The following is a 56,163-nucleotide window of genomic DNA, read 5'->3' on the forward strand; positions in this document are numbered from 1 at the left end:
CTCGGCACGGCCGCGTGCCCACCGATGGGCGAAAGTCGACCCGAGAGGGCGATTCGCCCCGGCTCGCGAGGGGTGTTACCGCGAGTTACGGCCCAGTCCCTCCATCCGTGAGCCGCTGCAGGGAGTGGTCGGTCTCGGAATCGGCCGCGTGCGCGTCGATGGGCGAAAGTCGACCCGTGAGGGCGATTCGCCCCGGCTCGCGGGAGGTGTTACCGCAAGTTATGACCCAGTCCCTCCATCCGTGAGCCGCTGCAGGGAGTGGTCGGTCTCGGAATCGGCCGCGTGCGCGTCGATGGGCGAAAGTCGACCCGTGAAGGCGATTTGCCCCGGCTCGCAGGAGGTGTTACCGCGAGTTACGGCTCGATTCCTCCATTCGGGAGCCGCCGTCGGTGGTGGTGGGCTCTCAGTCGGCTGCGTGTGTGTCGATGGGCGAGAGTCGGCTTGCGAGGGTGGTTTGTCCGGGTTCGCGGCTCGGGCTGCCGGGAGTTTGGCTCGCTTGGGTTCGATCGGGGTGTTCTGGGCGGTGGTTGGCGTGGCTAGGTGGGCGAAAGTCTGGTCCGGTGGGCGGTTTGGGCTGATTTTCGGGGTGGGTTACCGCGAGTTCATCCCTGCCGCGTGCGCTCCCAGCCACCTGAAGGGCGGATGGCCCGGGGCGGTGCGGCTGGGTGGGCGAAAGTCGGCGCCTGGGCACCGATTCGGGCCGCATTCGAGGGTGTTACCGCGAGTTACGACTCAATCTCTCCGCTGCGGTAGTTCCGGCCGCGCCCCCTGCGGGCCGTCGCCGGGCGGATGCCCGTCGTGCGGCTGGGAGTTGGGCGGTGCTTCCCCGGGTGGGGCGGTGCTGGGTCCTGGCGGGCGCCGGGTGTTGCGTGTGATCGCCGCTGCGCCCGGAGCCGGGCTCTTCGGGGAGGCGGCTGCCGGGCCGGTGGGGCCCGATGCTCAAAAACCCACGTAGGGCCGTTCGTATACGAGACCGCCCACCCTGACGCCCTCCCTCCCCACGACGCCGGGCAGCCCGGCGGCGACAGCCGGCGACTACCGCGCCGCCGCCCCCGGTGCCGGGACGCCGCGCGAACGTGCGTAGCCCGCTGCCGACTCCCGCCCCCCCCGCTGCCGACTCCCGTCCCCCGGTGCCGACTTCCGTCCCCGGGCGCCGTCTCCCCCCTCCCCGGTGCCGACTTCCGCCCCCGAGTCCGTCTTCCGCGCCCCCGGTGTCGACTCCCGCCTCCCCGGCCACGGCTTCCGCCTCCCCGGCCACGGCTTCCGCCCCTCGGCGCCGGCTTCCGCCCCCCGCGCCCGGTGCTACCCGCCGGCCGGTCCGTCCGGCGGCCGGCCCTCGCCGCCCCCGTCGCTCGCCGCCCCCGGCCCTCGCCGCCCCCGTCGCTCGGCGCCCGCGTGCGCGGGGCCAGACCTGGCCACCAGCCCGCCCCGCCCCACCGCACCCCCGGCCGCCCCGTCCGCCTCAGCCGACCCAGCCGCACCAGCGGACCCAACAGCCCCAGCCCCGCCCCAACCCCGCTCCGCCCCCCCGCCCTTGGCACTCGCGAAGTCGCATGTGCCCCCGGACTACCCTCCCGCCCTCAGCGGTCCGCCGGGTTGATCCATTGCGGTTGCGACGGGTGCAAGAACCACGACGAGTGCCCCGGCTCCCGCCCGCCCCGTTCCGGCGGCGGTACGTGGTCGTGGGCGATCTGGTCCGGTGGCGTTCCGTACCCCCTCATCAACTCCCGTACGTCCGCAATGAACTGCGCGGGTCCCGACACGTACACCCGGTGCTTCTGCCAGTCCCTGTGCGCCGAGAGGGCCCTCTCCAGGTGGCGGGCCGTTGCGCCCTGGCGTTCCATGCCTTCCGGGGTGATCACCGTGATGTCCACCCACGAGTGGTGCTTCCGCAGCGCGTCCACGGCCTCCGGGTCGTAGAGGTGCGCGGGGCTGCGGGCGACCAGGAACAGCCGGGCCGTCGTCGGGGTCCAGCGGCGCACCATGTCCTCCAGCAGGGCGCGCATCGGGGCCCAGCCCGTGCCCGCCGCGATGAAGGTCACCGGCTGCCCCGCGCGCTTCGGGAGCACCGCCGTGCCCGCCGGCGCGCCCAGCCGGAGGGTGTCGCCGGGGACCGTCCGATCCACTAACACCGGGCTCAGCAGGCCGCCGTCGACCCTGCTGACGTGCAGGTCGATCGTGCGGTCGGCGCGCGGGGCGCAGCCTATGGAGTACGGGCGCCACACCCGCGGCACCTTCGGCGTGGAGACGCTGACGAACTGCCCCGCGGCGTACGGCAGCGCCTGGTCCGGGAGAAGGGTGAGCACCGTGACGCCCGGCGCGGCCTCGTGGCGGGCCACCACCCGGCAGTCCCACCAGCGCGGCGCCTGCTGCTTGTCGGCCTCCTCACTGCCGCCGATCATCGCCTCGGAGAGGATCTTGTACGCGCCGAGCCACGCCTGCTCCGTCTCCTCGTCCCAGGTGTTCGGCAGCCCGAAGCGCAGCGCCGCGATCAGGCTCTCGCCCACCGCCGCGTAGTGCTCCGGGCGGGCGTCGAACTTGCGGTGGTCGCGTCCCAGCGTCGCGAGGTAGCGGGGCAGGTCCGGGTCGTCGAGGCGCTGCACGACGTGGGTGAGGGCGGCGAAGAGGCGGTCACGCTGCTCGGACATGTCCGCGGGAAACAGCGCGCGGACCCCCGGATTGCGGGCAAACAGATGCGAATAGAAGTACTTGGCGACATGATCGGCTCTGCGCTCAACTCGGGCAAAACTCGCCCGGATTCGCTCGTTTGCATCCACGCACACGGACGGTACTGACCCATGGGTCACTTCTTCAACACGGCATCGAACAAGTTTCCCAAGTCGCCACCGAATGTCTGTTCCGCCCGGGCCGCATCAAGGGGAACGAACGCCTCAAAGGCGGATCTCCAGCAGCCGCCCCGGCCACACCGGCCGCCCCGGCCGCTCCACCGCGAACGTCCCGCTCGGCGTGAACCCCAGCCGCTCGTACTGCCGCGCCAGCGCCCCGTCACCGCCGCCGAAGCAGTCCACCCGCAGCAGCCCCACGCCCCGCCGCACCGCCTCCGCCCGCGCGTCCGCCACCAGCGCCGCGCCCACCCCGGCGCCGCGCAGCGCCCGGTCCGTCACCAGCAGCCGGACGTACAACTCCGGCTCCCCGGCCGCCGGTACGAACGACTGCGGCTCGTCCGCGAGCACGCACACCCCCGCGACCCCGCCCTCCGGCGTCTCCGCCACCCGCACGAGGAAGTCGCGCGCGTACTTCTCCATCTGCGCCACCCGCTCGGGCAGGCCGGAGAACGCCTCCGTGCCCCACTGGTCGGTCCGCCCCTGACTCGTCAGCCACGCCACCGCACCGTCGAGCAGCGCGAGCATGGCGGGGACGTCGGCGGGGCCTCCTGTACGTATCCTCATGCCCGGAATCTAACCGGGCCGTACGCCATGCGCCTACGGCGTTTCCCCCTGCAGCCCCAGCGCCGGCCGCAGCCCCGCCAGGTTCTCCCGCGTCACCTTCCACAGCACCCGCTGCCGGTCCAGCACGTCCGCCACCGCCGCGCCGTGGTCGTCGAGCACCGCCTCCGCCCGCTCCAGCAGCACCTCCGCCAGCCGCTCGTCGTCCACCCGCACGCCCCACTCCGGGCGCTCGATGTCGGCCAGGAAGTAGGCCAGCTTCGGGTGCGACACCAGGCTCAGCACCGGCGTGCCGCACCCGAACGGGATCATCCCCGCGTGCCCGCGCATCCCGATCACCAGCCGCGTCCGCCGGTACGCCGCGCGGATCTCGTCGTTCCCGAGGTCGTACAGCGCGTCCACGGGCAGCGCGATCCCGTGCTCCCGGCGCAGGTCGTGCGCGAACTGCTCGTCCGCCGTCATATGCGCCGCCACCCGCACGTCCACGCGCCCGCGCAGCGCGCGCACCGTCCGCGCCATCGCGTCCAGGAACCGCGGATAGCCGTCGCCGAAGCGCATCCCCGCCCTGTCGTACGCGCAGTTGACCAGCACCGTGTCCGCGCGCTCCACCTCGGAGCCGTCCCAGCCCGGCTGCAGCAGCCGGGTCAGGGTCGTGGGGCAGGGCTGGTACGCGACCCGGTCGCGCAGCCGCTCCGGCAGCAGCTCGCGCACCCGCTCCACCGAGCCGCGGTTGCGCAGCCCGAAGAACGCCGACCGCTCCACCAGCGCCGCCAGGCTCTCCCGGAAGCGGCTGCGGCGGTAGGACTGGCCGGGAAAGACGTTGTAGCCGACGGCGAAGACCGCCAGCGGCACGTCGATCCGGGCCAGCAGAGCGTCCGGTACGTTCCACTGCCACGCGCTGTTGCCGTTCGGCCAGGTGTCCGGCAGGAAGAGCCCGCCGCCGCCGACGACCAGCCCGCGGCGCGCGTTGACCTCCGCCAGCGCCTCCTCGTCGAACAGCCGGTGCACGGGGACCGGGTGCCACCGGCGCGCGGAGGCGTCCTGGCCGAAGCAGAGCCGGACGGCCTCGGGGAGGATCTTGTCGCCGGCGTTCTCCTGGCCGGTGGCGTACGCGGCGGCGTGCGCGAGCTGCGTGGAGACGACCGACGCCTCCCCGCGGTGCGCCGCGAACTCCGGCAGCCCGTAGCCGCCCTGGAGCAGCGCCTTGCAGGTGCGGTTGGTCGGCTCGGCGTCCAGGCCCTCGCGCGCGTACGCCCTGGACCGCTCCTCGTCGCCGCGCAGCCAGGCGAGCCGGGCGAGCTGGCTGAACGCCTTCGGCGCCAGCTCGGGGGCCGCGGCGGCGAGCAGCAGGTGGGTCTCGGCCTCGTCGTAGCGGGAGACGGCCATGAGCGCGGTGCCCATCGCGTCGTGGAAGCGCGGCTGGTTGGCCTGCGAGCGGGCGGCGGACAGGGCCTCCACGGCCTCCTCGTACGCGCCGATCGCGCGCAGCCCGAGTGCGGTGCGGCGGGCGAGGTCGGTGGTGGGGCGCAGCCGCAGCAGCGGCGGGCCGTAGTGGAGGAGCAGGTCGGGGTGCTGGCGGTGGGCGGGCAGGGTGCAGTACGCGCGCCAGAACCGCTCGTCCGTCAGCGCGTAGCGGGCGCGGGTCTCGTCGGACGGGTCGCGCAGGACGGCGAGGTCGGCGGCCACGAGCCAGCGGGGGTGCAGTTCTATGAGGTCGTCGTACGCGCCGGTGAGGTCGTCGTACGCGCCGGGGGCGGCCCCCGCCTCGCCGCCCCCGGCGGGGAGTTCGACGATCCGGGGGTGCAGCCGGCGGGCCGCGGCCAGGACGTCGTCGGGCAGGCCGTCGTGGCGGAGCAGGAAGTCCTCGCAGACGCCGGGGTTGGCGAGGGCGAGGCTGCGGAGCAGGTCGGGCAGCCCGGCGGCGTGCCCGGGGTCGGCGGCGTCGGCCCGGCAGACGAAGGCGACGCGGGGCGCGCGGCGGGCGGCCGCCGCCGCGGCCGGTGCGGGGCGGGCGGCCCCGGCCGGCAGGGGCGGGACCGGGCCGGGTATCTCGCGGGGGGCGAAGGACGCCGGGGCGGCGGCGGGGGAGCGGGGGGCGGAAGGGATCATCGCAGGGCGGTCCTCGTCTTCGTACGGTCCTTCGCCCGGGACGTGATCCAGCGGCGCTCCTCCGGCCGCAGCCGGCCGGCGCCGTGGACGTCGAGCCGCGGGCTGACGTCGAGGTGGTCCAGCAGCCGCAGCACGGTGAACGCGGCGCTGGTCTCCGGCCCCCAGCCGCCGTCGCCGAGCAGCGCCGGGTCCTGCAGCGGGCGGCGCAGCGACGCGTCGCCGAGCCCGTCCTGCGCGCCGGGCACCGCGCGCCTGACCGTCTCCCGCCAGGTCTCGCCGGGGTCGGCGAAGAGCAGCCGGACGCCGGCGGGCCGGTGCCACGACTCGCAGGCCGGATCGGCGACGGCGTGCACGTCGGCGCGTTCGCCGCCGCGGAAGTCGTCGCAGCGGACGACGAGTTCGTAGTCGCCGGCCTCCTCGAACCGGCCGGGCCCGACGACGACGCAGGCGGTCTTCCCGGCGACGAGGCCGCGGAAGTCGGCGACGCCGACGGGGCGGGCGCCCGCGAGCAGCGGATCGGCCATGCGGCCCTGGTCGAGGATCCGGCAGTACGTCCCGTACGCCCCGGCCAGTTCGCGCACCCGCGCGTCCCCGGCCCCGTACCGGCCCATCTGCTCGGTGACGTACGCGGTGAACGCCTCCCGCACCACCCCGGGCATCGCCTCGGCCCCGACGGCCGCGGCGAACGCCGGCCCGGCGACGGGGACGGCGGCCGTGGCCCCGGCTTCCGGCCCGCCGCCGGTCTCCGGGCCCCCGCCGGTCTCCCGGCCCCCGGCCGTGTCCGCAGGGAAGAGCCCCACCGCCGTCACCAGGCACGCGCGCTTCTCGCGGGCCATCGACAGCAGCACCGGCGTCTCCGGGTGCGTGCTGCCCAGCGCCAGCGTCCGGTCGTACGCCTCCGTCGCCGCCGCCGCGTGGCCCAGCGCGTCCAGGGCCTGCGCCCGCAGCCGCCACGCGGCGCGGGACTTCGCGCGCAGCGAGACACCGGTGGCCGCCAGCTCCACCGCCAGCAGCAACTCCCGCTCGCCGCCCGTCTCGACCGCCCGGTCACCGGCCCGCAGCAGGGTGTCGAACAGCTCCGCGCCGACCGGCTCGCGGCGCGGCGGCGGTGCGGTGCCGAGCAGCTCGCCGAGCGCCGCCACCAGTGCCGTACGGGCGGGCCCCGGGCCCACGCTGGGCGGCGGCGGATCCGCGGCGTCCTCCTCGGCCGTCAGCCCGGCCAGGTATCCGGTGCACACGCGGGCGCACTCCGCGAGCGCGAGCGCCTGTTCTGCCCGCGCCCGGCGGGACGGTCTGGATCGCGGACTCTTCATCGTGCTCCCGGTTCGTGCGAACAGGGTGCGACTGTTCCGCAGCCGCCGACGCCCGGTTTGGCCACGTGGCAGACGTGAGATGAACACTGCGCGAAGCTCAGGTCGCGGGCGCAGAATGCGGTCCCCGCCTGCTCCCGCGGGGGTACGGGTAGGGTCGGACGGTGCCTGAGCGGGACGCGCCAGGCCGCGGACGCGGCCGTCGCGGGCGGCCGGGCCCGAACGGCCGGACGGATCGAAGAGTCGACGAAGGGAACCGCCGTGGAGCACCTGCCGCCCGAATTCCTCACCCCCGGCTCGTCGTCGTTCGTGGACTTCCTCGCCGCCCACGCCCCGGAGCAGCTCCCCGCCAACCGCCGGCTCCCCGGCACCGCCGCCGGCACCGAGGGGGCCGCGGTCGACATCCCCCACGGCACCACCATCGTCGCCGCCTCCTACGCCGACGGCGTCCTCCTCGCCGCCGACCGCCGTGTCACGCTGGGCAACGGCATGATCGCGCACCGGGACTTCGAGAAGGTCTTCCCGGCCGACGAGTTCTCCGCGGTCGGCATCGCGGGTTCCACCGGCATGGCCGAGGAGATGGTCCGGCTGCTGCGCCTGGAGCTGGAGCACTACGAGAAGATCGAGACCGTGCCCCTCTCCCTGGAGGGCAAGGCCAACCGCCTCGGCACCCTCATCCGCGACAACCTCGGCCCCGCCATGCAGGGCCTCGCCGTCGTGCCGCTCTTCGCCGGGTACGACCCGCGCAGCGGGACCGCGCGGATCTACTCGTACGACATCACCGGCGGGCGCGCGGAGGAGAAGGGCTTCGGGGGGACGGGCTCGGGCTCCGTGTACGCGCGCGGGGCGCTGAAGAAGCTGTACCGCGAGGGCATGAGCCGGGACGACGCCGTGACGATGGCCGTGCAGGCGCTCTACGACGCGGCCGAGGACGACAGCGCCACCGGCGGCCCCGACGCCACCCGCCGGATCTACCCGCTCGTCTACACCGTCACCGCGGAGGGCTGCCGGCGGCTGGACGACGACCGGGCCGCCGAGCTGTCGCTTGCCGTGCTGGAGGGCCGCCGCGGCCGCCCGGACGGACCGAACGCACCGCTGGCGTAGGGCGGTTCGGGCCCGGCGGGCCTGCCGGGCCTGCCGGGCCTGCTGGGCCTGCTGGGCCGAAGCGTGCCGCCGACGGGGTGCGCCGCTACGGGCCCGCCGTACGCGGCGATGCACCCCCGGGCCCGTACCGACTACACCCCCGCGATCTCCGCCAGCAGCCGCGCCTCGCCCAGCACCCCGGCCCCGCCCGCCACGTCCCCGTGCTCCGCGCTCCACAGCGCCGCCTCCACCCGCCGGGCAACCGCCCACGCCGCGAGCCGCCCGCCGTCCTCGCCCAACTCGCCGGCGAGCAGCGCCAGCCGGGCGGCGACCGTGCGCGCCGGGTCGGCCGTGGCGAAGGGGTGGTCGATCTGCTCCAGCAGGGGGAAGGGGTCGTAGCCCGGGTCGCCGGTCATCGGCTTGGCGTCGATGGCCAGCCAGGGGCGGCGGCCCGCGGCGAGGATGTTGCCGGGGTTGAAGTCGCCGTGGACGACCACCTCGCGCCGGGCGCCGCCCGGCAGTTCGCGCAGCAGCCGCGCGCCGTGCGCGACGAGTCCCGCGTCGTAGCCGGGGCGCAGCCGCTCCATCCGCTCCTCCAGGAGGTCGGCCCACTCGGCGCAGACGTCCGCGACCCGCTCCAGTCCGCAGTCCCGCGGCACCGGGGCGCTCCACAGCTCGCGCAGCACCTCCGCGCCGAGCCGCAGCCGGTGTTCGGCGCCCAGCTCGCCGGCCGTGCCGAGTTCGGTGCCCGGCTTGCAGCGCTCCAGGAGCAGGGCGTAGTGACCGGGGTCGTGGGCCAGGAGACGCACGGCGCCGCGGCCGTCCCAGATCCGCAGTCCCTCGGCCTCGCCGGCGGCCTCGCGGTGCGGCCACGTCACCTTGAACACCGCGTCCCTGCCGTCCGGCAGCCGTGCGGGGGCCACCCAGGAGCAGCTTCCGCCCCTGAACGGGGCGCCGAGCCGCAGCGACCAGCGCGCACGCAACTTCTCCACCAGGTCCGGCAGTTCCGCCAGCCAGGCGCGTCCCGAGGCGTGCACGCGCATCTCGCCGAGGACCGGCAGGTCGGGCGGGAAGAGGGCCGGGGGGAGATCGGGGGGGTGCGCGCGGTCGTTCATCCCACGCACGCTACCCGCCGCGCGCCGGCTGCCGGGTGTCCTGCCCTGCGCTCCCGCCGGGCGTCCGCCCGTGCGCTCCCCGCCGGCGGCCGTCCGCGTGCCTCCCGCCGCGCTACGCCTCGAAGTCCCCCGACTTCACGCCGGCCACGAACGCCTCCCAGGCGGTCGCGGTGAAGACCAGCGCCGGGCCGTGCGGGTCCTTGCTGTCGCGCACCGGGACCAGGGCGGGGTGGAAGCCGTCCGCGACCTCCAGGCAGGCGGTCCCCGTACGGTCGCTGTAACTCGTCTTGCGCCACCTGGCGTCACTCAGGTCGAACCGGTCGTTCCATGCGGTCATGCCGCTCAGTCTTCCGTCCGGGACCGGAACGCGGCAAGAGATCGGCAGTTGGACAAAGCGGCACCCCGCCGCGGCCGGGATGTCCGCGGCGGAGCACCGCACGGTGGGGGGCCGGGGAGGAGGTGGCCGTCCCCACGAAGGGGTCCGCCCACCCGCCCCGCGCGCAGTCAGGCGGGACAGGCGGGGCAGGTGGGCGGGGAGTGGACGGATGCGCCCGGTCCGGGCGTGCCGGCGTACGGACCGGGTGCATCCGCCCGGCTTCAGGTGCCGTGCGGCGGGTGGGCCTCAGACACCGGCGATGGACTGGATCCAGGAGCGGTACCGCGTGACGTTCGTGTACGCGGTGGTGGTCTGCCGGTCGCTGGTGGACGCGACGCCGACCTGGGCGCCGTTCGCCATCATCGGACCGCCGGAGTCGCCGCCGGCCGTGATGCCGTCGCCGCGCCGGGCGCAGATGGCGTTGCCGCCGTAGGCGTCGCTGCAGCCGCCGGTGACGGTGACGTTGGCGACCTTCAGGTACTGGGACTGGCAGTTGATCTCGGAGCCGCACTGCGAGGTGGCGCCCCAGCCGTAGACCTGGACGTTCTGGCCGACCGTCACGGACCCGGGCTGGCCGAGCGTGGCGTACGTGGTGGAGACGGACCGGTCGATCCGGACCAGCGCCAGGTCGGAGGAGTGGGTGTAGGTCTGCACGCCGTTGGCGAGGGTGCCGCCGCTGGTCTGGTCGAGGCTGCCGATACGGAAGGAGAGCCCGCCGCCGCTGACGCAGTGCTTGGCGGTGAGGATCCAGGTGGGCGCGATGATCGACGCGCTGCACGTCTGGCGGCCGTTGGAGAACAGCCGCGCGGCCCAGGGGCCGCTCTGGGCGTAGCCGCCGCCGATGATCTTCGTGGACGGCGGCCCTTCGGGCGTACGGGCCTGGGCGGCCGCGGGGGCGTCGGCGCCGCGGGCGGACATGTGGTCCGCGGCGACTGCGGTGGTGCCGAAGGTGAGGGCGGCCAGCAGCGCGGCGACGAGTGTGGGGAGTGTCCTGGTTATTCGCAAGGTTCCTCGTTTCCTTCAGGCACGCGGGCTGGGTGGGCCCGCGCGTGGAGGGGCCAGGGAAGTACCAGCCGTCAGGATTCCGGAAACCGGGAGTTCGCGGTAATCACAACTTCCCATAACACGCCGCGATGGAAGCGGCGGCGGCGCTCTCCGGCGCCGCCCCCCGCCGCCCGAAAAGGCCGCGCGGCGCACGGTCGGCGCGTGCTTGGCTGGTCCGCATGACCACGCAACTCCTCGACCGCGTCCTCGTCGTCGACGTCGAAGCCACCTGCTGGGAGGGCCCGCCCCCGGCCGGGATGAGCCCGGAGATCATCGAGATCGGGCTCTGCGAGCTGGACGTGCAGACCGGGCAGCGGCTCTCGCGGCGTTCGGTGCTGGTCCGCCCCGAGCGCTCCGAGGTGAGCGACTTCTGCACTCGGCTGACCACGCTCACCCCCGAACAGGTCGCGGCCGGCGTCCCGTTCGCCGAGGCGTGCGCGCTGCTGCGGCACGAGCACGGCGCGCGGCAGCGGGTGTGGGCGAGCTGGGGGGACTACGACCGGCGGCAGTTCGAGCGGCAGTGCGCGGCCGGGGAGGTCGCGTACCCCTTCGGCAGGCGGCACGTGAACGCCAAGACGCTCTACGCGCTCGCCCACGGCCTCGGCCGCGAGCTGGGGATGGCCGAGGCCCTGGCGCACGCGGGCCGGGAGCTGGAGGGCACCCACCACCGCGGCGCGGACGACGCCTGGAACATCGCCGGGCTGCTCGCGGGCGTGCTGTGGGGCGGGCGGCCGGCGACCGCCCAAGTACCGCCCGGCGGCGGGGCGTAAGCGGCGCGGCAGACCGCCGGAGGGTCGTCCGCGGGCCCTCCGGGGGGCACTTGGCGGTCGTCCGCGGACCGTTCGCGGGTCGTTCGCCGCCCACCCGGGTGACAACCGCGGAACAGGGCACGGCAGTTGGGTTACCCCTGGCTCGATCAGGATGCGCCCCGGGGATCGTGGCAGTACGCTGCCGTGATCGTGGAGCTGGGCGCGGAAGGCGGTACGGGCGTGGGTGCGGGCGGTCTTGAGCTGCCCCCGGCAGGCGGTCCCGAGGATGAGGGCCGCGGGGGTGGCGGCTCGACCGAGCCGCCGCCGGGCGCGCCACCGCCGCCCGGGACGGTGTCGCTGGCCCGGCCGATGGAGATCGGCGCGGAGATCGGCTGGGGCCAGGACGACTGGGACGAGGTACGCACCCGCGCGGCGCGCGCGGGCCGGGCGTACATCTGGCTGAACGTGGTCGAGCAGCGGCTGCGCTCCGTCGTCGCCTCGGTGCTGCGCCCCGTCTACGAGCCGGTGCACGGCGAGGAGTGGGTCGTCGCCGCGGCGGGGCCCGCGGGCCAGGAGTGGGTGCAGCGGGCCGTCGCGGTGCGGGAGGTCAGCCGGCGCAAGGGCTACCTGCTGGACCCCGCCGACGACAACGTCATCAGCTTCCTGACGCTGCCGCAGTTGCGCGAGCTGATGGTGCAGCACTGGCCGTGCTTCGAGCCGTACCTCGACGACCGCCGCGACCTGGAACTGGCGCTCGACGAGCTGGAGGTCGCCCGCAACGTCGTCTCCCGCAACCGCGCGCTCTCCGGCACCGTGCTGGCCCAGGCCGAGCGCGCGGCGAGCCGGCTGCTGCGCCTCCTCGGCGCCGACGACCAGCCGCCGTCCGCGGACCGGCTGCCGGTCGACGCGGTGGAGGACCTGGTCGGCGACCGGTACGCGGACGTGGTCGGCGTCCACCCCGACCGGGTCGGGCTGCAGCGCGCGCTGCCGGCGGAGGACCTCTTCGGCGGCGCCCGGCGGCTGGACGCGATCGGCATCGGGCTCAACCTGCTGGTGCAGAACTACTCCGGCCGCCGGCTGGGCCGGCTCGCGGAGGGCGGCTGCCGGATCCGGCTGCTCTTCCTCAACCCGGCGAGCAGCACGGTGCGCCGCCGGGAGCGCGAACTGGGCATGAAACGGGGCGAGCTGGCGCGGGCGGTGGAGACGAACATCATCCACATGCGCCGCGTGCGGTCCCGGCTGCGCCCGCAGAGCGGCGGGGACGTCGCGGGGTCGTTCGACATCCGGGTCTTCGACGAGACGCCGCGGTTCACGGCGTACCTGATCAACGGCGACCGACCGGACGGGCTCGGCGTGGTGCAGACGTACCTGCGGCGGGCGCGCGGCGCGGAGGCGCCCGCGCTGGTGCTGCGGGCGGCGCGGCGTGAGCTGGTGCACGGGGAGGGCGGCGGCGAGCCGGGGCTCTTCGAGGTGTACCGGGAGGAGTTCGAGAGCTTCTGGACGGACGCGCGCCCGGTCTCCTGACGGCCGCCGCGCGCAACGTCCACGCCCTCCTCCGCGCCCTCACACCCCCTCCGCGCCACTTGTACACGTCTCTTGTCTACGCGCCTTGAGTGCTCCCCGATATCCGGAATCTGCAGGTCCGGTATGTCAGTGGCGGGTGAGAGTGTGGAGTCACTGGCCACGGAGCAGGGAGGGCGCCCATGGGGTGGTACGGGGAGCTGCTGGTCGGCTTCGACCTGGAAACGACCGGGACGGACCCGGGGGAGGCGCGGATCGTCTCCGCCGCCGTCGTGGAGGCCGTTCACGGCGTCCCGGCGCGCCGGCGGGAGTGGCTGGCCGACCCGGGTGTCCCGGTGCCGCCGGAGACGACCGCGATCCACGGGATCACCGACGAGCGGGCGACGGCCCACGGCCGTCCTGCGGCGGCGGTCGCGGACGAGGTGGCGGACGTGCTGGCGGCGCACTGGAAGCGCGGCGTGCCGGTCGTCGCGTACAACGCGACGTTCGATCTGACGCTGCTGGCGGCGGAGTTGCGCCGCCACGGGCTCGCGTCGATGCGCGAGCGGCTGGGCGGCGGGGAGGAGGGCCCGGTGATCGATCCGTATGCGATGGACCGGACGGTGGACCCGTTCCGGGAGGGCAAGAGGACGCTGGAGGCGGTCTGTGTGGAGTACGGGGTGGTGCTCGGCCGCGCGCACGACGCCGCGGAGGACGCGCTGGCGGCGGTCCGGCTGGCGGTGGCGATAGCCGAGCGGTACGGGGACGTGGCGTCGGCCGGCGCGTGGGACCTGCACCGCGGCCAGGCGGGCTGGCACGCGGAGCGGGCGGAGGGCTACCGCCAGTGGCTCGCTCGCCAGACCCGCGACGCGGGCTCGGCCCCGCTGCCGGACACGGCGACGGCGGAGCCGGTGCCGAAGAGGGGCTACGGGCCGGACGGGGCGGTGGCGTAGCCGGGGAAGGGAGAGGGTGCCGGTGGGGTGACGGGGGGCTTCACCGATTGCCCGGCGCGGCACCGGAGTCGGCGCGAGGCGTCCCGTGGGGAGGGGCTTGACCGCCGGTGCGCGTCGCCCGGCCCGAGGGCGCCGGGCAGGCGGCCCCCGCCCGCTTCGCGGGCGGCGGGCCGCTGCCGCGTCGGGCGCCCGGCTGCCGGCGCCGCAAGCCGGGCTTGCGACGCCGCCGGGCACCTGGGCGCACCGAGTTCGGGGGGCCAGACGGCGTACGTGTGCCGCCTCGCGCCCCCGCGCGGGGCCCCCGATCCGCCCGCTTGCCGGCTCAGCGCAGCGTTCTGTACAAGGCCAGCCACTGGGGCGGGGTGGCGTAGGCCACCACCGTGGTCTTCGGCAGGCCCGCCGTGCGGAACGCCGTCGTCAGACGGGACGCCGGATGGCCCGCGCGGCGCAGGGACGCGTACAGACTCCCGCCCGCGCCGCCGAAGCCCGTCTCGACCATGCGGCGGTACGCCGCCTCCTCGCCCCGCGGCAGCAGCGGCTCCGCGCGGCGGTCGATCCGCAGCACCGCCGAGTCCACCCGCGGCACCGGCCGGAACGACTCCCGCGGCACCCGCCCGCGCAGCCGCCACTCGTGCCACGGCCAGGTGCGCACGGTCAGCAGGCTCCAGCGCCCGTAGTCCCCGGTCCGCTTGCGGGCGTACTCGAGCTGGGTGACGAACGTCGCCGACTCCAGCCGCGGCGCGCGCAGGCACCAGTCGACGATCTCGGAGGTCCGCGCGTACGGGACGTTGCCCACCACCGCGAACGGCTCCCCCGGCGGCCGGGCGGTGAGGAAGTCCTGCCCCACGACGCGGACATGGGGGTGGGCGGCCATCCGGGTGCGCAGGCCGGCCAGCAGCCGGCGGTCGATCTCGTAGGCGATCAGCTCCCGGCAGTGCGGCGCCAGTGCCTCGGTCAGCGTCCCGGTGCCGGCGCCGACCTCGACGACGAGCCCGCCGCCGGCCTCCGGCGCCGCGAGCCGCACCACGCGCCGCGCGACGGCGGGTCCTGCCAGGAAGTTCTGCGAGAGGGAGAGGGAGACGGACCGGGATCCGGTGCCCCGGGCCCCCGCGGGGGAGCCGCGGCGGCGGTTCGTACGGGCGTTGCCGCCGGTGGTCGCGCGGGCGTCGGCGCGACGGTTCGTATCGGAGTCCGCGCGTGCGGACATGCGTCGGTGAGAGCGGGCCACAGCCTGCCGTCCTTCCGGAAAGAAGTGCGTTCCTGGACTGGCGGATGGCCCTGGCCGGGCAGCGCGACGTCGGCCCTCGGCGGGGCACGTGAACGTGAAGGGAAAAGCCCGGCGGGCGCGCTCAGCGCGCGGTGATCGCGGGGCCTGCGACGGGGTCGCTCAGCGGGAAAGCCGTCCCGGGCTGCCGGTCAGGGCGCCGGAACCACGCGGTGGCGATACGGCACGAGGGAGAAGAACGCGCGCCGCGCACCTGCGTGGCCACCGGTGCACAGACGGGTCATCCCGCCGGTGCCCGCGCAGCAGCAGCCCGCCACACCGTCTCCTTGCCTCGGATGCACTTCCGCCCCCACCCTAACCGCCCGCCCGCCGCCCGCGCACATCCCTTTCCCGCCCCGGCCCCGCACGCTCGGTGCAGGGGCTGCTACGCTCCCGCCTGGGCCGGACCCGGGAGCGAGATGACCACCGCTGCCTTTCCCACCTCCCTGCACCGCACGGTGCTGGAGGTGGTGCTGACGGAACTGCGCGCGGACCCAGACGTCCGCGGTGTCCTGCTGTCCGGATCACTCGCCCGCGGCACCGGACGTCCCGACTCCGATCTCGACGTCCTCGTGGTCACCGCCCTCGACCCGGTACGCCGCGCCCCCTGGCGGTCCCGCCGCCGCCCGCTGCCCGTCGACCTCGTGCCCCGTACCGCCGAGCAGTGGCGCTCCTGCTTCGCCCCGCACCGCGTCGGCGACGAGTCCTGGGGCTACGCCTTCCTCGACGGCGTCCCGCTGCACGACCCCGACGGCGCCGTCGCCGCGCTCACGGCCGACGCCGCGGCCATCCACGCCGGCTACCGCACCCCCGCACCCGTCAAGGCGCACTACGCCGAGTTCTGGGCCCACGTCGTACCCAAGATGCAGGCCGTCCGCCAGCGCGGCGACCCCGTGGAGACCGGCTGGGCGGCGGCCGTGATGACCAACGAGCTGATGCGCACCCTCTGGGCGGCCAACGACCTGCCCAACCCCTCGCTCGACCTCGGCACCTGCCAGCGCCACCTGGACGACCTCAGGGCCCCCGCCGGCGCCACCGACCTGATGCGCGCCGTGCTGCGCGCCGCCCCGCGGGACGCGCTGCGGCTGCAGTTGGAGCTGGTCGCGGACGTCCTGCCGCTGCTGGCCGCGCGCGAGGCCGCACCCCCGCCGCCGGGCGCGAAGGGCGGAGCATACCGCTAGCGGGGCCCCCGGGACGGGACGAACGCGCTCCGTTTTCCCCGTGCCCCGGCGGCACGGCAAGCTCCCTCCATGGCATCCGCATCCCCCTGGCGCGTGCCCGCCTTCCGACGGCTGTACGCCGCCACCGCCGCCGATCAGATCGGCATCCAGGTCGGCCATCTGGCCCTTCCGCTGGTGGCGCTCGGCCTCGGTGCGAGCCCCGGTCAGATCGGCCTGCTGGCCGCGCTCGGCACCTCCGCGTACCTGCTGATCGGCCTGCCCTCAGGAGTGTGGGTCGACCGGCTCGGCTGCGTGCCGGTGCTGGTGACCGCAGCCCTGGCGCGGGTCGTGCTGCTCACCGCCGTTCCGCTGGCCTGGTGGTTCGGCACGCTCACGCTGCCGCACCTGTACGCGGCCGTGCTGCTGGCGGGCTGCGCCACGGTCTTCTTCGACGTCGCCTCGCACAGTTGCCTGCCCGCGGTGGTCGGGCGGGAGGCCCTGGTGCGGGCGAACGCGGGCGTCGTCAGCCTGTACGCGGTCGGCAGCGTCGCCGGGCGCGGGGTCGGCGGGCTGCTGGTGGAGGTGCTGACGGCGCCGGTCGCGGTCGCGGCACAGGCCGTCAGCCACCTCGCCGCGGCCATATCGCTCACCGGCATCCGCGGCGGCAGTTCGCACCGCGATAGGCCGGCGCCGGCCGCCTCGCGCCGGCTGGCCGCCGAGATGCGCGCCGGGCTGCGGCACGTGCTCGGCAGCCGCGAACTGCGCCCGCTCGCGCTCGGCGCGGCGCTCGCCAACCTCGGGGCGCAGACCGTCAACACGATGGTCCCGGTGCTCTTCGTCGGCCAACTCGGGCTGCCCGCCTGGATCCTGGGCGGCTACTGGGTGCTCTGCGGCGCCGCCATTTTCGTCGGCGCCCGGCTCGCCCGGCCGCTCGCCGCCCGGCGGGGGTGCGGGTGGACCCTGGCCACCGCGGGGCTGTGCGTGGCACCGGCGGCGCTGCTCGTACCGCTGCTGAGCCGGCCGCCGTGGCTGTGCGTGGCGGGGGCCGCGGGAATGGCGCTGGTGTCGGTGAAGATCGGCATCGACAACGTGCTGGGGCTGAGCCTGCGGCAGGGGCTGACGCCCGACGCGCTGCTCGGCCGGATGAACGCGACCTTCCGGTTCCTGCTGATGGGTTCGGTCGCGCTGGGCTCGGCGCTGTCCGGGGTGATCGGGGAGTTCGCGGGGGTACAGGCGGCGCTGTGGACGGGGGCGGTGATCCTGGTGGTGGCGGCGCTGCCGCTGTACTTCTCGCCGGTACGCGCCCGCCGCCACCTGCCGGGCACGCCGGTCCCGGAGCCGGACCCGGTCGCCTGACGCGGACCCCGCCGGCACCCTGCCGGCGGAGCCCCTGCGCCGCGCCCCCGCCCCGTACGCCTCCGGCCCTACGCCTCCTGGACCACCAGCTCCCCGGCCCCGCCGTCCTCCGCGAACTGCGTCCGGTACAGCTCCTCGTACCGGCCGCCGGCCGCCAGCAGTTCCGCGTGCGTGCCCCGCTCCACGATCCGGCCCTCCTCCACCACCAGGATCTGGTCAGCGGCCCGCACCGTGGACAGCCGGTGGGCGATCACCACCGCGGTGCGCCCGGCCAGCGCCTCCGCCAGGGCCTCCTGCACCGCCGCCTCCGAGGTGGAGTCCAGGTGCGCCGTGGCCTCGTCCAGCACCACCACGCGCGGCTCCGCGAGCAGCAGCCGGGCGATCGTCAGCCGCTGCCGCTCGCCGCCCGACAGCCGGTAGCCCCGCTCGCCGACGACGGTGTCCAGGCCCTCCGGCAGCCCCGCCATCAGCGCGTCCAGCCGCGCCTTGCGCAGGGCGTCCCACAGGTCCGCGTCGGTGGCGTCCGGCCGCGCCAGCAGCAGATTCTCGCGGACCGACTCGTGGAAGAGGTGCCCGTCCTGGGTGACCATGCCCAGCGTCGCGCGCACCGAGGCGGCGGACAGCTCGCGGACGTCCACGCCGCCGAGCCGCACCGCGCCGCCGTCCGTGTCGTACAGCCGCGGGATGAGCTGCGCGATCGTCGACTTGCCCGCGCCCGAGGAGCCGACGAGGGCGACCATCCGGCCGGGCTCCGCGCGGAACGAGACCCCGTGCAGCACCTGTGCGCCGGCCTTGGTGTCGAGCACGGCGACCTCCTCCAGCGACGCGAGCGACACCTTGTCGGCGGCCGGGTAGCCGAAGTCCACGGCGTCGAACTCCACCGCCACCGGGCCCTCCGGCACCTCCCGGGCGTCCGGCTTCTCGGCGACCAGGGGCTTGAGGTCCAGCACCTCGAAGACCCGCTCGAAGCTGACGAGCGCGCTCATCACCTCCACCCGCGCCCCGGCCAGCGAGGTCAGCGGCGCGTACAGGCGGGTGATGAGCAGGGCGAGGGCCACGACGGAGCCCGCGTCCAGGGTGCCGCGCAGCGCGAACCAGCCGCCGAGGCCGTAGACGAGCGCGAGGGCGAGGGCGGAGACGAGGGTGAGGGCGGTGATGAAGAGGGTCTGCACCATCGCCGTGCGGATCCCGATGTCCCGTACGCGCGCCGCCCGGTCGCGGAACTCCGCCGACTCCCGCTCCGGCCGCCCGTACAGCTTGACGAGCGTGGCGCCGGCGGCCGAGAAGCGCTCGGTCATCTGGGTGCTCATGGCGGCGTTGTGGCCCGCGGCCTCGCGCTGCAGCCGGGCGAGCCGGGTGCCCATGCGGCGGGCCGGCAGCACGAAGACGGGCAGCAGCACGAGCGCGAGGAGGGTGATCTGCCAGGAGAGCCGCAGCATGACGGCGAGCGTGAGCAGCAGGGTCACCAGGTTGCCGACGACGCCGGAGAGGGTGTTGCTGAACGCGCGCTGGGCGCCGAGGACGTCGTTGTTGAGCCGGCTGACGAGGGCGCCGGTGCGGGTGCGGGTGAAGAACGCGACCGGCATACGCTGCACGTGGTCGTAGACCGCGGTGCGCAGTTGCAGGATGAGCCCTTCGCCGATACGGGCCGACAGCCACCGCGCCACCAGCCCGAAGCCCGCCTCGGCGACGGCGATGGCGGCGATCAGCAGCGCCAGGGAGACGACGCGGCCCCGGTCGGCGTCGGTGACGATGGCGTCCACGACCCGGCCGGCGAGCAGCGGCGTGGCCACGGCCAGTGCCGCGGTCACCACGCTGAGCAGCAGGAACCACTTCAGCAGGCGCCGGTGCGGCTGGGCGAACCGCCAGATCCGCCCGAGCCCGGCCCGCGACAGCGGGCGCTTGTCCCGCTGCGCGGTGACCGTGCTGTGGAGCGACTGCCAGGCGGTGGCCTGCATGTCCATCGGGTTCTCCCGTCTCGTGGTGCGCGGCCGGTGCGGCGGCCTGCCCCGTAAAGCTAGAACTTCAACCTTGGTTCAGTGCAACCGCGGGGTGTCGGAGGCCGCGGGTAGAGTCGTGGGCGGCCCGGGGGAGGGGCCTCGACGGCAGGGGGACGCGCATGCGAACCGGAGCCAAAGCAGTTTTATGCCTGGTGCTCGCCGGGATGGCCGCGCTGGCCGTGTTCGGCGTCACGAGCATCTACCAGGCCGTCGCCGGCGACGACGGCCCCGGCGTGCCGACGGGACCGCCCAGCGCGGCCGAAGTGCGCACCACCGCCCGTGACTTCCTCGCCGCCTGGGCCGGCCGGCGCCCCGGCGAGGCCGCCGGGCTGACGGACTACGCCGCCGAGGCACGGCCGGTGCTCGGGGCGTACTTCACGGACGCCCTGGTGCGGAAGGTCACCCTGGAGCCGGGCGCGGCCCGGGGCGCCACGGTGCCGTTCTCGGTGACGGCGCGGATCGTGGCCGAGGGGCACGCGAAGACGTGGACGTACGACTCGGAGCTGACGGTCGTACGCGGCCGGACGACCGGCAAGCCGCTGGTCGACTGGGACCCCTCCGTCGTGCACCCGGCGCTGGCCGGCAACCGGCGGCTGGTGACCCGGGAGGGCGAGACCCCGCAGGTGGTCGCGGTCGACGCGGACGGCAGGACGCTGAGCGAGGAGAAGTACCCGTCGCTGGGCCCGGTCCTCGCCCAACTGCGCGAGCGGTACGCCGGGAAGCTGCGCGGCGAGCCCGGCATCGAGGTGCTCGTCGAGCAGACCGACGGCGCACAGCGCGTCAGGCCGCTGCTCGGCGTCTCGGAGGGCAGGCCCGCGAAGCTGCCGACGACCCTGGACGCCGGGGTGCAGCAGGCGGCGGAGGAGGCGGTACGGGACCACCGCCGGGCCTCGGTCGTGGCCGTCCGGCCCTCCACCGGCGAGATACTCGCGATCGCCAACGCCAAGGGCGGCGGGGAGTTCAACAACGCGCTGCAGGGCGCGACGGCGCCCGGTTCCACGTTCAAGATCATTACGGCGTCGGCGCTGCTGGCCGGGGGCGTGACGCCGGAGACGCCGGTGGGCTGTCCCCGCACCTATGCGCACGACCAGGGCATGACCTTCCACAACGTGGAGGGCGGCGAGATCGGGGACGCCACCTTCGCGCAGGACTTCGCGCAGTCCTGCAACACCGCGTTCGTCTCGCTGAGCGACCAACTGGCCGACGGCGAGCTGGCCGAGACCGCCCGCCGCTGGTTCGGCCTCGGCGAGGACGACTGGCGGACGGGGGTATCGACCTTCGACGGCGCCGTGCCGGTGGCGGCGGGCGACGAGAAGTCCGCGGCGCTCATCGGCCAGGGCCAGGTGCAGATGAACCCGCTGAACATGGCGTCGGTCGCCGCCACCGTCGCCTCGGGCGGCTTCCGGCAGCCGGTGCTGCTCCCCCGCTCGTTCGACGACCGCGAGGTCGCCACGGCCGAGCCGCTGCCGCCGGCGGTGGCGGCGGACCTGCGGCGGATGATGGAGCTGACCGCGGCCGACGGCACGGCCGCGGGCCTGGGCCTGGGCGCCGGGGCGGGCGCGAAGACCGGCTCGGCGGAGGTCGACGGGCAGGAGCGGCCGGACAGTTGGTTCACGGCGTACCGCGGCGACGTGGCCGCGGCGGCGGTGGTGCCGGAGGGCGGCCACGGCAGCGAGGCGGCGGGCCCGGTGGTGAGCGCGGTGCTGGCGGCGGGGTGAGCCGCGGGGGCGCGGCCCGTACGGCGTCGGCGGCGGGGCGGGCATGCCAGGGGCGTGGCCCGTACGGCACGGACTCCGGTGCTGCGCGCCCGCGCCCCGGCCGCCCCCTCCCCGGCCGGCCCCGCGGTCAGCGGGCCGTCAGCAGGTACCGGGTGTGGCCGAAGCCCAACTGGTCGCCCGGCCGCACCGGCGCCTCGCCCGTCAGCCGGCGGCCGTTGATGAACGTCCCGTTCGTCGAACCCAGGTCCCGCAGCAGCCACACCCCGCTCGCGCACCGCAGCTCCGCGTGCATCCGCGAGACCGTCTCCTCCATCAGCCGCAGCCCGTTGCGCGGATCGCGCCCTATGCGCAGCGGGATCGTGCCCGGTGCCGGGAGCATCAGCGGCGGCAGCCGCTCCGCCTGCCACGCCTGCTTGACCCGCACCCCGAGCGACGACGCCTTGGCGACCGTGCCGAGGATCGCCCGCGTCAACCGCCCCTCGCGCGGCGGCAGATCGGCGGTCAGCGCCGCCAACTGCTCGTGGGAGTAGGCGGCGAAGGCCAGGTCCACGCGGGCCAGGAAGGTGTCCTGGGACAGCCGGCCGTCGGCCGCGCCGTCGCGCAGCAACTCGATCGCCCTGTCGCGCTCTTCGTCGGAGACGCGCGGGATCCCCGCCGGGGGCATGGGGAACGAGGAAGACGTGGGGTGGTCGGAGCCTGACACCTTGGAATTGTCGGGCTGGGCGGCGGTGGGTGTCCAGTACGCTTCCGTTCCCGTACGTACCCGTGACAAATGATCGACGCACAGGCCACAGCGGTTAGGCTCGGCCGCATGCGCACACCCCGCCGCGCCGCCCGCCTTGCGCTCCTCGACCCGGACGGCGCGATCTTCATGTTCCGCTACGACGACGTGGAGGCCGGCATCCACTGGGCCACCCCCGGCGGCGGCCTCGACCCCGGCGAGCGCCCGCGCGCGGGCGCGGTGCGCGAGCTGCACGAGGAGACGGGCTGGACGGACGTCGCGGCCGGTGAGCTGCTGTGCACCTGGGAGCACGACTTCACCCGGCAGGGCGTGCCGGTGCGCCAGCACGAGCACATCTACCTGGCCGCCGGGCCGCGCCGCAAGCCCACCGCCGAGGCGGTCGCGCGGCACCCGGAGGACCGCATCCTCGGCTGGCGCTGGTGGTCTCCCGCGGAGGTGGCGGAGCCGTACGAGCCGCTCTGGCCCCCGCCGTTGGCCCGCCTGCTCACGGAACGGCACGAAGGACCGGTGGACCTGGGCTACCTCCCGGTCGCCCCGACGCACAGGGCGTAGCTTCCGCTACGGACTATCCGGCGCCCTCGGTCGTGACGTGGCGCACGGGCTCGTCACGTTCCGGTCAGGTTCGTGTTCCGGCCCGTACGGCCCGGGCCCCGCCCCGCGCCGGGCGGCCCCGCCGGACAGGGCGCCTCCTCAGTGCTCCACGGCCAGCCGGATCCCCAGCGCCACCAGCACCGTGCCGGACACCTGCTCCAGCCGCTTGCGCACCCCCGCGCGCGACAGCAGGCCCTTCAGCCGCCCCACGAACCACACGTACACCGCGTACCAGCCGACCTCGTACACCGCCCACAGCGCCGCGAACGCGACCGTCGTCGCCAACTGCGGCGCCGACGCGGGCACGAACTGCGGCAGGAACGACATCGCGAAGATGCCCACCTTCGGATTCGCCAGGTTCAGCAGCAGCCCCGAGCGGTACGCCCGCCACGACGTGACCTCGGGCCCCGCCCGGTCCGCGAACTCCGCCACCGTCCCGCGCCGCGCCGCGCGCAGCGCCTGCACCCCGAACCAGATCAGCACCGCCGCGCCGATCCAGCGCAGCACGTCGTACGCCATCTGCGAGGCCGCCAGCAGCGCCGTGAGGCCGAACGCGGCGACCGCGCCCCACAGGAAGACCCCCGTCTCGTTGCCCAGCACGGTCATCATCCCGGCGCGGCGGCTGTGCATGGAGTTGCGGATGATCAGGACCGTGCTGGGTCCAGGCGTCGCGGCGATCAGCGAGCAGGCCCCGAGGAAGGCGAGGAGTGTCGTGAGCATCCTCCATCCTGGGCCGGGCGCAAGCGGAGGCGCCATCGAATTAACGAGACCTTTCCGGCATGGACAGCGCGCCGCGCGCCCCGGCAGGCTGGTGCGCGTGAACTCCCCGGTGGTCACCGTCATGATGCCCGTCGTCCTCGCCGTCATCATGTACGGCCTCGGGCTCGGCCTCACGCTCGCCGACTTCCGGCGGGTCAGGCACCACCCCCGGGCCGTCGCCGTCGCGCTGGTGTGCCAGGTGCTGCTGCTGCCCGCCGCCTGCTTCGGGCTGGTGCTCGCCTTCGATCTGGCGCCCGCGTACGCGGTGGGGATGATGCTGCTCGCCGCGTCGCCCGGCGGGGCCGTGGCCAACTACTACAGCCGGCTCTTCGGCGGCGACGTGGCCCTCAACATCACGCTCACCGCCGTCAATTCGGCGCTCTCGCTCTTCTCCCTGCCGCTGATCGTCAACTTCTCGCTGGAGTACTTCGACGTCGGCAGCGACTCCCTCGGGCTCAACTACGACAAGATCCTTCAGGTGTTCGCGATCGTGCTGATCCCCGTCGGGCTCGGCATGCTAACCAGGGCCCGCGCCCCGCGGGTCAGGGAGCGCATCGACCGGCCGGTGCGGGTGGCCTCCCTCTTCGGGCTCTTCCTGGTGATCGTCGGCGTGGCCTGGGCCGAACGGGACCGGATCGCCGACTCGTTCGTGGACCTCGGGCCGATCACGTTCCTGTTCACGCTCGTCTCGCTGGCCGTCGGCTACGGCGCCACCCGGCTGGTGCGCGCCGCGCACCCGCAGGCCGTGGCGTGCTGCTTCGAGATCGGCATGCACAACGTCGGCCTGGCCATGACCATCGCGGTCAGCCCCACCCTGCTGGACAGCACCGCGATGGCCATGCCGGGCGCCGTCTACGCCGTCCTCAGCTACGTCGCCGCCACCGCCGTGGGCTACGGGCTGCGGGCGATCAGCCCGGAAGCCGCCGCACGTCGCCGGGGCCGAGCTCCCGCACCGAGCGGTGACCGGACAGCCCCAGGGTGAGGTCGAGGTCGGCGAGCAGGCTGCGCAGCACGTGCGTCACGCCCGCCTCGCCGCCGTGCGCGAGGCCGTAGGCGTACGGCCTGCCGTACAGCACCGCACGCGCCCCCAGCGCCAGGGCCTTGAGCACGTCGGCCCCGGTCCTTACGCCCGAGTCGAAGAGCACCTCGACCCGGTCGCCGACCGCCTCGGCGACCTCCGGCAGCACGTCGAGCGACGCGACCGCGCCGTCGACCTGCCGGCCGCCGTGGTTGGAGACGACGACGCCGTCCATGCCCGCGTCCGCGGCCCGGCGGGCGTCGTCCGGGTGCTGGACGCCCTTCAGCAGGATCGGCCCGTCCCAGTGCTCCCGCAGGAACGGCAGCCGGTCCCAGGTCCTGTCGGTACCCGTGAACATCGGCACCCAGCGCAGCACCGCCGCGCCCAGGTCCTCCTCCGGCGGCTTCTCCAGACCCGCGCGGAACGCCGGGTCGGAGAAGGCGACGGCGGTGCCGACACCGCGGATGAACGGCAGGTAGGCGGCGTCGAGATCGCGCGGCCGCCAGGCCAGCGTCCAGGTGTCGAGGGTGACGACGAGGGCGGTGAAGCCCGCGGCGCGGGCGCGCGCCAGGATGCTCGCGCACACCTCGTCGTCGTTCGGCCAGTAGAGCTGGTACCAGCGCGGGCCCGCGCCGCTCGCCTCCGCGACCTCCTCGATGGTGTACGAGGAGGCCGTGGACATCACCATCGGGATGCCGAGGGCGGCGGCGGCGCGGGCCGTGGCCAGCTCGCCGTCGGGGTGCACGATCGACTGCACCCCGACGGGCGCCAGCAGTACGGGCGCGGGGAGTTCGGTGCCCAGCACGGTGGTGGCCGGGCTCCGCCCGGTGGCGCCGGTCAGCATGCGCGGGACGAGGCGGACCCGGTCGAACGCCGACCGGTTGGCCCGGGCGGTGGCGCCCGAGCCGGCCGCGCCCGCGACGTACCAGAACGGACCGTCCGCCAGCCGCTCGCGCGCGGACTGCTCCAGCGCGGTGAGGTCGGTGGTGAACGCCGGCAGCTCGTCCGCCAGCCCGTTCAGATAGATCTCGTTCTGGTAGTTGCCGAACGGCAGGTTCATCGGCGGCTCCCTTCGACCAACGGAGAGTCTGCGGGAACCGGCGGCGGAACGCTACCCATCGGTACCGGCTGCGGCTCGGCGTGCTCCAGGTCGGGCAGCCGGCGCAGCGCCTTGGGGAAGTACCAGTTGCGCTCGCCGAGCAGCGCCATCACCGCGGGCAGCAGCACGCCGCGGATGATCGTCGCGTCGATCAGCACGGCCGTCGCAAGACCCACGCCCATCTGCTTCATGGACTGCATCGACAGCGTGCCGAAGATCGAGAACACCGCGACCATGATGACGGCCGCGCTGGTCACCACGCCCGCGGTGGTGATCACCCCGTGCGAGATGGCGTCGGCGGTGCTCCGCCCCTGCGCCCGCGCCTCCTTGATCCGCGAGACCACGAACACGTGGTAGTCCATGCTCAGCCCGAAGAGGATGACGAAGAGGAACAGCGGCAGCCAGGCGACGATCGCCCCGACGCCCTCGGCGCCGACCAGGCCCGCGCCCCAGCCGTGCTGGAAGACCATCGTCAGCACGCCGTACGCGGCGCCCACCGACAGCAGGTTGAGCAGGATCGAGGTGATGGCGATCGTGAGCGACCTGAAGGCCATCAGCATCAGCAGGAAGGCGAAGGCCACCACGAAGAGGAAGACCGGCACCACCGCGCCGACGAGCTGGTCGTTGAAGTCCTTGCTCCCCGCGACCTGGCCGCCGACCGGCGCCTCCACGCCGTCCACCGCCTCCAGCGTCACCGGCCGGATCTCGTCGCGCAGCAGCGCGAGGCTCTTCTCCGCCTTGTCCTGGTCGGAGCCGCCGACGAGGGGGACGTCGATGATGGCGACGTTCTTCTCGGCGTAGACCTGGATGTCGATCGGGCCCTTGGACGCGCCCGTGTCCAGCGCCTGCTCCTCGAAGTCGACGATGGCCTTGCGGACCTCGGGCGCGTTGATGTCGTCGGCCTTGACGACCACCTCGGCGGGGTCGGAACCGCCGGGGAACGCCTCGTTGATCCGGTCGTAGGTCTGCACGATCGGCAGCGAGTCGCCGAACTCCTGGTCCAGCGTGAGGTTCGCGGTGTTCATGCCCACGGCGGGCAGCGCGATCGCGGCGAGCGCGCCGGTGGCCACGATCACCGCGGCCTTCGGCCGGCGCAGAACGCGCGTCAGCACGGCCCGCCACACCCGGCTCTCGCCGCCGGCGTTGGTCCTGCCCCGCTTGAGCCGCGCCAGGAACGGCACCCTGCCCTTCTCGACCCGCTCGCCGAGCAGCGACAGCATCGCCGGCAGCACGGTCACCGAGCCGACCATGGCCACCGCGACCACCATCAGCGAAGCGACGCCCATCGCCGCGAAGTCGGCGAGGCCGGTGAAGAGCATGCCGCACATCGCGACGATGACCGTGATGCCGGAGACCAGCACCGCGCGCCCGGAGGTGGCGGCGGCGATCTCCAGCGCGGTCCGCGCGTCCCGGCCCTTGGCCCGCTCCTCGCGCTCGCGGCGCAGGTAGAACAGGCAGTAGTCGACGCCGACGGCCAGCCCCACCAGCAGCATCACCGAGTCGGCGACGTCGCTCATCGGCTGTACGTGGCTGACCACGCCCATCAGGCCCATCGTCGCCACGATCGCGGTGATCGCCAGCACCATCGGCAGCAGCGCGGCGACGAACGCGCCGAAGACGATCAGCAGGATGCCGAACGCGATCGGCACCGCCGAGTACTCCGCCTTCTTGAAGTCCTCGCCGAAGGCGTCGTCGAAGGTCTTCTCCATGCTGGCGCCGCCGATCTCCTCGATCAGCAGGCCCCGCGACTCGTGCGCGTCCTGGACCTTCGCGACCGCGTCGGTCACCGGCTCCACCCGGTCCGCCGCGGTCTCCGGGTCGCCCTTCATCCGGAACTGGACCAGCGCCGAGCGCCCGTCCGCGGAGATCGTGTCGCTCTCGTACGGCGAGACGACGTCCGTCACCTCGCCGGTGCCCTCGACGGCCCGTACGACGTCCTCGACGGCCGTACGGAACTCGCTCGCCGACGCCTTCGGGCCGCCCTTCTGCGCCTGGACGAGCACGCTCTCCCCGACCGGCTCGTCCACGCCCGCGTCTTCCAGGATCTTCGCGGACCGCCCGGTCTCGCCCGGGACCTCCTCGCTGTCGCTGACCTCCGCCCGCCCCGCCGCGGAGCCGGCGACCGTCGCCAGCACCACGAACAACACCCAGATACCCACCGCGGCCCAGCGGTGGGTGACGCTCCAGCCGCCGACGGCCGCGGCGACGCCCTGACGCCGCTTCGTATGCCTCGGCGCCCTCGGTGCCCCCATCGTCCTTCTCCCTCGTGCGCGGCGGCGGCACACTGCCCCCACCTGCCGATACGACGCTAGAGAAGGCCGGGCGCGGTCCCCATCGTGCTGGCTGGTGAACCCGGTGGTGCTCAGCTCCACCGAAAGAAGGGGGGATAACCCCACCCCGGAGGAGTCGTGTCCCTTACACGCATCGCGCCGGGGACCGGTCCGGGCCTTGAGCTACGGCCCGGAGCGGTCCCCGGCGGGTTCTCGGGGGAGCGGGTGCGGTCAGCGCGTCACGAGCAGCCCCCGGTTGCGCAGCACCCGGCGCTCCAGCGGGCCGAACACCAGCAGCTCGATGGCGACGCCGACGATCAGGATCAGCAGGATCGCGTTGAGCACGATCGCCATGTCCTGGTACCCGCGGCCGGTCTCCAGCAACTGGCCCAGGCCCACCCCGAGGTCGGGGGAGGTGGCGATGATCTCGGCGGCCATCAGCGACCGCCAGGAGAACGCCCAGCCCTGCTTGAGCCCGGCCAGATAGCCGGGCAGCGCCGCCGGCAGCAGCACGTGCCGTACGCCGTGCAGGCCGGTGGCGCCGATGACCTGGCCGGCGCGCAGATACAGCGGCGGGATCTGGCCGATGCCGGAGACCAGCCCGTTGGCGATCGACGGGACGGCGCCGAGCAGCACCACCGCGTAGATCATCGACGGGGTGAGGCCGAACCAGATGATCGCGGCCGGCACCCAGGCCACCGACGGCAGCGACTGCAGCCCGGTGAGGATCGGGCCGATCGCGGCGCGCACGAACGGCACCTTGGCGACGATCAGGCCGAGCGGGGTGCCGATGGCGATGGCGATGAGGAAGCCGAGGACGCCGCGGGACAGGCTCGTCCAGATGACGTCGAAGAGCGTGCCCTCGTACCACTGGTCGGCGAGCGCGTCCCAGACCTGGCCGGGGCCCGGCAGTTGGTAGTCGGGCTTGACCTCCAGCACGTACAGCAACTGCCAGACGGCCACGACGAGGGCGACCGCGATGATCGGCGGCAGCACCTTCTGCAGCAGCACCTGGCGCAGCGGGGTACGCGCCGCGGTCCTGGTGTCGAGGGCGTCGAGGCCCGCTTCGAGCCCGGCGAGGCCGGCGGCGTCCTCACCGGACTTCGCGCCGGCCTTGCCACCGGACGCGCCGGACGCGCCGGACGTGCCGGTGCTGCCGGTGGTGTCAGTGCTTGCCATGGCGGCGGATCTCCCCTCGCAGCTCTTCGGTGATCTCCAGCGAGAGGTTGGCCACCTCGGTGTCCTCGATCCGGCGCGGCTGCGGGATGTCGATGGTCCACTCCCGGGCGATGCGCCCGGGGCGGGAGGACATGAGGATCACGCGCTCGGCGAGCTTGACCGCCTCGCGCACGTTGTGGGTGACGAAGAGCACGGAGACCTTCGTCTCCGCCCAGATGCGGGTCAGCTCGTCGTGCAGGACGTCGCGGGTGATGGCGTCGAGCGCGGCGAACGGCTCGTCCATGAGCAGCAGCCTGCTGTCCTGCGCGAGCGAGCGGGCCAGCGCGACGCGCTGGCGCATGCCGCCGGACAGCTCGTGCACCCGCTTGCCGGACGCGCCGCCGAGCCGGACGAGTTCGAGCAGGCGCTCCGCCTCGGTGCGGCGCTCGGCCTTGGCCAGGCCGCGCATCTTCAGCGCCAGCTCGACGTTCTTGCCCGCGGTCAGCCACGGGAAGAGGGCGTGCTCCTGGAACATCAGCGCGGGGCGCTGACCGCCGGGTATCTCGATGGTCCCGGCGGTCGGCGCGTCCAGTCCCGCGACCAGGTTGAGCAGGGTGGACTTGCCGCATCCTGACGCGCCGAGCAGGGTGACGAACTCGCCTGGCGCGACGTCGACGGTGACGTCGTCGAGCACCAGGAGCTGTTCCCCTGGGCGCCCGAACGTCTTGGACACGTGCGTGATGCGGGCCGCGGGCCCGTCCCCGGCCTGCGCGGAGCCGGCCGGGGCGTCGTCGGTGATGGCGGTGGACATCTCTTGCACCTCCCGGAGGTGAGGCGGGCAGAGCTACTCGACGCCGAGGCCGGCGTCGTCGACGGCGGGCCGGCCCTCGCTCTCGAGCACCTTGTTGAGGATGGACAGGTCGTAGATGCCGTCGGTCTTCGCCTCGTCGAGGAGGCCCGACTTGACGCTGTGGTCGGCCTGGTCGCCCAGGGTGGTGGCGAGCGGGTCGTCGGTGACCTCGATGTCGGCGAAGGCGCGGTCGAGCACGTCGGCGGGCAGCGGCTTGCCCGCGTACTCCTCGATCCCCTCGTTGACCAGGGTCTTCGCCTCGTCGGGGTTGTCCTTGATCCAGGCGTTGGTCTTCACCGAGCCGCGCACGACGGCCTCGACCACGTCGGGGTGGTCCTTCAGGAACGCCTGCGAGACGATCAGGTGGGTGGTGACGAACTTGCCGTCGTCCCACAGCTCCTTCTCGTTCAGCAGCACCTCGCCGCCCTTGGCGACCAGGTTGGAGGCGGTGGGCTCGGGCACCCAGGCGCCGTCGAGGCCGCCCTGCTGGAAGGTGGTCGGGATCTCCTTGTTGTCCTGGCGGATGACGAGCACGTCGCCCTTGCCGGACTGGGGGTCGACCTCCAGGCCCTCGCCCGCGAGGTAGTTGAGGAGGGCCACGTCCTGGGTGTTGCCGATCTGCGGCGTGGCGATCCGCTTGCCCTCCAGGTCGTCCAGGGACTTGACCTTGTCGGGGTTGACGACCAGCGAGGCGCCGCCGGAGGTGGCGCCCGCGACGATGCGCAGGTTGCGGCCGTCCGCCTGGGTGTAGCCGTTGATGGCGGGGGAGGGGCCGATCCAGGTCATGTCGACGGAGCCGGCGTTGAGCGCCTCGATGGCGGACGGTCCGGCGTTGAAGATCTGCGGCTTGACGGCGGTGCCGCCCAGCTCCTTGGTGATCAGGCCGTCGTCGCCGAGGCCGACCAGGGGGGTCGCGTGGGTCACGTTGCCGAAGAAGCCGATGTTGATCTCGTCGAGACCGCCGATCTTCTCGCCCTGGGCGGCGGGGGCCGCGTCGTCGCCCTTGTCGTCGCTGTCGGAGCCGTAACCGCAGGCGGTCAGGGCGAGCAGGGGAAGGGCGGCGGTGCCGGCGAGCAGGCGTATGGCCGCGCGGCGGCGGCGTGGTGCAGACACGGGAGGGTCATCCTCTCGGGGGTGTTCCGGGAATCAACATCGTCTTTCCGAGTATCCCTATTGACTTAGTAGGGATAAGCCCATCGGGGCGGCTCGGTCAAGGGGGTTCTTGAGGCGTGGACGAATCGCCCGGCATATGGGCCGGGCTTTCGCACGCCTTTGCACGCCTTTGTGCAGGTGAGGCGTTACGGGAGCGTGACCGGCAGCCCGGCCGCCCGCCACGCCTGGAAGCCGCCGGTCAGATCGGTCGCCCGGGTCAGTCCGAGGGACCTGAGGGAGGCGGCGGCCAGCGACGAGGCGTATCCCTCGTCACACATGACGATCCAGTGCACCCCCGTGCCGGTGGCCTCGGCCACCGAGGCGCCGCTGGCCGGATCGCAGCGCCACTCCAGGTGGTTGCGCTCCACCAGCAGCGCTCCCGGTACGGTGCCGGAGGCGCGCCGCTGGAACTCGGGCCGGGTGTCCACGAGGACGGCACCGTCGGCGAGCGCGGCGTACGCCTGCCGGGGGGTGAGGCGGTCCAGCGTGGCGCGTACGGCGGCGAGCGCGGCGTCGATCCCGGGGGCCTCCGCGGCGGCCATCAGCCGGTCACCGGGTCGGTACGGACCGGGCGCAGGCCGCCGCCGGGCAGCTCGGCGTAGTACGACATGGCGGACAGCGCGGGCGCGTAGGCGTGGATGCTGACGGCCGGTGCCGTCCCGGCGTTGACCACCTCGTGGACGTACCGCGGGCCGAACGAGCGCAGCCCGCCCACGGCCAGCTCCCGCGCCCGCGGCGCGGCGGGCGGGTCGGGGAAGCTGCGCTCGGTGAGCACCCCGGAGACGACCGTGAACGCCCCCGCGGCGCCGCCGTGGTCGTGGATCTCGGTGCCCTGCCCCGGCAGCCAGGTCAGCAGCCAGACCTCGTGGCCCCCGGTCACCTCCAGCCGGGTGTGAAAGCGGGCCGCGGCGTCGAAGCGGACCGCGGGCCGCCAGCGGCCGGGCCGCCCGGCGAAGGCACGGACCAGCCCCGCGAGCGCGGCGGGCGTCGGGCCGGCGGGCGCGGCCGGGGCGGCTGCGGGCGCGGCGGGGGAGAGGGTCGGCGGGGTGGACATGGAGACCTCGTTCCGGGGTGTGTACGGGGCGGGCTGAACGAGCGGGCGGAAAGGGCCCGTTCGGAATCGAGCACCCGCGGCGTAGACCCGGGTGCGGCCGTCTACGGACGGCCGCATGGACACAGCGCGCTCGCCACGCGCACCAAGTCCACGTGGTGGCGGGCGAAGAAGCGCTGGTCGGTGGGCATGCACGCACGATGGCAGAGATACGGCCGCGCACGCAATTCCCTTGCCGGGAAACGGAATTGCCGACGTAATTCCGAAACAATATGAAGCGTTTGTTAAATCTGCGGAGAGCGGGCATACGCCGCCGCCCGGGGCCCCGTGATGCGCGGGCCCCGGGCGGCGGCGTACACCGGTGGCGGGCTAGTGGGCGCCGCCCAGGAGGCCGCGGATGTGGGCCGCCAGGGTCTCGAACTCCGGCGCCGACATGACCTTCCCGTAGTCCCGGGCCGCCGGCAGGTCCACCGGCATTGTCTCGATGATCCGGCCCGGGCGGGCGCTCATCACCTCCACCCGGGTGCCGAGGTAGACGGCCTCCGAGATGGAGTGGGTGACCAGCACGATGGTCGTGCCGGTCTCCCGCCAGATACGGTTCAGCTCGACGTTGAGGTGCTCCCGCGTCAGCGCGTCCAGCGCACCGAACGGCTCGTCGAGCAGCAGTACCGGCGGCTCGTGCAGCAGCGCGCGGCACAGCGCCACCCGCTGCTGCATGCCGCCGGACAGCTCGTGCGGCAGGGCGTCCTCGAAGCCCTGCAGGCCCGTCAGCTCGATCAGCTCGTCGGCCCGGCGGGCCGCGGTCTGCTTGTCCATGCCGCGCATCTCGGCCTGGAGCAGGATGTTCTTCCGCGCCCCGCGCCACTGCAGCAGCGCGGCCCGCTGGAAGGCGAAGCCGATGTTGCGCTGCGGCTTGGTCACCTGCCGGCCGAGCAGGCTGACCTGGCCCGTCGTCGGCAGCACCAGGCCGGCGATCATCTTCAGCAGGGTCGACTTGCCGCAGCCGGAAGGGCCGAGGATGGAGACGAAGTCACCGGGCTCGATCCGCATCGAGACCCCGTCGACCGCCGTGGTGCGACTGCGCTTCGTCGTGAAGGTGCACGTCACATCGCGGATGTCGATGCTTGCGGACGCCGCCGCTTCGGTCGCGGCGGTCTTCTTCTGTTCGAGCTGCGGCACTGCTCACCCCTTAGCGGCGTACGACGCGTCCCAGTAGTCGGCGGGCTTCTTGGCCTCCTTCAGCATCCCGCCGTCCGACAGCAGGTCGATAGTCTCCTGCCACGACTCCTCGGAGTTGACGCCGATGCCGCCGCCGTCGCCCTCCAGCAGCGGCAGCGTGTCCTTGAGCTGGTTGGCGAGCACGTTGTCCGGCGGCGGCTCGGTCGCGGCCTCGGACATGATCTTGACGGCCTCTTCCTGGTTGGCCTCGACCTCCTGCCAGGACTTCGTGGTGGCCCGGACGAACGCCTTGGCCAGCTCGGGGTCGTCGGCGAGCATCTTGTCGGAGGCGACGATGCCGGTGCCGAGGACGTTCATGCCGAAGTCGGAGAAGAGGATGTAGTCGACGGTCTTGCCGGTGGTGTTCTCGATCGTCGGGCCCTGGTCGTGGAAGAAGCCCATGATGGCGTCGACCTTGCCGGCGGCGAGCTGCGAGATCTTGTCCGCGGGCTGGACGTTGACGACCTTGACCTTGGACGGGTCGACGTCGTTGGCCTCCAGCCAGCCGGGGAAGGTGGCGTACATCGCGTCGCCCGGCGTGCCCGCGACGGACTTGCCCTCCAGGTCGGCCGGCTCCTTGATGTTCTCGTCGGAGACGAACTGCACGGAGGACGGGCCCTTCTGGAGGTAGACCCCGAGGCTCTTGACCCCCATGCCCTCGCCTATGCCGGCCATCAGCGGCGGGGTGTCGGCCCAGCCGAAGTCGGTCTTGTTCTGCGCGACCTGCTGGATGGTGGCCGCGGAGCCGTTCCCGGGCTTGATCTCCAGGTCGATGCCCTCGTCGGCGTAGAAGCCCTTCTCCACGCCGTAGTAGAAGGCGGCGTGCTCCCCGTACGGCACCCAGTTGAGCGTCAGCGTGACCTTCTTGCCGTTGCCGTCGCCGCCTGAGTCGCCGCCGTCGTCGTCGTCCGACGTGTCGGGGGCGCAGCCGGCGGCGGCGGCGAGCAGCGCGCTCAGCAGGGTGAGTGTCGCCGCGGTGCGTTTCATGTCGTTGCCTTCCTGGGTGGTCCGGTACTGCGGGATACGGGCTGCGGCGCCATGGACGCGAACGGGCGGGAAGGGGCCCGCTCAGGTCGTCGCCATGGTCACGCTGGAGCCCTCGCGGCGGCTGGCGTGCCACGGGATGAGGAGGGACTCGGCGACCTCGATGACGACGAACAGCACCACGCCGATCGCCGACATGAGGATCAGGTCCGCGAAGAGCAGCGCGGAGTTCAGGTTGCCGCTGGCGAGCAGCAGGATGTAGCCGAGCCCTTCGCTGGCGCCGACGAACTCGCCGACGACCGCGCCGACCACGGCGAGGGTCACCGCGACCTTCAGCCCGGCCATGAGCTGTGGCAGCGCGCCGGGGAAGCGCACCTTGACGAAGACGCTCCACCGGCTGGCGCCCATCGTCGCGGAGAGATCCAGCAGTTCGGGGTCGGTGTCGCGCAGCCCGGCGACGCCGGAGACGACGACGGGGAAGAAGGCGATCAGCACCGCCAGGATGATCTTCGGGGAGAGCCCGGTGCCGAACCACACGATGAGGATCGGCGCGATGGCGATCTTCGGGATGACCTGGGCGAAGAGGATGATCGGGTAGAGGGAGCGCTCGGCGGTCTTGGAGTAGACGATGAGCACGGCCGAGGCGATGCCGATGAGAGCCGCCAGCAGGAAGCCGATGACCGTCTCGTACAGCGTCACGTAGGTGTGCTCCGCCAGCATCGAGCGGTCTTCCCACATGACCTCGAAGACCGAGCCGGGGGTGGGGACGAGGTAGCGCTCGACCATCTCCCGCGCGGTGACGAACCACCAGACGAGGCCGATCACGGCGAGCACGATGAGGGGCCGCCACACGGCGGAGCCGAAGGCGGCGAGCTGGTTGCCGAGGCGCGCTCCGCGCCGCCCCGTCCGCTCGGGAGCGGTCGGGACGGCGGCGGGCGCCTTGATGTCGTCCTGTGCCGTTGTCACTCGAGATGCATCCAATCGAGGTTGAACACGTGGCCGTCGCCGGTGCGGTCGTGCGGACGGTGGAACGGCTCCCGGCACCGGCCCGGGTGGCGTCCGGGCGGTGACCGTGGCGGCCTGTTCCGAGACTCGTCCTGCGGTCGTGCAGTGAGGGTGGTGCCAGGTGGTGCCGAGTGGTGCCTGGTGCGGTGCTACGACAGTGGCCAAGGCCACAGAAAGCGCTTGCCATAAGCTACGGGCGGCGCCCACCCGCGGGCAAGGGGTCGTGAGGCAGATTCCTGCACGGCACCCGGCTCCGCAAGGCACCGTGCGCCGTGGTCTGATTCCCCCATGGAGAGCACCGCCCTCACCACCTGGTCGCTGGAGCAGACCGCCGCGGACGATCTCACCCCGGCGGCCGCGCCGGCGGCCGTCGCGGCCGGCGAGCTGACCGTCGTACGCGCCGCTATCCCTTCCCCGGGTTTCAACCGTTATCTCTACGGGGCCGTCGGCGCCGACGTGTCCTGGACGGACCGGCTGGTGTGGGACGAGGAGCGCTGGCGCGCCTTCGTCGAGCAGCCGGGCACCGAGACGTGGGTGGCGTACGAGCGCGGGACGCCCGCCGGCTACCTGGAGTTGGAGGGGCAGCCGGACGGGGTGGTGGAGATCACCTACTTCGGGCTGCTGCCCGCGTTCCGCGGCCGGCGCGTCGGCGGGCACCTGCTCTCCGTCGGCACGGCGCGCGCCTGGGACCTGGCGGAGCGGTGGCCGGGGCGGCCGCCCACGCGCCGGGTGTGGGTGCACACCTGCAGCGATGACGGCCCGTACGCCCTGGACAACTACCGGCGCCGCGGCTTCCGGATCTTCGACGTCCGCACCGAGGACACCCCGGCCGGCGGACCGCGGAAATAGGGCCTTAAACCCCGGTGTCCATATAGCAAGACCGGACTGTCCGCATGGCGGATTACTGTGGACGATCCGCGGCACCCCATGCCACGCTCTCTCCATGGATCGAGCTGGAGTCGCCCTGGTGAGTCGGCGTCACGTCGATCTCGGCCGTATGTCCAGCGCCATCTGTCCGGCGGGCTGAAAGTCACAGCACCGCCGACCTCCCGCCGCCGCCCAGCCGTCCCCACCGTCGCGGACGCACGCGCGCGCCCCTGTACAGCCGCCCTGCCGAAGAACCGTTTGCGCAGGTCACCAGGGTCGTACGCGCTCAGGGCCGGCTCCTCCGCTTGCCTTAAGGACACCCCTGTCATGGCTAACTCCTCCTCGCGCCCCACGGCGGCCGGTCGCCGCAAGGCGGGCCGCCACCGCGGCGAAGGCCAGTGGGCCGCCGGCCACTTCACGCCGCTCAACGCCAACGAGCAGATCAAGAAGGACGACGACGGTCTCAATGTGCGGACACGCATTGAGACGATCTACTCCAAGCGCGGCTTCGACTCCATCGACCCTGCCGACCTGCGCGGCCGGATGCGGTGGTGGGGGCTGTACACCCAGCGCAAGCCCGGTATCGACGGCGGCAAGACGGCGATCCTGGAGCCCCACGAGCTGGACGACGAGCACTTCATGCTCCGCGTCCGCGTCGACGGCGGCCGGCTGACGGTCACCCAGTTGCGGACGATCGGCGAGATCTCCCAGGAGTTCGCCCGCGGCACCGCGGACCTCACCGACCGGCAGAACATCCAGTTGCACTGGATCCGGATCGAGGACGTCCCGGAGATCTGGCGCCGGCTGGAGTCCGTGGGCCTGTCCACCACCGAGGCATGCGGCGACGTGCCGCGCGTGGTCCTCGGCTCGCCGGTCGCCGGCATCGCGGCGGACGAGATCATCGACGGCACCCCGGCGCTGGAGGAGATCCAGCGGCGCGTGGTGGGCAATCCCGCGTACTCGAACCTGCCCCGGAAGTTCAAGGGTGCGATCTCCGGCGCGCGGCAGCTCGACATCGTGCACGAGATCAACGACGTCGCCTTCGTCGGCGTCGAGCACCCGGAGCTGGGCCCGGGCTTCGACGTCTGGGTCGGCGGCGGCCTGTCGACCAACCCCAAGCTGGGGGTACGGATCGGCGCCTGGGCGTCGCTCGAGGACGTACCGGACGTCTTCGAGGGCGTCGTCGCCATCTTCCGCGACTACGGCTACCGCAGGCTGCGCAACAGGGCCCGGCTGAAGTACCTGCTCGCGGACTGGGGCCCTGCGAAGTTCCGCCAGGTGCTCCAGGACGAGTACCTGCTGCGCACGCTCCCCGACGGCCCGCCGCCCGCGGCGCCCGCCGAGCGCTGGCGCGACCACATCGGGGTGCACCGGCAGCACGACGGCCGCTACTACCTGGGCTTCGCCGCCCGCGTGGGCCGCGTCGACGGCGGCACGCTGACGAAGATCGCCGAGCTGGCGGCGCAGCACGGCTCCGACCGGCTGCGTACCACGGTGGAACAGAAGATGCTCATCCTCGACGTCGAGGAGGACCAGGTCGAGCCGCTGCGCGAGGCGCTGGCGGCGCTGGACCTCCAGGTCGACCCCTCGCCGTTCCGGCGCGGCACGATGGCCTGCACCGGCATCGAGTTCTGCAAGCTGGCGATCGTCGAGACCAAGGCCCGCGGCGCCTCGCTCGTCGACGAGCTGGAGCGCCGGCTGCCCGGCTTCGACGAGCCGATCACCATCAACCTCAACGGCTGCCCGAACTCCTGCGCCCGTATCCAGGTGGCGGACATCGGTCTGAAGGGGCAGCTCGTCACCGACGACGACGGCCGGCAGGTCGAGGGCTACCAGGTCCACCTCGGCGGCAGCCTCGGCATGGACCCGGGCTTCGGCCGCAAGGTGCGCGGCCTGAAGGTCACCGCCGCGGAGCTCCCCGAGTACGTCGAGCGCGTGCTCACCCGCTACACCGCCGGACGCGAGGACGGCGAGCGGTTCGCCCAGTGGGCCGCGCGGGCCGGCGAGGAGGACCTCAAGTGAGCGGGCGGGCGGCGCCGTTCTACTGCCCGTACTGCGGCGACGAGGACCTGCGCCCGTCCGAGGAGGGGACCTCCCGCGGAGAAGGCACAGCGTGGGAGTGCAGGTCCTGCAATCGCGCTTTCAAGCTCTCGTTCCTCGGGCTGCTGGCCGACGGCCTGCGTCCCGACAGCGATGGAGGGAACCACAACCGATGACGGTCATCGAAGACGCGGACACCGATACCGCGGCGCTTGCCGAGCGGGCCGGCCGCGAGCTGGAGGACGCCCCGGCGCTGGAGATCCTGCGCTGGGCGGCGGACACGTTCGGCAAGCGCTTCTGTGTCACCTCGTCCATGCAGGACATGGTCGTCGCCCATCTGGCGTCCCGTGCCATGCCGGGCGTGGACGTCCTGTTCCTCGACACCGGCTACCACTTCCCCGAGACCATCGGCACCCGCGACGCCGTCGCCGCCGTGATGGACGTGAACGTCGTCTCGCTCACGCCCCGGCTGACGGTCGCCGAGCAGGACGCCGAGTACGGCCCGCGGCTGTACGAGCGCAACCCCGACCTGTGCTGCGCGATGCGCAAGATGCAGCCCCTGGAGGACGGCCTCGCCGCGTACGACGCCTGGGCCACGGGACTGCGCCGCGACGAGTCGCCGACGCGCGCGAACACCCCGGTCGTCGGCTGGGACGCCAAGCGGCGCAAGGTGAAGGTCTCGCCGATCGCCCGCTGGACGGAGGCGGACGTGCAGGCGTACGTCGCCGAGCACGGCGTGCTGACCAACCCGCTGCTGGCCGACGGCTACCCCTCCATCGGCTGCGCGCCCTGCACCCGCCGCGTCGCCCCCGGCGAGGACGCCCGCGCGGGCCGCTGGGCCGGCTTCGCCAAGACCGAGTGCGGCATCAACGTCTGACCCCACCGCGACCCAACCGAGCCCCAACCGGACCGTCCTAGCGTTGCGAGCCATGCATCCCGTACTGCTGATCGTCGCCCACGGCAGCCGCGACCCGCGGCACGCCGCCACCGTCGCCGCGCTCGCGGCGCGGGTGGCGGGGGCGCGTCCGCACGCGCGGGTGGAGACCTGTTACCTGGACCACTGCGCCCCGCGGGTGCCGGGGGCGCTGCGGCGGCTGTACGACGAGGGCGTACGGGACGTCGTGGCGCTGCCACTGCTGCTGGCCCGCGCCTTCCACGCCAAGTCCGACATCCCCGCCGCGCTGGACGAGGTACGGGCCGCGCTGCCGCGGCTGCGCGTCGTGCAGGGCGGCGTGCTGGGCCCGGACCCGCTGCTGACGGCGGCGCTGGACCGCCGGATGGCGGCGGCGGGGCTGCACCTGCCCGCGGAGCGGGCCCGCACGGGCGTCGTGCTGGCCGCGGCGGGCTCCTCCGACCCGGAGGCGATCGCGAGCGTCGCCGAGACCGCGCGGGAGTGGCGGCGTACCGCTGGATGGTGCGCCGTGCGGCCCGCGTTCGCCTCCGCGGCACCACCCCGTACGGCCGACGCCGTCCGCGCGCTGCGCGCGGACGGCGCCGAGCGGGTGGCGGTGGCGCCGTACGTCATCGCCCCGGGCTACCTGCCCGACCGCATCGTGCGGGGCGCCACCGAGGCGCGGGCGGACGTGCTCGCGCCGGTACTGGGGGCGGCACCGGAGCTGGCGCTGCTGCTGGCGCGGCGGTACGACGAGGCGTGCGCGGCGGAGCCACTGCCACTGTCCGCGTAACGCCCCGGAGCGCTGTGCGCCGGTACCGGGCTGCTCGGGCCCCGCTTCGGCGGGTCCGGTCGCCACTCAGGCGGGCGCCTCGGCCGAGAAGAGCAGGAAGTTCGGCAGGTGGACGTAACTGTCGATTCCCGGAGTGGTGGGCCGGGCCGCCGCCGCTACGGCCGGGTCGAGCCCCGGCTCCGCCGTCTCTCGCAGGCGGCAGCCGAGGGAGGCGAGCTCGTTGAGGTACGCCGAGAGGGGGCGGTGGAAGTCGGACGCGGCGGCCCCGGCGATCTCGTACTCCTCCAGGTACCTCTCCACGCGGTACGCGCCGTGTTCCACCCAGGTGCCCAGCAGTTGCTCGAAGGCGGGGTGGACCAGGGCGAAGACGAGCGGGCCGCCCGGGCGCACCGCTTCCACGCAGGCGCGCATCGCAGGCTTCCAGTCCGGGATCGCCATCAGGACCATGCTGCACACCGCGGCGTCGAAGGGGGCGCCCAGGTCGGGCAGCCGTGTCAGGTCTGCCTGGACATAGGCCATCCCCTGCCGCAGCTCGGCCTCCTTCTCGCGGGCGAAGGCGCACATCACGTCCGTCGGCTCGACTCCCACCACCTGCGCCCCGTGCCCGGCGAGGATGCGGCTGAAGTACCCGTTTCCGCAGCCGGCGTCCAGCAGCCGTCGGCCGCGCACGTCGCCCAGCAGCCGCAGCAGGGTGGAGTTGACCAGGTGCCGTTTGGCGAAGTCCCCGTCTGCCGCCGCCGTTTCCATCGCCTCGCGCGTGGTGGAGGCGTTCCACCGCCCGATCGCGGTCTCGTTCGCCCTGGATGTCATTCGCGCGAGCCTAAGGCCGCCGGTAGGCACGGCGCGACCGGGAATCGGCAGGGCGAGGGTCGCACCGGCCCGGACGCACGGGCCGCCGCCGCGGGGCCGCGTCGTCGGTGGCGGGTGTGAGGATGCCCGGCATGCCGCCGTTGCTTCCCACCGACATCGAGCGTGCCGTGCACAGCAGTTGGGGCCCGGACACGTGCAGCCGCAGATGATCCGCCTGCGCGAAGGAGTACGAGCTTCTCCGCGACCGGGTCGCGGAGAAGCTCATGGCCGCGCGTGAGGTCTTCCGCGCCCGGGTCAGCCCGAGACCCGGCGCCACTTGCGGAGGCTGATCAGCTCGCGGGGCGGGGTCAGTTTGCTGCCGACCTCGACGTACGAGACCTCCGCCGCGTAGACGTCGCCCGCCGAGTCGACCGCGATGCTGTGCAGCCAGTTGAAGCTCGCCGGGGACTCGCCGGGGAGGTCCGCGCCGAAGCGGGTGACCTCCCGGCCCGCCGTGTCGAAGACGCGGATCTTGTGGCCGATGCCGGGGACGCCGTGCTGGATCGGGGGCGGGCCCTGTTCCGCCACGTACAGGCGGGTGTCGGGGCCCGTGCCCGTGGTGCAGACGGCGACCGCCTTGTGGGCGTGCCAGGTGGTGCGGAAGTCGCCGGTGCGGGAGAAGACCTGGACGCGGTGGTTCTCGCGGTCGCAGACGACCACCGCGTCGTCGTCCGCGAGCGTCAGCGCGTGCGGGAGGCTGAAGCTGCCCGGGTCGGTGCCGGGGGTGCCCCAGGAGGCGAGGTGGCGGCCGGCGGGGTCGTAGTGGTGGACGCGGGAGTTGCCGTAGCCGTCGGTGACGAAGACGTCGCCGGTGCGCGGGCATATCGCCACGTCCGTGGGGCGGTTGAAGGGCTCGCCGCTCTGGAAGCCGCTGGGCTCGCCGGTGCCGAGGGTCAGCAGGGCGGTGCCGGTGCGGTCGGTCTTGGTGATCGTGTTGCCGACGTCGTCGACGAGCCAGAGGTGGTCCTCGTGGTCGACGGTGACCGCGTGCGGCCGGGTGAAGCGGCAACCGCGCCAGCGCGGCTGGACGTTGCCGTACGGGTCCTCGTACAGCTCGGTGCCGAGGTACGGGGTGTCGTTGCCCCACATGTCGACAACGTTGCCATCGGGGTCGAAGACGAGCACCGGCATGTTGCCGCGGTTGAAGACGTAGACGCGGTCGGCCGAGTCGACGGCCACCGAGGTTGCTTCCCTGAGCCAGATCCCGTGCGGGATCTTGGCCCAGAGGGGGACGGGTTCGTAGACGGTGTCACCGGTCGCGGGCCCGACGGGCATCGCTTCCTCCCCTGCAGACGCGTGGGCGGGAGATCATAGCCCGCGCGGGCGAACTCAGCGGCGGGCGGCCAGCACCGCGGGGGCCGTGGACCGGGGGAGGAGGTCGGCGGGGCGGCTGGGGAGCAGGAGCTGGACGTCGAGTTCGTCGGAGAAACGATACGGCCGGTGCGCCAGCAGCCCGCCCAGCTTACGGCGCAGCCGGGACAGCTCCGCCCGTACGGTCACGGTGCGCTCCGGGTCGCCGAAGAGCGCGTCGGCCAGCGCCGTGGAGCTGAACCCGTCGCGGTGCACCGCCAGCAGGTACAGCAACTCCGCGTGCCGCGGGCTCACCTGCTGCGACCACCGCCCCGCGCCGCCCAGCACCACCAGGCTCGGCGACGCCGGCCGGGTCAGGTCCAGCACCACCCGCGTCGGCCCGGCCGCCGGCCCCTCCGGCTCGACCCGTACCAGCCACCCGCCGCCCGGCAGCGGCTCCAGCGCGCACCGCCCGAGCCCCGGCAGCACGCACGCGCCCGCCGCCGGCGACTTCGGCAGCGCCACCCGCTCCGGCGGCACCATCCCGGTGGCCGCCGCCGTCCAGCCGTGCTCGTCGACGGCCAGCGCCCGGCCGCCGAGGCCGGCGAGGACGGGCGCCGCGACGGCCCGCAGCCGCCCCATCGCCGTCCAGTGCCGGTCGCGCAACTCGCCCTCCGCGACCCGGCCGACGGCGGTGACGAACGCCAGCGAGATCGTCGGCATCGTGCGCGCAGGGCCCGTGACGTTGACCACGCCCAGCAGCCTGCCGTCGCGCGGGTCGGTCAGCGGCGCGGCGGCGCAGCTCCACCTGCGGCAGTTGCGCAGGAAGTGCTCGTCGCCGTAGACGCCGACGGGGTGACCGGTCGCCAGCGCGGTGCCGATGCCGTTGGTGCCCGCGGAGTCCTCGCTCCACGTCGCGCCCTCCGCGAGGCCGATGCGGCTCACCGCCTTGAGCATCGCGCGCTCGCCCTCCCGCCACAGCACCACGCCGTCGGCGTCCGTGACCACGACGACGTGCTCGGGCACGCTCTCCTCGGCCGGGATCAGCCCGTCGCGCAGCACCTCGCGCAGGACGCCGACGCCCGCCGTACGCCGCCGCCACTCCAGCTCCGCGACGCCCACCCGCCGGGGCCGGCCGTCCTCGCGGTCCAGGCCGCGCTCCTCCGCGCGGCGCCAGGAGTCGCCGATCAGCTCGCGGGGTACGTGGGCGGCCGGCGGCAGTTCGGGCAGGGGGACCGCGTACGCCTCGGCTGCCCGGCCGCCGATCTGCCTGCCGCCCGCGCCGCTGGTCGTCAGCGCCCGCCCCCAGCCGGCCCGCGGGCCACGCGCCCGGCTCCGCTGCCGGTGCCCCCGCCCGCTGCCGCCCGCATCCGCACTTTCCGGCACAACACTCCCCGCTGGCCCGTCCGTTCAGCCGGTCCGGGGTCAATGGTGCACGCGGCACCGCCCCTCCGCCCACCTCTTGGACCAAACCGACCACGCCGCAGCAGCAAGCTGCAACGGTGTGCAACCTTTGCGTGCGCGCGTGCGCGACGAGTTGAGTGGGAGCCGGGTTGACGAGCGGAGGGGGTGCCGAGTCGGCGCGGCACCGCTTTTCCGACGCCCTGACACAGCGGAAGGTCTCCTCCCCACCCTGCGGGAGGGACCTTCCGCTGTCGCGTTCCTAGCCGGCGGGCACCGGCCGGGCCCGGTCCACCACCGCCCTCAGGTCCAGTCCGTGCGGCAGCGTGCCCAGCTCCGCACCCCACTCGCCGCCCAGCCGTGAGGCGCAGAAGGCGTCCGCGACGGCCGCGGGCGCGTGCCGTACGAGCAGCGTCCCCTGCAGCACCAGCGCCAGCCGCTCCGCGAGCCGGCGCGCCCGGGTCTCGACCCCCGCCAGGTCCGCCAGTTCGGTCAGCAGGTCCTTCACCGCCCGGTCCAGCCGGTGGTCCGCGCCGCGCGCCCGGCCGATCTCGGTGAGCACGGCGTCCACCGCCCGCGGCTCCCGCTGCAGCGCGCGCAGCAGGTCGAGGGCCTGGACGTTGCCGGAGCCCTCCCAGATCGAGTTCAGCGGCGCCTCGCGCAGCAGCCGGGGCATCCCCGACTCCTCCACGTACCCGTTGCCGCCCAGGCACTCCAGCGCCTCCGCCGCCACCGGCGTGCACCGCTTGGTCACCCAGTACTTCGCCGCCGGCACCGCCAGCCGCAGGAACGCCAGCTCCTCGTCCGTGCCCGTGTCGTACGCCGCCGCCAGCCGCAGCGCCAGCGCCGTCGCGGCCTCCGACTCCAGCGCCAGGTCCGCCAGCACGTTGCGCATCAGCGGCTTGTCGGCGAGGACCCCGCCGAACGCCGCGCGGTACGTGCAGTGGTGCACCGCCTGCGCCACCGCCTGGCGCATCACGGCCGCCGCGGCGGTCGCGCAGTCGACCCGGGTGGCGGCGACCATCTCGATGATCGCGGGGATCCCGCGGCCCTCCTCGCCGACCCGCCAGGCGAGCGTCGTGCCGTCGAACTCGACCTCCGCGGAGGCGTTCGAGCGGTTGCCGAGCTTGTCCTTGAGCCGCTGGAGCAGGAAGGTGTTGCGGCTGCCGTCGGGCAGCACGCGCGGCAGCAGGAAGCAGGTCGGCCCGCCGGGCCCGGCGCCGTCCGGCACCTGCGCGAGCACCAGGAAGGCGTCCGACATCGGCGCCGAGCAGAACCACTTGTGGCCCGTCAGGGCGTACGCGCCGTCCCCGGCCGGCTCCGCCCTGGTGGTGTTGGCCCGTACGTCCGAGCCGCCCTGCTTCTCCGTCATCCCCATGCCGGCGAGCGCACCCGCCTTCCCGGCGGCGGGCACCAGGCCCGGTTCGTACACCCGCGAGGTCAGCAGCGGCTCCCACACCGCCGCCAGCTCCGGCTGCGCGCGCAGCGCCGGCACGGCGGCGTGCGTCATCGACAGCGGGCAGCCGTGCCCCGCCTCGGCCTGCGTCCACACCAGGAACCCGGCCGCCCGCCGCACGTGCCCGTCGGGCCGCCCCCAGGCGTCCGTGAGCCCGGCCGCCACACCGCGTGCGAGCAGCCGGTGCCAGGAGGGGTGGAAGGCGACCTCGTCGATGCGGTGGCCGTAGCGGTCGTGGGTGTGCAGCACGGGCGGCGAGGCATTCGCCTCCGCGCCCCACCGCTGCGCCTCGGCGGAGCCCGCCGCCCGGCCGAGCCCGGTCAGCTCCGCGTCCGCCTCGGCGTGCCGCTCGGGCGCGACGTACCGCTCGACCGCCTCGGTGAGGGCCGCGTCGGCGGCGTAGACGTCGTAGCCGACCAGGGGTGGTGCCTGATTCGTCACCGTATGAGTACCTGCTGCCATGACAGCTACGGTAGGCAGGTGGGCGCAGAACGGGAAACGGGTGCGGAACAGGGCGGACGCGGCGAACCCCGCGGCCGGCTGAGCCGGGCCCGCGCCCTGTACCAGAACCTGCCCAAGCGCCGGGTGGCCTGGCTGCTGCTGAAGGACACCGTCCATTCCTGCATGCAGCACCGCGTCATAGGGCTCGCCGCCGAGGCCGCGTTCTTCAGCCTGCTCTCGCTGCCGCCGCTGCTCCTCGGCCTCCTCGGCCTGCTGGGCTACTTCGACCAGTGGCTCATCGACGTCGAGACCATCCGGCACAACATCATCGACGCCTCCGACACGGTCCTGACCGCCAAGGGCGTCGACCAGATCGTCCGCCCGCTGCTCGACGACGTCACCCGCGGCGGGCGCCCCGACCTGATCTCCTTCGGCTTCGCGCTGGCGCTCTGGTCGGGCTCGCGCGCCGTGAACGTCTTCATCGACACCATCACGATCATGTACGGGCTCGAAGGCCACCGCGGCATCGTCAGGACGCGGCTGCTGGCGTTCGGGCTGTACCTCGTGGCGCTGGTCATCGGCGTGGTCGCGCTGCCGCTGATGGTGGCGGGTCCTGACGCGGTGGTGAAGCTGCTGCCGTGGAGCGAGACGGCCGTACGGGTGCTGTACTGGCCGGTCGTCGTGGTGCTGTCCGTCGCCTTCCTCACGACGCTCTACCACGCGGCCGTCCCCGTGCGTTCGCCCTGGCGGGAGGACCTGCCCGGGGCGCTGGTGGCGCTCGGCATGTGGCTGCTGGGCAGCGTGCTGCTGCGGCTCTACCTGCTGAACGCGGTGGAGGGCCCGACGATCTACGGGTCGCTGGCCGCGCCCGTCGCGGTGCTGCTCTGGTTCGGTGTGTCGGCGTTCGCCGTGCTGGTCGGCGCGGCGGTCAACGCCGCCTTCGACCGCGTCTGGCCGTCCGTCGCCACCGCCACCGGCCGCGCCGAGACCGCCCGCGCCCGGGAGGAGGCGGCTGCCCGGCTGGTCGCGGCGGCCTCGGCGGAGCGGCAGGCGCGCCTGCGCGGGCTCGACGGGGACGCCTCCGCGGAGGAGCGGGCGCGGGAGCCCGAGCCGGAGTGGGCGGAGGAAGAGGAGGAGGCGGCGGAGGAGGACCGCAGGTCCCGGGCGAAGGACCGGCCGCTGGAGCCGCCTGAGCCGCCCGCATCTTCGGAGCAGCCGCCGAAGCCGCCGGAGCGGCGGCGGTGGGGCGGCCCGGGGGCGGCGTCCGCGGCGCACGGGGAGAGCGAGCGGCACGAGGTGAAGTGAGCGCGCGTCACTTCCCCTTCGCGCGCAGGAAGCGGCGCAGCTTCGCCAGCGGCCAGGTGTTGATCACGTCCGCGGGCGTCAGCCAGCCGCGCTGCGCCATGCCCACCCCGTAGCGCATGTTCGCCAGATCCGGCACCGAGTGCGCGTCGCTGTCCACGGCGAACTTCACCCCGTGGCCGCGCGCCCGCAGGATCAGCTCGTCCGGCAGGTCGAGCCGGTTGGGGTGGGCGTTGACCTCCAGCGCCGTGCCCGTACGGGCGCAGGCCGCGAACACCGCGTCCCAGTCCGCCTCGACCGCCGGCCGCTTGCCCGCCTTGCGGGTGGTGGGGTGGCCGATGACGTGCACGTGCGGGTTCTCCACCGCGGCGAGGAAGCGGCGGGTCATCTCGTCCTTCGGCTGGGTGAAGTGCGAGTGCACCGAGGCCACGCAGATGTCGAACGTCTCCAGGAACTCGCCCGGCCAGTCGACCGAGCCGTCCGGCGCGATGTTCAGCTCCGTGCCGTGCAGCAGCCGCAGCCCGCCCGAGCGCCGCCGGTGGCGTGCGTCCAGCTCCGCCACCGTCTCGCGCTGGGCGAGCATCTTCTCCTTGGTCATGCGCTGCATGCGCAGCTCGGGGGCGTGGTCGGTGATCGCGTAGTACGCGTAGCCGCGCTCCCGGGCCGCCTCGACCATCGCCTCCAGCGTGTCGATGCCGTCGGTGAGGTCGGTGTGGGTGTGCAGGTCGCCGCGCAGGTCGTCCTCCGTCACCAGCTCCGGCAGCTCGCCGGCGGCCGCGGCCTCGATCTCGCCGCGGTCCTCGCGCAGCGGCGGCGGGATCCAGGGCAGGCCGAGGCGGGCGTAGACGTCCTCCTCGGTGGTGACCCGGATGCGGCGTTCGCTGCGGGCGTGGAAGAGCCCGTACTCCGACAGCTTCAGCTTCTTGCGCACGGCGATCTCGCGGAGCCGGATGTTGTGCTGCTTGGAGCCGGTGAAGTACTGGAGCGCCGCGCCCCACGCGCCCGGCGGCACCACCCGCAGGTCGACCTGGACGCCGCCGGTGGTGCGGATGCTCGTCTTCGTCTCGCCGGAGCCGATGACCTCGCCGACGTGCGCCAGTCCGGTGAACGCCGCCATCAGCGGCGCGGAGTCGGCCGCGGCGGCGAGCACGTCGAGGTCGCCCACGGTCCCGCGGCGGCGGCGCAGCGAGCCCGCGTACGCGCAGCGCTCGCAGCCGGTCACCGCGGACAGCCGCGCGACGATGTCGTCGGCGAGCGCGAGCGCCGTGTCGACGGGGATCCGGCCGGTGGCCGAGCGCAGCAGGTCGATGCCGTGGAGCAGCTTCTCCTCGCTCTTCGGCCCGAAGCCCTTGAGGCCGCGCAGCCGGTGCTCGCCGATGGCCGCCGCCAGCTCGTCGACGGAGGACACGCCCAGCTCCTCGTACAGGACCAGCGCGCGCTTCGGGCCGAGCGCGGGGATCGCGATCAGCTCGCGGACCCCGGCCGGGATCCGTCCGCGGGCCTCGTCGATCGCCGCGATGTGGCCCGTACGCAGGTACTCGCCGACCTTGCCCGCGATGGAGGCGCCCACTCCGGGGATCTCCTTGAGCTCCTTGGCGTTCAGCCCGGCCACGTCGGCGGAGTGGTTGGCGACCGCGCGGGCGGCGCGCTCGTAGGCGCGCGCCTTGAAGGCGTCGCCGCCGGTGATGGACAGCAGGTCGGCGTACTCCTGAAGGAGCGCGGCGACCTCCTCGTTGGACGCCACGTCGGTCACCTCGGTCCACGTCGCGGAGGCTGCGGGGGTACGGGAGCGGCGCCGCGCCCGGCGACGCTCCCCTGCGCACCAGCATGCCGCCGATCGCCGCGCCCCGCCGGACGAGCGCGGCGGGCGGCCCGCGGGGGCGGGGAAAACCCGTGGCGTGACACGTGCGCGGCTGCATACGCTTTCAGCGCACCACGTGACCGGTATCGACCAGGGAGGTGAGGGCCATGACCGAAGCCGTCAGGGGCGTAGTCCCCGCAGGACAGCCGCACGCCCGCTCCTTTCTGAAGGGTCGCTCCGTTGACACACCTTCCCGCACCTCACCGCCTGATCGCCTACGGCTGGGATGAGGCCGCCGCCGACGCCTTCGCGCCGTACGAGTCCGAAGGGCTGATCCCGGCCCGCATCGCGCGGGTGGACCGCGGCTCGTGCATCGCCCTCACCGAGGCGGGGCCCGTCCGCGCCACCACCGCCCGCCTCGCCGCCGCCGACCGCGCCGCCGGCCGGACAGCCGACCTCGCCCGGCTGCCCTGCACCGGCGACTGGGCGGCGCTCGAACCGGGCGAGCGGTTCGCCGTACGGGCCCTGCTGCCGCGCCGCACGGCCTTCCTGCGCTCGGCGTCGTCCAAGCGCTCCGAGGGCCAGGTCATCGCCGCCAACGTCGACCACGCCGTCATCGCCGTCTCGCTCGCGGAGGCGAGCGCCGCCGACATCGAACCGGCCCGCCTGGAACGGCTGCTCTCCCTCGCCTGGTCCAGCGGCGCGCAACCGCTGGTCGCGCTCACCAAGGCCGACCTGGTCGAGGACCCCGTGGTCCTCGGGCACCTCGTCGACGACGTCGAGGAACTCGCGCCCGGCACCGCGGTCCTCGCGGTCAGCGCCGCCACCGGCGCGGGCGTCCCGCAGGTGGCCGCCGCGCTGTCCACCGGCACCTCCGTGCTGCTCGGCGCCTCCGGCGCCGGGAAGTCCACGCTGGCCAACGCCCTGCTGGGGGAGGGCACGCAGCGCGTCCACGAGGTACGCGACGCGGACGGCAAGGGCAGGCACACCACGGTCTCCCGCGACCTGCTGCCGCTGCCCGGCGGCGGCGTCCTCATCGACACCCCCGGGCTGCGCGGCGTCGGCCTGTGGGAGGCCGACGACGGGCTCGGGCAGGTCTTCGCCGAGATCGGGGAACTGGCCGCCCGCTGCCGCTTCCACGACTGCACGCACACGGCGGAACCGGGCTGCGCGGTACTCGCGGCGCTGGAGGACGGCGAACTGCACCCGCGCCGCCTGGACAGCTACCGCAAGCTCCAGCGCGAGAACGCACGCATCGCCGCCCGCACGGACCTGCGGGTGCAGGCGGACCGGCGGCGGGACTGGAAGCGCCGCGACGCGGCGGAGCGCGAGGCGCGGGCGCGCAAGGGGCGAGGCTAGTGCTGTGACCGCATAGGTTCGCCGGGGTGGTCGTCGTGACGGATGGATGTGTGGTGACTACGCCGTGAGGCGGTCTGCTTCGGCCAGCAGCAGATCGCCAAAGGGCTGAAAGTCAATGCTGCAGGCGTAGACGCCGCTGAAGACTCGGTGGATAGTTCCCCATTCCCAGATGGCGGTGGCATCCACGCCCGTGCGAGAAGCCAGTTGCTCAGTCCGTGCCCAGAGGTCGTCGCCGAGGTCCGGGTTGCAACGCACGATGGTGCCGAGATCGCACGCCGGTTCGGCCCGCAGCCCGGCTGGATCGATGAGCTTGTAGCTGCCGTCGCTCGCCTGCAGGGCGTTCATCTCGTGGATATCACCGTGGACCAGAACCGCGGACCGATCGTCGTGGGCAAGGCGACGACGATTCATGCAATTCAGCGCGTCCGCCACAGTGGCTGGCGAACACGGTCGCCCCGCCTGCTCCCATAGTTTCGGCAGCCGATCGGCGTACTGCTCAGCCAACTTCGCGCCGGTTGGAAGGTCAATGTCGGGACCGATCGGACGCCACAGGCGAACCGCCACTTCGCACAGCAAGTTGTGGCGGCTTGCAGGGTCGGCGACGATGTCGTACATCGGAGCCCCAAGGCGCTCCAGCAGAAGGGCTTGTCGACCCACGTCTTCGCCCAACAGCTTGGCGCATCCCCCTCCGTTCGCCAGGCGCAACACCATGGCCTCCTGTCCGACGTCCCGACCTGGCACACCGATCTTGAGGACCGCCGGAGTCCCGTCAACAAGCGTCACCTCGACGACCAGGGCGGCGTGACCGCCCGCGAAGCTGGACCCGATCATCAGAGACCACTCCTGGGCCAGCGAGTCGAGCACGCCTGGCAACTCGTCCAGCCAGGATTCGTTCCCGTCGGCTACGACCGTCTTGCGGACCTGGTCAGGAATGTCGAGGCTCATACCGCCAACCTAGGGCCGTGACCGCCGCATTGGTTCGCCTGATTGGTTCAGGCTGCTGCTTGAGGGGGCGCCCGCCCCAGCGAATGCCTTTCTCGCTGCGGATGCGGGCGCGTGCCTTGCGTTCGGCGGCCAGGACGTCGCGGTGGCGGGCGTTGGCGTTGCGCCAGCGCAGGTAGGCGTGCAGGGCCCGGGTCTGCACCGTGTGGTTGGGATGGTGGGAGTTGGCGATGGTGAACTGCCGCAACGGCCCGAAGTGCGCCTCGATCGGGTTCGCCCAGGAGGCGTAGGTCGGGGTGAAGCACAGCTCGACGCGGTTCTTCTTCGCCCAGCGGCGGATCGTCTCGCCCTTGTGGGCGGACAGGTTGTCCAGGATGACGTAGATGGGGGCGCCGTCCGGTCGGGCGGCTCGGACCGATCTGAGCGCGGCCAGCGTGTTCGCGGCGCCCTTCTTCCGGCGGTTGACGCCCCAGAGCGTGTCGTCACCGACCGAATAGCAGCCGTGGAAGTACCTGACGCCATGCGTGCGGTGGTAGGTCGCCGGGTGCCGCTCGGGGTGACTGGCCGGGGCCCAGCCCGCACCGCCGGTGGGGCGGATGCCGAGCGGGCCGAACTCGTCGAACGCGAAGACCCGGTCCGGGAAGCAGTCCAGGACCTCCTCGATCCGGTCCAGCTTCGCCTCCCGCTCCGGGTCCGGGGACTCCTTCCAGGTCTTGGTGCGCTGGAAGGTGACGCCGCGGCGGGCGAGCAGACGGCGTAACGCCTCGCGGCCGATGCGGATGACCCGCCCATGGACTTTCCGCAGGTGGGCCAGCAGTTTGCGGATGGACCAGCGAGTGAAGGGCTGGCCGAGCTTGGTCGGGCGGGTGGTGGCCGTCTGGACAACGAAGTCCTCGTCGTCAGGACTGAGCAGGCGGGGACGGCCTCCCGCCCACCGAGGGTCCAGACAGGCCAGGCCGATCTCGTTGAACCGGTGGATCACATCCCGGACGGTGTCCTCGTCGGCCTGCACCAGCCGGGCGATCACCGGGACCCGGTTCCCGCCGGCCGACGCCAACAGGATCATCGCGCGTCGGAAGCGGACCGAACTGGTGCTGCCCCGACGCACGATCTGCTGCAGCTTCTGCCCCTCCTGGTCGGTCAACCTGCGCACGCGGACAGGCTCAGCCACCACACCCCCAGCACTCGGATCGGACGATCACACAAACATCCAACCGCCCCGACCACCAACCCGGCGAACCAATGTGGTCAGAGCACTAGAGACAGGGCGCGGGGCGCGGCCGGGGTGTCGACCCGGCCCGGCGGGCGGGCGCGTGCCGCCGTACGTCAGCGGCGTGAGCCGCCGCGGCGGCTCACCCGGGGGCGGCGTCCAGCGCCGGGGCCAGCGTGGCGAAGGCCCGGTCCGTCAGCTCCGCGGGGTCCTCCGCGCCGTCGCTGCCGCTCCACCGCCGCAGCACGGTATCGAAGGCGCCGAGCGCCATCCCGGCGGCCAGTTGGGGGTACAGGCCGGTGCCGGCGCCGAGCCCCAGGCGCCGTGCCAGCTCCGCCGCCAGGTCGTCGCGCCACCGGTCCTGGTGCTCCAGGAAACGCGCCCGCAGCGCGGGCGTGCCGAGGATCAGCCCGACCACCCGCAGCGTTCTGTCCGACTGGTCGGCGCAGGTGGCCAGGGCGGCCCAGACGGTCTCCCGCAGCGCCGCAGAAGGCCGCTCGGCACCCGGGCGGGCCGACAGCGCCGCGCGCATCCCGGTGCCCAGCTCCGCGAGGAACTGGACGACCACGTCCTCCTTGGAGGCGAAGTACCGGAAGAACGTGCGCTTGGAGACGCCGGCGGTGGCCGCGATCTCGTCGACGGTGACCGCGTCGAATCCCTTCGACGCCAGCAACTGAAGTGCCGCCTCGCTCAGCTCCCCGGCGACGAGCTCGCGCTTGCGCTGGGCCATGGAGACGTCGGGTCGGGAACTCACCCGGCAACCCTACCGCGATGCCGTGCATGGCACTCAGTAACGCATTGACACCAAGTGTCATCCAGGTCAGTATGTGCCACATGACGGAGAAGCAGCGCTGGACCGAGGCGCGGATACCGGACCAGACCGAGCGGGTGTGCGTCGTCACCGGCGCCGGCAGCGGCCTCGGCCTGGCGGCCACCCGGGCGCTCGCCCGCAGGGGCGGACACGTGATCCTCGCCGTACGCGACGACGCCAAGGGCCGCCGCGCCGCGGCCGGGATCACCGCGGAGCAGCCCGGCGCCCGCCTGGAGGTGCGCCGCCTCGACCTGGCCGACCTCGACTCCGTCCGGGCCTTCGCCGCCGGGCTGCGCGCCGCCCGTCCCCGGCTCGACGTACTCGTCAACAACGCCGGCCTGATGGCGCCGCCGCGCACCCTGAGCGCCCAGGGCCACGAGCTGCAGTTCGCCTGCAACCACCTCGGCCACTTCGCCCTCACCGGCCTCCTGCTCGACCTGCTGACCGGCGCCGACCCCCGCGTGGTAACGGTGAGTTCGACCAACCACCGGCAGGGGCGGCTGCACTTCGACGATCTGGCTGGAGAGCGCACGTATGCGCCGATGCGGTTCTACAACCAGTCGAAGTTCGCCAACGCCGTCTTCGGCCGCGAACTCCACCGGCGCCTCACCGCCGCCGGCAGCCCCGTGCGCAGCGTGCTCGCACACCCCGGCTTCACGGCCACCAACCTCCAGACCAGCGCGCCCGTCGGCCTGGTGAAGCTGCTCTTCGGCCGCGTCCTCGCCCCGCTGGCCCAGTCCCCGGCGCGGGGTGTGCTGCCCCTGCTGTACGCGGCCACCGCCCCCGAGGCGCGCGGCGGCGAGTTCATCGGCCCCGACGGCTTCGCCGAACTCCGCGGCGGCCCGGCGCGGGTGCGGCTCTCCGCGGCGGCGGCCGACCCCGAGACCGGGCGGCGGCTGTGGGAGCTGTCGGAGGACCTCACCGGCGTGCGGTTCCCGTCCCCGGCCGCGCGCTGACGGGCCGTCAGCGGGGTGATCCGCCGGGACGGCTCAGGACGGCTGCTCGGCGCACCAGCCGCGTTCGTGCGCGTACCAGCCCAACTGCAGCCGCGTGTGCACCCCGGCGATCTCCATCAGCCGCTTCACGCGCCGCTGTACGGTCCGCAGCCCCAGGTCGAGCTGCTTGGCGGCGCTCGCGTCCGTGAGTCCCGCCAGCAGCAGGCCGAGGATCTGGAGGTCCACCGCGTCGGGCCCGTCCGCCGCCTGCTCCACCACCGCCGCGCCGCCGGTGGTCAGCCGAAGGGGCAGCGCCTGCCGCCACAGGCTCTCGAAGAGGCCCGTCAGCGACTCCAGCAGCCCGCTCGCGTGCACCACCAGCGCGGCGGGCTCGCCGGCCCCGGCGAACATCGGCACCATGGCCGTCGCGCCGTCCGCGATCACCAGCTTCGTCGGCACCACGTCCGCGACCCGCAACTCCTCGTTCCTGCGCAGCGCCTCCGCCGCCTCGGCCACCGTGCCGGGGGCCAGCAGCCGGGAGCGCTCCAGCACCACGCGGAACCGCACGCCGCGGCCCGCGGCCTTCTCCTCCGCGGTGTTGTCCTGGCTGCGCACGGCCAGCGGCTCCCGCGTAACGAGCGCGCACACCTCCTGCTCGGCGCCTAGTTGCAGTTGGAGGAACCGGTGCGCCACCGCGCCCGCGCCGGTCACCACCTCGACCAGGTCGTGTACGTCGGCCGGCTCACCGGCCTCCGCGCGGTACTCCTCGGCGAGCAGGGCGGCGGCCAGTTCGGCGCGCTCCAGCTCGTGCCGCTGCTGGATCAGCAGCGCCCCCAGCGCGACCGACGGCGGCGCCGCCACCCAGCGCCCGGGCCGCGCCGACGACTGCGCCGCCAGCCCGTGCTGCTCCAGCCGCCGCAGCGTGCGCACCGCCTCCGGCTCGGGCAGCGTCAACCGCCGCGCCAGCTCGGGGACGTCGGCGGCGCCGAGTGCGACCAGCGCGCGGTAGGCCGACTCCTGTACGTCGTCGAGTCCGATGGCTCCGAGCACCTGCACATCCTGACCGTACCGGTGGGTCGGGTGGAAGGCCCATGCCGTGATCTTGCGGGTCCGGCCCTTGCGGCGCGCGGCGGCGGGGAACAATAGGAGCATGGATCGCCAGGGGGAGACGGCGGGGGAACGCCGCACCGAGGACGAGTGGTGGCACGACCTGTACGAGGAGGGGGTACCGGACACGGGCCCGCAGCGCGCGGGGGACACCCTCGACGACCGCTTCGCGTCGGCGACGCGGGCGGTGGACGAGGAGGTGGACGAGCCTCCGCACGGAGCGGCTCCGCCGGGGGCGGCGGGGTCGTCGCGTCCGGTGGCGCGTCCGGCACGCCCGTCGGCTGCGGAGCCGTACGACCAGATGCAGGACCCCGACTACCCGCCGCCGCCTGCCTCTTCGACCCCGCCGCCGTCGGTGGCGGGGGTCCCGGGCTTCACGGAGCGCGAGGAGCCGGCGGGCCGCGGCTGGACGGACGACGTGTTCGCGGGCCTGCGGGAGGACGACGGGCCGGCCCCGGGAACCTCGGAGCGAGCCCCGGAGCGGAAACCGGAACCGGTACCCGAACCGGAGCCGGAGCCGGAACCGGAACCGGAACCGGTCGAGCCTCCCGGGCCGGCGGCGGAAGAGGCCGCCCCGTGGTGGGACTCGGTGGACCGCGCCGCGGGCGAACGCGCCCCGGCGGATGAGGCATTGCCGGACGAGGAGGTGCCCGGGGCGGACCCGCGCGACACGCCCGCCCCGGCTGACGCTGGGTTGCCGGACTCGGTGGACGACGTAGAGCCTCCCCTCGCGGAAGCTGCGCCCTCCGCGGCCCCGGAGCCCGCCTCGGTGGCGGAGGCCGGGTTCGGTGAGGCCGCGGCGTCCGCGCCGGGGCAACGGGCCCCGGAAGTACCGGAGTCACCCGCACCGGCTCCGGTGCCGCCCGCCGCCTGGGTGGCGGAGGCCGGGTTCGGTGAGGTCGTGGCGCCCGCGCCGGGCCAACGGGCCCCGCAGGCACCGGAGTCGCCCGCGCCGCCGCCCCCTGCGCCGCAGGCGCCCGCCGTCGCAGAGCAACCGGGGCCGCCTGCCCCCGCGCAGGCCGCGCCGCCCGCCTCCCGGCCGCCCGCTCCAGCGCAACCCACCGCGCCCGAGCCCCTGCCCTCCGTCTCGGTGCCCGCCCCGGCGCAACGCGCCGCCGCGCCGCCGCCCGACGCCGAGGAAGCCCCGACCTCCACCATGCGGCTGCGGCAGGTGTCCGTCACCGACACCCTCACCGACGCCGACTGGGCCCGCCGCGGCGGCGAGTTCGTCGGTGGGGGGCCGCCGACCTACGAGGCCGAGCCGACCGCGTTGCCCGAGGTGGCGCCCGGGGCGCTGGGGGATCTGGTGCCCGACACCGTGCTCGACGGGGCGCGGTACGGGTCGTTCACGCTACGCGCCGTCTCCACCCGGGGCGACAGCCCCCGCTACCGCGGCGAGCAGCGCCGTGACGCGCTCCTCACCGCCCGGTTCGGCGGCGGCGACGACGCGCTCGTGTTCGTCGCCGTCGCGACCGGGGCGCGCGGCGTGCCCCGTACCGACCGGGCCGCCGACTCGCTCGTGCGGTGGATGGGCGAGGCCGTCGGCAGAAGCAGGGCGCGGCTGTCCGAGGACATGAGGACCGGGCGCCGCGCCGCCCTGAAGGGCGGGCTGCACCGGCTGACCGG

At 73.9% G+C, this 56,163-nt stretch carries 48 protein-coding genes and 1 pseudogene (1 of these 49 only partly in view); 19 read left to right on the forward strand and 30 right to left on the reverse strand.

The features are described 5' to 3' along the window. Positions 1-1,580: 1,580 nt before the first annotated feature. The 4 genes from ACFYVJ_RS15885 to ACFYVJ_RS15900 form a co-directional block, all read right to left on the reverse strand. A complete protein-coding gene (locus ACFYVJ_RS15885; RefSeq protein WP_388891383.1) occupies positions 1,581-2,807 on the reverse strand; it encodes a globin domain-containing protein in 1,227 nt (408 codons plus the stop codon). An 84-nt stretch (positions 2,808-2,891) separates the two neighbouring features. Beyond that, the gene (locus tag ACFYVJ_RS15890) at positions 2,892-3,347 is read right to left on the reverse strand and encodes a GNAT family N-acetyltransferase (protein WP_388891808.1); all 456 of its coding nucleotides are present in this window, start codon (positions 3,345-3,347) and stop codon (positions 2,892-2,894) included. 96 nt (positions 3,348-3,443) lie between these two features. Further along, positions 3,444-5,516: a polysaccharide pyruvyl transferase family protein gene (locus ACFYVJ_RS15895; protein ID WP_388891386.1), complete on the reverse strand. Its 2,073-nt coding sequence runs from the start codon at positions 5,514-5,516 to the stop codon at positions 3,444-3,446. Next, a complete protein-coding gene (locus ACFYVJ_RS15900) occupies positions 5,513-6,829 on the reverse strand; it encodes a hypothetical protein (protein ID WP_388891389.1) in 1,317 nt (438 codons plus the stop codon). The genes ACFYVJ_RS15895 and ACFYVJ_RS15900 overlap by 4 nt, the downstream gene beginning before the upstream one ends. Before the next feature lie 231 nt (positions 6,830-7,060). On the opposite strand from ACFYVJ_RS15900, the gene prcB reads away from it, so the two are divergent. After that, positions 7,061-7,930: a proteasome subunit beta gene (prcB, locus tag ACFYVJ_RS15905; protein WP_388891811.1), complete on the forward strand. Its 870-nt coding sequence runs from the start codon at positions 7,061-7,063 to the stop codon at positions 7,928-7,930. Positions 7,931-8,061: 131 nt separating this feature from the next. Here prcB and ACFYVJ_RS15910 read toward each other — a convergent pair whose 3' ends face one another. The 3 genes from ACFYVJ_RS15910 to ACFYVJ_RS15920 form a co-directional block, all read right to left on the reverse strand. Beyond that, positions 8,062-9,024, reverse strand: coding sequence for an aminoglycoside phosphotransferase family protein (locus ACFYVJ_RS15910; protein WP_388891392.1), 963 nt, complete (start codon positions 9,022-9,024; stop codon positions 8,062-8,064). Positions 9,025-9,136: 112 nt separating this feature from the next. Continuing rightward, positions 9,137-9,361, reverse strand: coding sequence for a DUF397 domain-containing protein (locus ACFYVJ_RS15915; RefSeq protein WP_388891395.1), 225 nt, complete (start codon positions 9,359-9,361; stop codon positions 9,137-9,139). Between the two features lie 285 nt (positions 9,362-9,646). After that, on the reverse strand, positions 9,647-10,405 hold the full coding sequence (locus tag ACFYVJ_RS15920) for a S1 family peptidase (protein ID WP_388891398.1): 759 nt from the start codon (positions 10,403-10,405) through the stop codon (positions 9,647-9,649). A gap of 218 nt (positions 10,406-10,623) precedes the next feature. Between ACFYVJ_RS15920 and ACFYVJ_RS15925 the strand changes: the two genes are divergently transcribed. From ACFYVJ_RS15925 to ACFYVJ_RS15935, 3 genes are all read left to right on the forward strand, one after another. Next, a complete protein-coding gene (locus ACFYVJ_RS15925) occupies positions 10,624-11,214 on the forward strand; it encodes an exonuclease domain-containing protein (protein ID WP_388891401.1) in 591 nt (196 codons plus the stop codon). Between the two features lie 219 nt (positions 11,215-11,433). Continuing rightward, positions 11,434-12,717, forward strand: coding sequence for an SAV2148 family HEPN domain-containing protein (locus ACFYVJ_RS15930; protein ID WP_388891814.1), 1,284 nt, complete (start codon positions 11,434-11,436; stop codon positions 12,715-12,717). Positions 12,718-12,896: 179 nt separating this feature from the next. Beyond that, on the forward strand, positions 12,897-13,646 hold the full coding sequence (locus ACFYVJ_RS15935) for an exonuclease domain-containing protein (protein WP_388891404.1): 750 nt from the start codon (positions 12,897-12,899) through the stop codon (positions 13,644-13,646). 322 nt (positions 13,647-13,968) lie between these two features. Here ACFYVJ_RS15935 and erm read toward each other — a convergent pair whose 3' ends face one another. Beyond that, positions 13,969-14,853, reverse strand: a complete 885-nt coding sequence (gene erm, locus ACFYVJ_RS15940; RefSeq protein ID WP_388891407.1) for an ErmE/ErmH/ErmO/ErmR family 23S rRNA (adenine(2058)-N(6))-methyltransferase — start codon at positions 14,851-14,853, stop codon at positions 13,969-13,971. 476 nt (positions 14,854-15,329) lie between these two features. On the opposite strand from erm, the gene ACFYVJ_RS15945 reads away from it, so the two are divergent. Both ACFYVJ_RS15945 and ACFYVJ_RS15950 read left to right on the forward strand, forming a co-directional pair. Then, a complete protein-coding gene (locus ACFYVJ_RS15945) occupies positions 15,330-16,091 on the forward strand; it encodes a nucleotidyltransferase domain-containing protein (RefSeq protein WP_388891410.1) in 762 nt (253 codons plus the stop codon). 69 nt (positions 16,092-16,160) lie between these two features. Continuing rightward, positions 16,161-17,426 carry an MFS transporter gene (locus ACFYVJ_RS15950; protein ID WP_388891413.1) on the forward strand — a complete coding sequence of 422 codons (1,266 nt, stop codon included), beginning with the start codon at positions 16,161-16,163 and terminating at the stop codon, positions 17,424-17,426. Between the two features lie 68 nt (positions 17,427-17,494). Here ACFYVJ_RS15950 and ACFYVJ_RS15955 read toward each other — a convergent pair whose 3' ends face one another. Beyond that, a complete protein-coding gene (locus tag ACFYVJ_RS15955; protein WP_388891416.1) occupies positions 17,495-19,390 on the reverse strand; it encodes an ABC transporter ATP-binding protein in 1,896 nt (631 codons plus the stop codon). Between the two features lie 188 nt (positions 19,391-19,578). Between ACFYVJ_RS15955 and ACFYVJ_RS15960 the strand changes: the two genes are divergently transcribed. Continuing rightward, on the forward strand, positions 19,579-21,144 hold the full coding sequence (locus ACFYVJ_RS15960; RefSeq protein WP_388891419.1) for a penicillin-binding transpeptidase domain-containing protein: 1,566 nt from the start codon (positions 19,579-19,581) through the stop codon (positions 21,142-21,144). 127 nt (positions 21,145-21,271) lie between these two features. Here ACFYVJ_RS15960 and ACFYVJ_RS15965 read toward each other — a convergent pair whose 3' ends face one another. Then, positions 21,272-21,808, reverse strand: a complete 537-nt coding sequence (locus ACFYVJ_RS15965; RefSeq protein WP_388891817.1) for an FHA domain-containing protein — start codon at positions 21,806-21,808, stop codon at positions 21,272-21,274. 147 nt (positions 21,809-21,955) lie between these two features. Between ACFYVJ_RS15965 and ACFYVJ_RS15970 the strand changes: the two genes are divergently transcribed. Then, a complete protein-coding gene (locus ACFYVJ_RS15970) occupies positions 21,956-22,438 on the forward strand; it encodes an NUDIX hydrolase (RefSeq protein WP_388891422.1) in 483 nt (160 codons plus the stop codon). Positions 22,439-22,576: 138 nt separating this feature from the next. Here ACFYVJ_RS15970 and ACFYVJ_RS15975 read toward each other — a convergent pair whose 3' ends face one another. Beyond that, positions 22,577-23,197 (reverse strand): LysE family translocator, encoded by a 621-nt coding sequence (locus ACFYVJ_RS15975; protein ID WP_388891425.1) that lies wholly within the window; start codon positions 23,195-23,197, stop codon positions 22,577-22,579. 97 nt (positions 23,198-23,294) lie between these two features. Here ACFYVJ_RS15975 and ACFYVJ_RS15980 point away from each other — a divergent pair, with 97 nt between their 5' ends. Further along, positions 23,295-24,218: a bile acid:sodium symporter family protein gene (locus ACFYVJ_RS15980; RefSeq protein ID WP_388891428.1), complete on the forward strand. Its 924-nt coding sequence runs from the start codon at positions 23,295-23,297 to the stop codon at positions 24,216-24,218. Here the strand turns inward: ACFYVJ_RS15980 and ACFYVJ_RS15985 are convergent. From ACFYVJ_RS15985 to ACFYVJ_RS16030, 10 genes are all read right to left on the reverse strand, one after another. Further along, positions 24,145-25,314 carry a lactate 2-monooxygenase gene (locus ACFYVJ_RS15985; RefSeq protein WP_388891431.1) on the reverse strand — a complete coding sequence of 390 codons (1,170 nt, stop codon included), beginning with the start codon at positions 25,312-25,314 and terminating at the stop codon, positions 24,145-24,147. The two genes, ACFYVJ_RS15980 and ACFYVJ_RS15985, sit on opposite strands and share 74 nt — an antisense overlap. Further along, complete coding sequence (locus ACFYVJ_RS15990) at positions 25,311-27,605, reverse strand: MMPL family transporter (protein WP_388891433.1); 2,295 nt, start codon at positions 27,603-27,605, stop codon at positions 25,311-25,313. Before ACFYVJ_RS15990 ends, ACFYVJ_RS15985 begins: the two co-directional genes overlap by 4 nt. 249 nt (positions 27,606-27,854) lie before the next feature. Beyond that, positions 27,855-28,802 (reverse strand): ABC transporter permease, encoded by a 948-nt coding sequence (locus ACFYVJ_RS15995; protein ID WP_388891436.1) that lies wholly within the window; start codon positions 28,800-28,802, stop codon positions 27,855-27,857. After that, positions 28,789-29,592: an ABC transporter ATP-binding protein gene (locus tag ACFYVJ_RS16000; protein ID WP_388891439.1), complete on the reverse strand. Its 804-nt coding sequence runs from the start codon at positions 29,590-29,592 to the stop codon at positions 28,789-28,791. Before ACFYVJ_RS16000 ends, ACFYVJ_RS15995 begins: the two co-directional genes overlap by 14 nt. Positions 29,593-29,625: 33 nt before the next feature. Further along, positions 29,626-30,744 carry an ABC transporter substrate-binding protein gene (locus ACFYVJ_RS16005; RefSeq protein ID WP_388891442.1) on the reverse strand — a complete coding sequence of 373 codons (1,119 nt, stop codon included), beginning with the start codon at positions 30,742-30,744 and terminating at the stop codon, positions 29,626-29,628. A gap of 185 nt (positions 30,745-30,929) precedes the next feature. Continuing rightward, positions 30,930-31,325, reverse strand: coding sequence for a rhodanese-like domain-containing protein (locus ACFYVJ_RS16010; RefSeq protein WP_101420797.1), 396 nt, complete (start codon positions 31,323-31,325; stop codon positions 30,930-30,932). Beyond that, positions 31,325-31,837 (reverse strand): cysteine dioxygenase, encoded by a 513-nt coding sequence (locus ACFYVJ_RS16015; RefSeq protein WP_388891446.1) that lies wholly within the window; start codon positions 31,835-31,837, stop codon positions 31,325-31,327. Before ACFYVJ_RS16015 ends, ACFYVJ_RS16010 begins: the two co-directional genes overlap by 1 nt. A 366-nt stretch (positions 31,838-32,203) precedes the next feature. Then, on the reverse strand, positions 32,204-33,013 hold the full coding sequence (locus tag ACFYVJ_RS16020; RefSeq protein ID WP_388891449.1) for an ABC transporter ATP-binding protein: 810 nt from the start codon (positions 33,011-33,013) through the stop codon (positions 32,204-32,206). 3 nt (positions 33,014-33,016) lie between these two features. Further along, a complete protein-coding gene (locus ACFYVJ_RS16025) occupies positions 33,017-34,039 on the reverse strand; it encodes an ABC transporter substrate-binding protein (RefSeq protein WP_388891452.1) in 1,023 nt (340 codons plus the stop codon). An 81-nt stretch (positions 34,040-34,120) separates the two neighbouring features. Continuing rightward, positions 34,121-35,002, reverse strand: coding sequence for an ABC transporter permease (locus ACFYVJ_RS16030; protein WP_018836963.1), 882 nt, complete (start codon positions 35,000-35,002; stop codon positions 34,121-34,123). A gap of 327 nt (positions 35,003-35,329) precedes the next feature. On the opposite strand from ACFYVJ_RS16030, the gene ACFYVJ_RS16035 reads away from it, so the two are divergent. From ACFYVJ_RS16035 to ACFYVJ_RS16060, 6 genes are all read left to right on the forward strand, one after another. After that, a complete protein-coding gene (locus ACFYVJ_RS16035; protein ID WP_388891456.1) occupies positions 35,330-35,890 on the forward strand; it encodes a GNAT family N-acetyltransferase in 561 nt (186 codons plus the stop codon). 94 nt (positions 35,891-35,984) lie between these two features. After that, positions 35,985-36,068, forward strand: coding sequence for a putative leader peptide (locus ACFYVJ_RS16040; protein ID WP_367648462.1), 84 nt, complete (start codon positions 35,985-35,987; stop codon positions 36,066-36,068). Positions 36,069-36,235: 167 nt separating this feature from the next. Further along, complete coding sequence (locus ACFYVJ_RS16045; protein ID WP_388891459.1) at positions 36,236-37,930, forward strand: nitrite/sulfite reductase; 1,695 nt, start codon at positions 36,236-36,238, stop codon at positions 37,928-37,930. After that, on the forward strand, positions 37,927-38,124 hold the full coding sequence (locus ACFYVJ_RS16050; protein ID WP_388891462.1) for a hypothetical protein: 198 nt from the start codon (positions 37,927-37,929) through the stop codon (positions 38,122-38,124). The genes ACFYVJ_RS16045 and ACFYVJ_RS16050 overlap by 4 nt, the downstream gene beginning before the upstream one ends. Continuing rightward, positions 38,121-38,825: a phosphoadenylyl-sulfate reductase gene (locus ACFYVJ_RS16055; RefSeq protein ID WP_388891465.1), complete on the forward strand. Its 705-nt coding sequence runs from the start codon at positions 38,121-38,123 to the stop codon at positions 38,823-38,825. The genes ACFYVJ_RS16050 and ACFYVJ_RS16055 overlap by 4 nt, the downstream gene beginning before the upstream one ends. A gap of 52 nt (positions 38,826-38,877) precedes the next feature. Further along, positions 38,878-39,633 carry a sirohydrochlorin chelatase gene (locus ACFYVJ_RS16060; RefSeq protein WP_388891468.1) on the forward strand — a complete coding sequence of 252 codons (756 nt, stop codon included), beginning with the start codon at positions 38,878-38,880 and terminating at the stop codon, positions 39,631-39,633. A gap of 66 nt (positions 39,634-39,699) precedes the next feature. Here the strand turns inward: ACFYVJ_RS16060 and ACFYVJ_RS16065 are convergent, their stop codons facing one another. From ACFYVJ_RS16065 to ACFYVJ_RS16080, 4 genes are all read right to left on the reverse strand, one after another. Next, positions 39,700-40,443 (reverse strand): class I SAM-dependent methyltransferase, encoded by a 744-nt coding sequence (locus tag ACFYVJ_RS16065; RefSeq protein ID WP_388891471.1) that lies wholly within the window; start codon positions 40,441-40,443, stop codon positions 39,700-39,702. Positions 40,444-40,737: 294 nt separating this feature from the next. After that, complete coding sequence (locus tag ACFYVJ_RS16070) at positions 40,738-41,757, reverse strand: peptidyl-alpha-hydroxyglycine alpha-amidating lyase family protein (RefSeq protein ID WP_388891474.1); 1,020 nt, start codon at positions 41,755-41,757, stop codon at positions 40,738-40,740. A gap of 54 nt (positions 41,758-41,811) precedes the next feature. Continuing rightward, positions 41,812-43,158 (reverse strand): GAF domain-containing protein, encoded by a 1,347-nt coding sequence (locus ACFYVJ_RS16075; RefSeq protein ID WP_388891477.1) that lies wholly within the window; start codon positions 43,156-43,158, stop codon positions 41,812-41,814. 277 nt (positions 43,159-43,435) lie between these two features. Next, on the reverse strand, positions 43,436-45,091 hold the full coding sequence (locus ACFYVJ_RS16080) for an acyl-CoA dehydrogenase family protein (protein ID WP_388891480.1): 1,656 nt from the start codon (positions 45,089-45,091) through the stop codon (positions 43,436-43,438). On the opposite strand from ACFYVJ_RS16080, the gene ACFYVJ_RS16085 reads away from it, so the two are divergent. Continuing rightward, complete coding sequence (locus tag ACFYVJ_RS16085; RefSeq protein ID WP_388891483.1) at positions 45,074-46,375, forward strand: YihY/virulence factor BrkB family protein; 1,302 nt, start codon at positions 45,074-45,076, stop codon at positions 46,373-46,375. The two genes, ACFYVJ_RS16080 and ACFYVJ_RS16085, sit on opposite strands and share 18 nt — an antisense overlap. Positions 46,376-46,382: 7 nt before the next feature. On the opposite strand, the gene polX is transcribed toward ACFYVJ_RS16085, so the two are convergent. Beyond that, the gene (gene polX / locus ACFYVJ_RS16090; RefSeq protein ID WP_388891486.1) at positions 46,383-48,125 is read right to left on the reverse strand and encodes a DNA polymerase/3'-5' exonuclease PolX; all 1,743 of its coding nucleotides are present in this window, start codon (positions 48,123-48,125) and stop codon (positions 46,383-46,385) included. A gap of 288 nt (positions 48,126-48,413) precedes the next feature. Between polX and rsgA the strand changes: the two genes are divergently transcribed. Further along, complete coding sequence (gene rsgA, locus ACFYVJ_RS16095; protein ID WP_388891490.1) at positions 48,414-49,532, forward strand: ribosome small subunit-dependent GTPase A; 1,119 nt, start codon at positions 48,414-48,416, stop codon at positions 49,530-49,532. Between the two features lie 57 nt (positions 49,533-49,589). Here rsgA and ACFYVJ_RS16100 read toward each other — a convergent pair whose 3' ends face one another. The 3 genes and pseudogenes from ACFYVJ_RS16100 to ACFYVJ_RS16110 all read right to left on the reverse strand — a co-directional run bounded on the left by ACFYVJ_RS16100 (position 49,590) and on the right by ACFYVJ_RS16110 (position 52,414). Then, positions 49,590-50,477, reverse strand: coding sequence for an aminoglycoside phosphotransferase family protein (locus ACFYVJ_RS16100; protein WP_388891493.1), 888 nt, complete (start codon positions 50,475-50,477; stop codon positions 49,590-49,592). Positions 50,478-50,538: 61 nt separating this feature from the next. Further along, positions 50,539-51,645 (reverse strand): annotated as a pseudogene (locus ACFYVJ_RS16105) (IS630 family transposase); the annotation flags it as partial. A 181-nt stretch (positions 51,646-51,826) separates the two neighbouring features. Continuing rightward, positions 51,827-52,414 carry a TetR family transcriptional regulator gene (locus tag ACFYVJ_RS16110; RefSeq protein ID WP_388891820.1) on the reverse strand — a complete coding sequence of 196 codons (588 nt, stop codon included), beginning with the start codon at positions 52,412-52,414 and terminating at the stop codon, positions 51,827-51,829. Positions 52,415-52,518: 104 nt separating this feature from the next. On the opposite strand from ACFYVJ_RS16110, the gene ACFYVJ_RS16115 reads away from it, so the two are divergent. Next, positions 52,519-53,451 carry an oxidoreductase gene (locus tag ACFYVJ_RS16115; RefSeq protein WP_388891496.1) on the forward strand — a complete coding sequence of 311 codons (933 nt, stop codon included), beginning with the start codon at positions 52,519-52,521 and terminating at the stop codon, positions 53,449-53,451. A 33-nt stretch (positions 53,452-53,484) separates the two neighbouring features. Here ACFYVJ_RS16115 and ACFYVJ_RS16120 read toward each other — a convergent pair whose 3' ends face one another. After that, positions 53,485-54,480 carry a LuxR family transcriptional regulator gene (locus tag ACFYVJ_RS16120; RefSeq protein ID WP_101420782.1) on the reverse strand — a complete coding sequence of 332 codons (996 nt, stop codon included), beginning with the start codon at positions 54,478-54,480 and terminating at the stop codon, positions 53,485-53,487. A gap of 100 nt (positions 54,481-54,580) precedes the next feature. Between ACFYVJ_RS16120 and ACFYVJ_RS16125 the strand changes: the two genes are divergently transcribed. Then, on the forward strand, positions 54,581-56,163 hold the 5' portion of the coding sequence (locus ACFYVJ_RS16125) for a protein phosphatase 2C domain-containing protein (RefSeq protein WP_388891499.1). Its footprint extends 583 nt past the window's final position; the window shows 1,583 of its 2,166 coding nt (coding positions 1-1,583); the start codon lies at positions 54,581-54,583; its stop codon lies off the right edge, out of view.

Source organism: Streptomyces sp. NPDC004134, from assembly GCF_042874195.1.
Lineage (GTDB): Bacteria > Actinomycetota > Actinomycetes > Streptomycetales > Streptomycetaceae > Streptomyces.

Excerpts from the sequence above, each read along its gene's own strand:
- ACFYVJ_RS15895 (WP_388891386.1), bottom strand. The coding sequence starts at position 5,516 with ATGATCCCTTCCGCCCCCCGCTCCCCCGCCGCCGCCCCGGCGTCCTTC.
- ACFYVJ_RS15900 (WP_388891389.1), bottom strand. The coding sequence starts at position 6,829 with ATGAAGAGTCCGCGATCCAGACCGTCCCGCCGGGCGCGGGCAGAACAG.
- ACFYVJ_RS15910 (WP_388891392.1), bottom strand. The coding sequence starts at position 9,024 with ATGAACGACCGCGCGCACCCCCCCGATCTCCCCCCGGCCCTCTTCCCG.
- ACFYVJ_RS15915 (WP_388891395.1), bottom strand. The coding sequence starts at position 9,361 with ATGACCGCATGGAACGACCGGTTCGACCTGAGTGACGCCAGGTGGCGC.
- ACFYVJ_RS15925 (WP_388891401.1), top strand. The coding sequence starts at position 10,624 with ATGACCACGCAACTCCTCGACCGCGTCCTCGTCGTCGACGTCGAAGCC.
- ACFYVJ_RS15935 (WP_388891404.1), top strand. The coding sequence starts at position 12,897 with ATGGGGTGGTACGGGGAGCTGCTGGTCGGCTTCGACCTGGAAACGACC.
- erm (WP_388891407.1), bottom strand. The coding sequence starts at position 14,853 with ATGTCCGCACGCGCGGACTCCGATACGAACCGTCGCGCCGACGCCCGC.
- ACFYVJ_RS15945 (WP_388891410.1), top strand. The coding sequence starts at position 15,330 with ATGACCACCGCTGCCTTTCCCACCTCCCTGCACCGCACGGTGCTGGAG.
- ACFYVJ_RS15950 (WP_388891413.1), top strand. The coding sequence starts at position 16,161 with ATGGCATCCGCATCCCCCTGGCGCGTGCCCGCCTTCCGACGGCTGTAC.
- ACFYVJ_RS15955 (WP_388891416.1), bottom strand. The coding sequence starts at position 19,390 with ATGGACATGCAGGCCACCGCCTGGCAGTCGCTCCACAGCACGGTCACC.
- ACFYVJ_RS15965 (WP_388891817.1), bottom strand. The coding sequence starts at position 21,808 with ATGCCCCCGGCGGGGATCCCGCGCGTCTCCGACGAAGAGCGCGACAGG.
- ACFYVJ_RS15970 (WP_388891422.1), top strand. The coding sequence starts at position 21,956 with ATGCGCACACCCCGCCGCGCCGCCCGCCTTGCGCTCCTCGACCCGGAC.
- ACFYVJ_RS15975 (WP_388891425.1), bottom strand. The coding sequence starts at position 23,197 with ATGCTCACGACACTCCTCGCCTTCCTCGGGGCCTGCTCGCTGATCGCC.
- ACFYVJ_RS15985 (WP_388891431.1), bottom strand. The coding sequence starts at position 25,314 with ATGAACCTGCCGTTCGGCAACTACCAGAACGAGATCTATCTGAACGGG.
- ACFYVJ_RS15990 (WP_388891433.1), bottom strand. The coding sequence starts at position 27,605 with ATGGGGGCACCGAGGGCGCCGAGGCATACGAAGCGGCGTCAGGGCGTC.
- ACFYVJ_RS15995 (WP_388891436.1), bottom strand. The coding sequence starts at position 28,802 with ATGGCAAGCACTGACACCACCGGCAGCACCGGCACGTCCGGCGCGTCC.
- ACFYVJ_RS16000 (WP_388891439.1), bottom strand. The coding sequence starts at position 29,592 with ATGTCCACCGCCATCACCGACGACGCCCCGGCCGGCTCCGCGCAGGCC.
- ACFYVJ_RS16010 (WP_101420797.1), bottom strand. The coding sequence starts at position 31,325 with ATGGCCGCCGCGGAGGCCCCCGGGATCGACGCCGCGCTCGCCGCCGTA.
- ACFYVJ_RS16015 (WP_388891446.1), bottom strand. The coding sequence starts at position 31,837 with ATGTCCACCCCGCCGACCCTCTCCCCCGCCGCGCCCGCAGCCGCCCCG.
- ACFYVJ_RS16025 (WP_388891452.1), bottom strand. The coding sequence starts at position 34,039 with ATGAAACGCACCGCGGCGACACTCACCCTGCTGAGCGCGCTGCTCGCC.
- ACFYVJ_RS16035 (WP_388891456.1), top strand. The coding sequence starts at position 35,330 with ATGGAGAGCACCGCCCTCACCACCTGGTCGCTGGAGCAGACCGCCGCG.
- ACFYVJ_RS16040 (WP_367648462.1), top strand. The coding sequence starts at position 35,985 with ATGGATCGAGCTGGAGTCGCCCTGGTGAGTCGGCGTCACGTCGATCTC.
- ACFYVJ_RS16045 (WP_388891459.1), top strand. The coding sequence starts at position 36,236 with ATGGCTAACTCCTCCTCGCGCCCCACGGCGGCCGGTCGCCGCAAGGCG.
- ACFYVJ_RS16055 (WP_388891465.1), top strand. The coding sequence starts at position 38,121 with ATGACGGTCATCGAAGACGCGGACACCGATACCGCGGCGCTTGCCGAG.
- ACFYVJ_RS16060 (WP_388891468.1), top strand. The coding sequence starts at position 38,878 with ATGCATCCCGTACTGCTGATCGTCGCCCACGGCAGCCGCGACCCGCGG.
- ACFYVJ_RS16065 (WP_388891471.1), bottom strand. The coding sequence starts at position 40,443 with ATGACATCCAGGGCGAACGAGACCGCGATCGGGCGGTGGAACGCCTCC.
- ACFYVJ_RS16070 (WP_388891474.1), bottom strand. The coding sequence starts at position 41,757 with ATGCCCGTCGGGCCCGCGACCGGTGACACCGTCTACGAACCCGTCCCC.
- ACFYVJ_RS16085 (WP_388891483.1), top strand. The coding sequence starts at position 45,074 with ATGAGTACCTGCTGCCATGACAGCTACGGTAGGCAGGTGGGCGCAGAA.
- ACFYVJ_RS16080 (WP_388891480.1), bottom strand. The coding sequence starts at position 45,091 with ATGGCAGCAGGTACTCATACGGTGACGAATCAGGCACCACCCCTGGTC.
- ACFYVJ_RS16100 (WP_388891493.1), bottom strand. The coding sequence starts at position 50,477 with ATGAGCCTCGACATTCCTGACCAGGTCCGCAAGACGGTCGTAGCCGAC.
- ACFYVJ_RS16110 (WP_388891820.1), bottom strand. The coding sequence starts at position 52,414 with ATGGCCCAGCGCAAGCGCGAGCTCGTCGCCGGGGAGCTGAGCGAGGCG.
- ACFYVJ_RS16115 (WP_388891496.1), top strand. The coding sequence starts at position 52,519 with ATGACGGAGAAGCAGCGCTGGACCGAGGCGCGGATACCGGACCAGACC.